At 44.5% G+C, this 57,671-nt stretch carries 42 protein-coding genes and 2 tRNA genes (1 of these 44 running past the window's edge); 30 read left to right on the top strand and 14 right to left on the bottom strand.

From position 1 onward, the window contains the following. Positions 1–254, bottom strand: the beginning of a protein-coding gene (locus ACED42_RS04545; protein ID WP_371701604.1) for an ABC transporter ATP-binding protein. 532 nt of this gene lie to the left of the window's left edge; 254 of the gene's 786 nt are visible here — the first part of the coding sequence; the start codon lies at positions 252–254; its stop codon lies off the left edge, out of view. A gap of 77 nt (positions 255–331) precedes the next feature. Continuing rightward, positions 332–1,090 (bottom strand): siderophore ferric iron reductase, encoded by a 759-nt coding sequence (locus ACED42_RS04540; RefSeq protein ID WP_371701602.1) that lies wholly within the window; start codon positions 1,088–1,090, stop codon positions 332–334. A 219-nt stretch (positions 1,091–1,309) separates the two neighbouring features. On the opposite strand from ACED42_RS04540, the gene ACED42_RS04535 reads away from it, so the two are divergent. From ACED42_RS04535 to ACED42_RS04480, 12 genes are all read left to right on the top strand, one after another. After that, positions 1,310–2,218 (top strand): AraC family transcriptional regulator, encoded by a 909-nt coding sequence (locus ACED42_RS04535; protein ID WP_017103741.1) that lies wholly within the window; start codon positions 1,310–1,312, stop codon positions 2,216–2,218. A gap of 261 nt (positions 2,219–2,479) precedes the next feature. After that, complete coding sequence (locus ACED42_RS04530) at positions 2,480–4,609, top strand: TonB-dependent siderophore receptor (protein WP_371701600.1); 2,130 nt, start codon at positions 2,480–2,482, stop codon at positions 4,607–4,609. A 90-nt stretch (positions 4,610–4,699) separates the two neighbouring features. After that, the gene (locus tag ACED42_RS04525) at positions 4,700–5,653 is read left to right on the top strand and encodes an iron-siderophore ABC transporter substrate-binding protein (protein WP_371701598.1); all 954 of its coding nucleotides are present in this window, start codon (positions 4,700–4,702) and stop codon (positions 5,651–5,653) included. Then, positions 5,653–7,647, top strand: a complete 1,995-nt coding sequence (fhuB, locus tag ACED42_RS04520; RefSeq protein WP_371701596.1) for a Fe(3+)-hydroxamate ABC transporter permease FhuB — start codon at positions 5,653–5,655, stop codon at positions 7,645–7,647. The genes ACED42_RS04525 and fhuB overlap by 1 nt, the downstream gene beginning before the upstream one ends. 222 nt (positions 7,648–7,869) lie before the next feature. Next, positions 7,870–8,682 carry a crotonase/enoyl-CoA hydratase family protein gene (locus tag ACED42_RS04515; RefSeq protein ID WP_371701594.1) on the top strand — a complete coding sequence of 271 codons (813 nt, stop codon included), beginning with the start codon at positions 7,870–7,872 and terminating at the stop codon, positions 8,680–8,682. Between the two features lie 93 nt (positions 8,683–8,775). Then, the gene (locus ACED42_RS04510; RefSeq protein WP_371701592.1) at positions 8,776–9,957 is read left to right on the top strand and encodes an OmpP1/FadL family transporter; all 1,182 of its coding nucleotides are present in this window, start codon (positions 8,776–8,778) and stop codon (positions 9,955–9,957) included. After that, on the top strand, positions 9,957–10,646 hold the full coding sequence (locus tag ACED42_RS04505) for a hypothetical protein (protein WP_371701590.1): 690 nt from the start codon (positions 9,957–9,959) through the stop codon (positions 10,644–10,646). The genes ACED42_RS04510 and ACED42_RS04505 overlap by 1 nt, the downstream gene beginning before the upstream one ends. A 333-nt stretch (positions 10,647–10,979) precedes the next feature. Next, positions 10,980–12,092, top strand: a complete 1,113-nt coding sequence (locus tag ACED42_RS04500) for an NADH:flavin oxidoreductase (protein WP_371701588.1) — start codon at positions 10,980–10,982, stop codon at positions 12,090–12,092. Between the two features lie 420 nt (positions 12,093–12,512). Further along, the gene (locus ACED42_RS04495; protein WP_371701586.1) at positions 12,513–13,148 is read left to right on the top strand and encodes a CatB-related O-acetyltransferase; all 636 of its coding nucleotides are present in this window, start codon (positions 12,513–12,515) and stop codon (positions 13,146–13,148) included. Between the two features lie 178 nt (positions 13,149–13,326). After that, the gene (locus ACED42_RS04490; protein WP_371701585.1) at positions 13,327–14,973 is read left to right on the top strand and encodes an ABC transporter transmembrane domain-containing protein; all 1,647 of its coding nucleotides are present in this window, start codon (positions 13,327–13,329) and stop codon (positions 14,971–14,973) included. Beyond that, entirely contained in the window at positions 14,970–17,222 is a 2,253-nt protein-coding gene (locus ACED42_RS04485) for an ABC transporter transmembrane domain-containing protein (RefSeq protein WP_108122450.1), read from the top strand. Before ACED42_RS04490 ends, ACED42_RS04485 begins: the two co-directional genes overlap by 4 nt. Continuing rightward, positions 17,215–18,528: an HlyD family type I secretion periplasmic adaptor subunit gene (locus ACED42_RS04480; RefSeq protein WP_371701583.1), complete on the top strand. Its 1,314-nt coding sequence runs from the start codon at positions 17,215–17,217 to the stop codon at positions 18,526–18,528. Before ACED42_RS04485 ends, ACED42_RS04480 begins: the two co-directional genes overlap by 8 nt. A gap of 261 nt (positions 18,529–18,789) precedes the next feature. Here ACED42_RS04480 and ACED42_RS04475 read toward each other — a convergent pair whose 3' ends face one another. Further along, positions 18,790–21,606, bottom strand: coding sequence for a VCBS domain-containing protein (locus ACED42_RS04475; RefSeq protein ID WP_371701581.1), 2,817 nt, complete (start codon positions 21,604–21,606; stop codon positions 18,790–18,792). A 107-nt stretch (positions 21,607–21,713) separates the two neighbouring features. Further along, on the bottom strand, positions 21,714–30,128 hold the full coding sequence (locus tag ACED42_RS04470; protein WP_371701579.1) for a VCBS domain-containing protein: 8,415 nt from the start codon (positions 30,126–30,128) through the stop codon (positions 21,714–21,716). A gap of 233 nt (positions 30,129–30,361) precedes the next feature. On the opposite strand from ACED42_RS04470, the gene ACED42_RS04465 reads away from it, so the two are divergent. The 6 genes from ACED42_RS04465 to ACED42_RS04440 all read left to right on the top strand — a co-directional run bounded on the left by ACED42_RS04465 (position 30,362) and on the right by ACED42_RS04440 (position 38,491). Beyond that, a complete protein-coding gene (locus tag ACED42_RS04465; RefSeq protein WP_371701577.1) occupies positions 30,362–30,826 on the top strand; it encodes a hypothetical protein in 465 nt (154 codons plus the stop codon). A 99-nt stretch (positions 30,827–30,925) separates the two neighbouring features. Further along, positions 30,926–32,368, top strand: coding sequence for a TolC family protein (locus ACED42_RS04460; RefSeq protein ID WP_371701643.1), 1,443 nt, complete (start codon positions 30,926–30,928; stop codon positions 32,366–32,368). A gap of 11 nt (positions 32,369–32,379) precedes the next feature. After that, positions 32,380–34,122 (top strand): efflux RND transporter periplasmic adaptor subunit, encoded by a 1,743-nt coding sequence (locus ACED42_RS04455; RefSeq protein ID WP_371701575.1) that lies wholly within the window; start codon positions 32,380–32,382, stop codon positions 34,120–34,122. Then, positions 34,119–37,262: an efflux RND transporter permease subunit gene (locus ACED42_RS04450; protein WP_371701573.1), complete on the top strand. Its 3,144-nt coding sequence runs from the start codon at positions 34,119–34,121 to the stop codon at positions 37,260–37,262. The genes ACED42_RS04455 and ACED42_RS04450 overlap by 4 nt, the downstream gene beginning before the upstream one ends. Before the next feature lie 106 nt (positions 37,263–37,368). Continuing rightward, entirely contained in the window at positions 37,369–37,893 is a 525-nt protein-coding gene (locus ACED42_RS04445; protein ID WP_371701571.1) for a cupredoxin family protein, read from the top strand. Between the two features lie 112 nt (positions 37,894–38,005). Continuing rightward, positions 38,006–38,491 (top strand): hypothetical protein, encoded by a 486-nt coding sequence (locus tag ACED42_RS04440; RefSeq protein WP_004731489.1) that lies wholly within the window; start codon positions 38,006–38,008, stop codon positions 38,489–38,491. A gap of 161 nt (positions 38,492–38,652) precedes the next feature. Here the strand turns inward: ACED42_RS04440 and ACED42_RS04435 are convergent, their stop codons facing one another. The 3 genes from ACED42_RS04435 to ACED42_RS04425 all read right to left on the bottom strand — a co-directional run bounded on the left by ACED42_RS04435 (position 38,653) and on the right by ACED42_RS04425 (position 39,415). Then, positions 38,653–38,910, bottom strand: coding sequence for a hypothetical protein (locus tag ACED42_RS04435; protein WP_004731488.1), 258 nt, complete (start codon positions 38,908–38,910; stop codon positions 38,653–38,655). 317 nt (positions 38,911–39,227) lie between these two features. After that, positions 39,228–39,302, bottom strand: a tRNA-Gly gene (locus ACED42_RS04430). A gap of 38 nt (positions 39,303–39,340) precedes the next feature. Beyond that, positions 39,341–39,415 (bottom strand) — tRNA-Gly (locus ACED42_RS04425). A gap of 524 nt (positions 39,416–39,939) precedes the next feature. Here ACED42_RS04425 and ACED42_RS04420 point away from each other — a divergent pair. From ACED42_RS04420 to ACED42_RS04400, 5 genes are all read left to right on the top strand, one after another. Beyond that, positions 39,940–41,103: a threonine/serine exporter family protein gene (locus tag ACED42_RS04420; RefSeq protein WP_009845522.1), complete on the top strand. Its 1,164-nt coding sequence runs from the start codon at positions 39,940–39,942 to the stop codon at positions 41,101–41,103. 179 nt (positions 41,104–41,282) lie between these two features. Continuing rightward, complete coding sequence (locus ACED42_RS04415; RefSeq protein ID WP_004731484.1) at positions 41,283–41,621, top strand: zinc ribbon domain-containing protein YjdM; 339 nt, start codon at positions 41,283–41,285, stop codon at positions 41,619–41,621. A gap of 135 nt (positions 41,622–41,756) precedes the next feature. After that, complete coding sequence (locus tag ACED42_RS04410; RefSeq protein WP_135383775.1) at positions 41,757–42,179, top strand: N-acetyltransferase; 423 nt, start codon at positions 41,757–41,759, stop codon at positions 42,177–42,179. 47 nt (positions 42,180–42,226) lie between these two features. Then, positions 42,227–42,721: a GNAT family N-acetyltransferase gene (locus ACED42_RS04405; protein WP_269334775.1), complete on the top strand. Its 495-nt coding sequence runs from the start codon at positions 42,227–42,229 to the stop codon at positions 42,719–42,721. A gap of 93 nt (positions 42,722–42,814) precedes the next feature. Further along, entirely contained in the window at positions 42,815–43,285 is a 471-nt protein-coding gene (locus ACED42_RS04400) for a GNAT family N-acetyltransferase (protein ID WP_269334776.1), read from the top strand. A gap of 47 nt (positions 43,286–43,332) precedes the next feature. On the opposite strand, the gene ACED42_RS04395 is transcribed toward ACED42_RS04400, so the two are convergent. After that, the gene (locus ACED42_RS04395) at positions 43,333–44,442 is read right to left on the bottom strand and encodes an AraC family transcriptional regulator (protein ID WP_269334777.1); all 1,110 of its coding nucleotides are present in this window, start codon (positions 44,440–44,442) and stop codon (positions 43,333–43,335) included. Positions 44,443–44,462: 20 nt separating this feature from the next. Between ACED42_RS04395 and ACED42_RS04390 the strand changes: the two genes are divergently transcribed. Then, on the top strand, positions 44,463–46,469 hold the full coding sequence (locus ACED42_RS04390; protein ID WP_371701568.1) for a TonB-dependent siderophore receptor: 2,007 nt from the start codon (positions 44,463–44,465) through the stop codon (positions 46,467–46,469). Between the two features lie 180 nt (positions 46,470–46,649). Here ACED42_RS04390 and ACED42_RS04385 read toward each other — a convergent pair whose 3' ends face one another. From ACED42_RS04385 to ACED42_RS04360, 6 genes are all read right to left on the bottom strand, one after another. Further along, a complete protein-coding gene (locus tag ACED42_RS04385) occupies positions 46,650–47,594 on the bottom strand; it encodes an ADP-ribosylglycohydrolase family protein (RefSeq protein WP_371701566.1) in 945 nt (314 codons plus the stop codon). 192 nt (positions 47,595–47,786) lie between these two features. Continuing rightward, positions 47,787–48,713, bottom strand: coding sequence for an amino acid ABC transporter permease (locus ACED42_RS04380; RefSeq protein WP_012600467.1), 927 nt, complete (start codon positions 48,711–48,713; stop codon positions 47,787–47,789). A gap of 133 nt (positions 48,714–48,846) precedes the next feature. Continuing rightward, entirely contained in the window at positions 48,847–49,656 is an 810-nt protein-coding gene (locus ACED42_RS04375; RefSeq protein WP_371701564.1) for a transporter substrate-binding domain-containing protein, read from the bottom strand. A 12-nt stretch (positions 49,657–49,668) separates the two neighbouring features. Beyond that, a complete protein-coding gene (locus ACED42_RS04370; protein WP_371701562.1) occupies positions 49,669–50,466 on the bottom strand; it encodes an amino acid ABC transporter permease in 798 nt (265 codons plus the stop codon). Then, positions 50,466–51,212 (bottom strand): amino acid ABC transporter ATP-binding protein, encoded by a 747-nt coding sequence (locus tag ACED42_RS04365; RefSeq protein ID WP_102249755.1) that lies wholly within the window; start codon positions 51,210–51,212, stop codon positions 50,466–50,468. The genes ACED42_RS04370 and ACED42_RS04365 overlap by 1 nt, the downstream gene beginning before the upstream one ends. Positions 51,213–51,438: 226 nt before the next feature. Continuing rightward, positions 51,439–52,587: an iron-containing alcohol dehydrogenase gene (locus tag ACED42_RS04360; protein ID WP_371701560.1), complete on the bottom strand. Its 1,149-nt coding sequence runs from the start codon at positions 52,585–52,587 to the stop codon at positions 51,439–51,441. A gap of 193 nt (positions 52,588–52,780) precedes the next feature. Between ACED42_RS04360 and ACED42_RS04355 the strand changes: the two genes are divergently transcribed. The 6 genes from ACED42_RS04355 to ACED42_RS04330 all read left to right on the top strand — a co-directional run bounded on the left by ACED42_RS04355 (position 52,781) and on the right by ACED42_RS04330 (position 57,545). Continuing rightward, on the top strand, positions 52,781–53,665 hold the full coding sequence (locus ACED42_RS04355) for an AraC family transcriptional regulator N-terminal domain-containing protein (RefSeq protein WP_371701558.1): 885 nt from the start codon (positions 52,781–52,783) through the stop codon (positions 53,663–53,665). 664 nt (positions 53,666–54,329) lie between these two features. Next, entirely contained in the window at positions 54,330–55,577 is a 1,248-nt protein-coding gene (locus ACED42_RS04350; protein WP_371701556.1) for a RidA family protein, read from the top strand. 215 nt (positions 55,578–55,792) lie between these two features. Further along, positions 55,793–56,206, top strand: coding sequence for a lysozyme inhibitor LprI family protein (locus tag ACED42_RS04345; RefSeq protein WP_017102883.1), 414 nt, complete (start codon positions 55,793–55,795; stop codon positions 56,204–56,206). Positions 56,207–56,307: 101 nt separating this feature from the next. Then, positions 56,308–56,664: a hypothetical protein gene (locus ACED42_RS04340; protein WP_371701553.1), complete on the top strand. Its 357-nt coding sequence runs from the start codon at positions 56,308–56,310 to the stop codon at positions 56,662–56,664. A gap of 94 nt (positions 56,665–56,758) precedes the next feature. Further along, positions 56,759–56,908, top strand: coding sequence for a hypothetical protein (locus ACED42_RS04335; RefSeq protein ID WP_371701552.1), 150 nt, complete (start codon positions 56,759–56,761; stop codon positions 56,906–56,908). Between the two features lie 274 nt (positions 56,909–57,182). Next, positions 57,183–57,545, top strand: a complete 363-nt coding sequence (locus ACED42_RS04330) for a RidA family protein (RefSeq protein ID WP_017101776.1) — start codon at positions 57,183–57,185, stop codon at positions 57,543–57,545. Positions 57,546–57,671 lie beyond the last annotated feature (126 nt).

The following is a 57,671-nucleotide window of genomic DNA, read 5'->3' as shown; positions in this document are numbered from 1 at the left end:
GGGAGCTTTTGCGGTAGATAAGCAATTTTTTTCGCTAAATCTTTGCTTTTGAATGAAGAGAGGGAAGCGCCGTCTAGTTCCACGCTGCCGTGATCCGGCGACATCTGCCCTGAGAGTAAATTAACGAGTGTAGATTTACCCGAACCATTATGGCCAAGAACGACTGTCAGTTCATTGGTCGGAATCGTGAGATCTTCGATTGAGAGAATGGTTCGTTCATCGCGAACCATTTTTATGTTTGAAAGCTGAAACATGTCAGTCCTGTAATTAGATCAGTAGCGAAGCTCAATGGGAGAAGGCTCGTCGTATTGAACTTTAATAAATGGCGTGACTAAGCGATTTTTTTGTTGTCTGGATGCCTAGGGCAATTATCACAGTACTTTCTTGAATCGCACTTATAAACCAGGCAGCAGCTGATTCTGAACAGTTTTAACATCCCCGAACTAGAGTCAACTTTAAGGCTGTGTAAATGATTTTCAGACAACTGGCATGCTTCTAACCAAAGCTTAGCTTGCGCAATAATGTAATCATTGGTCAGGCTTGGTTCGCGTTGCTGAAGTTTTATCAAACTGCCTAACAATAGATCGGCCAATAAATGATTGGTAAATCCTGGGCGAATACGTGTCCATTCACTGATCTGGCCTCGATAAAACTCAGTCAGTGCAAGAATGGCTTCACCAGCATCGGGAATCAGTTCTTCTGGTGAGCCATGTTGATGATCACCATTAAAGAAGCGGTAGCCAGTAATGAACTCTTTGTATCTAAATTGACCGATATTCTTGATGTCGGGCAATGAATGAAGCCCATAGATAGAAATGAAAGTCACATAGATAGGCTGCCAACACACGAGATCCCAGGTTCGTGTTAACCAATACGCTTTGCCTGCTTCTGGGTGGCTTTGCGAAAGACCATCGTAAACTCGTTTGAGCTCTTTATGGCTATTCTCATTTGTTACCGCAATGCTCTTGTTATTAAGTGCACCAAAGCTTCCGCTTAAATAAGGGCTCACTTGTTTTGAGTAAGCGAAGATTTTTTGATGTAGAGACGGGGCTTTCCGACGAGTGATAATATTGTGCAGTTGGGGAAGCATCTTAAATCAATAAATGAGAATCAGTTGCGTTATCATAACGAACATAGTCGAGGATAACCATACAAAATGGAGCATCTACTCGGTGCTTTTTACGTTTTTGAGATTTATAAAGTTTGGGTGGGCTGTCCTTTTTTCAGTGATAAAAGCCACTTTAAGTGATAAAAGTATTGTTGAACCCAACACGCCCTAGTCAAAAATAGAGAAGATGAAAGCTTGAATATGAACACACCTGCATTTGACCGTATCAGCCGCGTTCTGGCTTATATCCATGCGAATCTTAGCTCTGCGTTATCGCTAGAAGATTTAGCGACGCAAAGCTGTTGGTCTCGTTGGCAGCTGCAAAGAGTGTTTCAAGCTGAAACCGGGCTTACCGTGGCGAACTATGTGAGAGAGTTAAAGTTAAGTCAGGCTGCCGAAGAGCTGCTTGATGGAAAAGATCGTGTTATCGATATTGCGCTTGGTCTCGGATTCAATTCAGAAATAAGCTTTAGCCGTTCGTTTAAGCAAATGTTTGGGGTAAGCCCAAGTCAGTATAGAAAAGCAGGCAAAAGAGTAGGGCTAAAAAAGCCGATACAAGTATCAGAAACGGTGAGTAATTCAGAAAATAGGGCGTTAAGTTTTGTGGAAGTGCGCATTGATGAAAGAGAGCCTTTCTTAGTGAAAGGAATGACATCAGAAATCAGTGGCTTGTTTTCACTCACGCAAGACTTCGCACAGAAAGTCCCTCAGCTATGGTCACGTTTAGAAGGTGAGGTTGAAATCCCTGACGCCAACATGCTCCAGTTTATTGGTGTTGTTGACCTGACTCAGTCTTGTTTTGACGGAACCAATATTTACTATTGGGCGGGCGTTGAGCTTCATGACGAGATCTCTATCCCGCAACTGCCTAGTATTATCTCTGATAAGTTAGAGGTGCTGACCATCCCTAAGCAAACCTATGCTGTAGTAAAGCACCGTGGTCCTATAGAGCATCTACCCCATACTCTAAGTTGGTTTGTGCTTAATTGGCTTCCAAATTCAGGTTATCGTGGCGTTGATGGTTATGAACTTGAGATGTACCCATTTGGCTATCAAGCTCATGCTTCTGATGCGGAAATGGAGTACTGGGTTCCTATTATTAAATCGTAGTCATATTTCAGCTCTCCGACTTTCTCCCCCCTTCTCAAAAGCCTTTGTGTTACAAGGTCAAAGGCTACAAGGTCAAACGCTACTAGGTCAAATGTTACTAGATCAATTGTGTGTTTAATCAGCAATTGACCTAGTTTTACTCAAAATAGGCCAAGTTCTTTTTGAATTTGCACCAAATTGTTAATTATCCCTTCTCTAGATACATACAATGCAAATGAGATTTATTACTATTTACAATTAAGCATTGGTACCGAGGGAATCATGACCACTCACACTCGTTTTAAGTATTCATCATTGGCAGTCGCGTTGCTGACTGCGTTTTCAGCGCAAGCATTCGCGAAAGATACCGCTACTTCCGCAGATTCGAATGTAGAAACTATTACTGTTATGGGTAAAGCCTACCGTAATACAGCAACGAAAACCGTTTTAGCGCCAGAAGAAACGCCGCAAACACTTAACGTTATCGAAAGCGAACAGATGGAACAACGTGGTGTTAAGTCTGTAATGCAAGCTCTTCGTTATGCACCAGGTGTATCAACCGAGAATAAAGGTGGTGCAGTGGTTCTTAGTGATTGGGTTAAAATTCGCGGTTTTGACTCTACGAATAACTATTATGACGGAATGATGTTGCCAATCCTTCCTGGATGGAACGTACAACCTCAGATTGATCCTATTGCGATGGAGCGTTTGGAAATATTTAAAGGTCCAACATCGGTACTTTACGGATCAATGCCACCAGGAGGCATGGTTAATATCATCGCAAAAGCGCCTAAGTTTGAAGAGTCTACAAAAATTGGCTTAGCAACGGGTTTAGATAACTTAGTTGAAGCGTCAATTGATACAACGGGTGCTTTGAGTGACAACGTTGCTTATCGCTTGGTTGCTCTGGGTCGTAAGAAAGATACGCAAGTAGACGGCGTTGAGGAAGAGCGCTATGTGATTGCGCCATCAATCGATTGGTATGTGTCTGATAAAACCTTTATTAACTTCAATCTTTATTATCAGAATGACCCTGCACTAGGTCAGAACGTGACACTCCCATTAGCGGCGATTGAATCAGGAAAAGTCTCACCTTCGACATTTGCCGGGGATGTTAATTACAACACCATCAAACGTGATTTCTTGATTACTGGTTATAAATTTAACCATGATTTCAACTCAAATTGGGCATTTCTTCAGAATTTCCGTTATATGAAAACTGACTTTTATCAAGAAAGTACTAGCAGTGGCAATTTTGATGCTTCAACTGGCTCATTAGCTCGTTCGGCATATAGCACCGATGAAAGTTCTACGGGTATTAGTGTTGATAACCAACTATCGGGCTTAGTGTCGACTGGCTCATTGGATCACTATTTACTTTTTGGTGTGGATTATCGAAACACAGAGGGTGATGTAGCCTACGACGCTTTCGCAGGTGTTGATAGCATCAACCTTTACAATCCAAATAACAATAAGCTGAATCCGAATGATTTTACAAAAACGTATTATCAAAATAACGACATTGAAGTGAGTCAGCTTGGATTCTATTTCCAAGATCAGATGTTGATTGATAATTGGGTGTTCATTGCTGGTGGTCGTTTTGACAAAGTCGAAACAACGACAAAAGTATCAGTATTGGGTGGTGCACCAAGCAAAACGGATACTGATGATACAAACTTCTCATACCGCTTAGGCGCTTTGTACAAATTTGATAACGGTTTATCTCCATTTGCTAACTTTGCTACCAGTTTTGAACCGAGTGTAAAGTTAGATACTAACGGTAATAACTTAGATCCTGAAACCGGTGAACAAGTCGAGTTTGGTCTTAAGTATGACTCATATGAGAATATGATTTCAGGTTCGATGGCTCTGTTCCAAGTGAATAAGAAAAATGTTGGAGTTCGTCCTGATGGCGCTTCACCATGGACTTCAGTTGGCGAGATTCGCTCACAAGGTATTGAGTTGGAAGGACGAGCACAAGTCACTGAAAACTTGGATGTGTTGGCGAACTACACATACACCGATATGGAAATTACGGAAGATAGAAATGCGTCAAATATCGGACAAACACCAGTATTTGTACCAGATCATACTGCAAATGTTTGGGCTAACTACTTTGTACGTAGTGGTGCAATGAGTGGCCTTAGAGTCGGCGGTGGCGTGCGTTATGTGGGAGAAACTGTTCTAAACGATACGTCAGACAAAAATAAAGGCCAAGTACCATCATATACTTTAGTTGATTTGTCTCTAGGTTATGACTTAGGAGAGGTTAACAGCTCGCTTAAGAACGCAACAGCTAATGTCGTTGTAAATAACATATTCAATGAAGAGTATTACACTTGTTGGAATGAGAGCTATTGCTGGTACGGTCAAGAGCAAACTGTAGAATTTAATGTTAATTACGAATTCTAACTAAGTTAGGGTTATCAATTTAAAGCAGCCATTACTGGGCTGCTTTTGTCGTTTGAATAAATATAGAATTTAGATTGAGTAGGCAACAATATGAATTTACAACGAATCGCTTCCCATGTTTCTAAAATAAAGAGCTTGCATATAAAGCTGGCGGTATCCGTATTAGCGAGCGCTTTATCGTTTAATGCGATGGCCGATTACCAAGTTGAAGACAGCGAGGGCGTTAAAACCCTTGAAGCTCAGCCTGTTAGAGTGGCGGCGCTGAACTGGGACATAGCCGAACAAGTGATTGAACTCGGTGTAACACCAGTAGCAGTACCTGATATTGCTGGTTATACCGACTGGGTTGTTCAGCCTGCCATTCCAGAAGGCGTGGCGGACATTGGCACTCGAACTGAGCCTAATTTTTCTGCTTTGAAGAAGCTAAACCCTGATGTGATTCTTATCGCTTCGCCTCAGAAAGATCTTCAGGATCGACTCTCGGAAATTGCGCCCGTACTTTACTACCAAACGTACAGTGAACAACACAACAATGCAGCGGCTGCTATAGAGAACTTCAAGAAGATAGGTAAATTGCTTGGCAATGAAGAACAAGCGAACAACAAATTGGCAGTGATGGATGAACGTATCGCTGTTCTAAAAGCTGAGTTAGACAAAGCGTATCCGGGTGACAAGCCAAAAGTTACTTCTTTCCGTTTTGCGAGTACCACATCGGTGTTTATCTACGGCGATAATTCGATTCCGCAATATGCGCTTGAACAGTTAGGTTTTGAAAATGCGATGGATCTTCCTGCGAGTCAGTGGGGCATCAGTCAAAAACGAATGACAGAGCTTAAGAACGTAAAGAAGGGCATTGCGCTTTACTTTGAACCTTTTCCATATCAAGAAAAGTTAGACCGATCTCCGGTTTGGAAGAGCATGCCCTTTGTTCGCAATGGTCAATTTAGCCCAGTAGCGGCAAGTTGGAGCTACGGCGGTGCTATGTCGATCTTGTATAACGCAGAAGCCATGGCGCAATCGCTGCTGAAGTTAGCGGAGCAGTAATGAAATCCAGTGGTTTTATGATGGGGGCTGTGCTGCTTTGTGCTGCTCTTGTTCATTTATGGTTAGGGCAGTCGGAATTTGGCCCTATTAGTGAGTTGCTCCAGCAAGTCTCACAGATCAGTGACATCGCGACATTCAACTCAATGGTTGATGATTCATTCGAGTTGATGGCGTTAGCCTATGTCAACTTACCTCGCTTGGTGATGGCGATCTTGGTCGGCGGAACACTTGGCACCATCGGCAGCTTGTTTCAACAACTGACACAAAATCGCATGATGTCACCGCTAACCTTAGGTACGTCGTCAGGTGCATGGCTTGGTCTGGTTATTCTGAATGTGGTCGCGCCGATGTTGGTCGCTCAGTATTCAGTTTGGTTTGCTCTAGTTGGCGCGCTGCTTGCGATGGGGCTGATTGTTTCGATTGTCGGAATCAAAAACATGAGCGGCTTGCCAATTGTATTGGCGGGCATGGCGGTCAACTTGTTGCTAGGGGCATTTGCAACGGCGATTATTCTGCTTAACGACCAGTACGCACAGAATCTGTTTGTATGGGGAGCGGGCGACCTAGGGCAAAATGGCTGGGAACAAGTGCTGTGGTTGATGCCTAAGTTACTGCCGATTTTTGCCATATTCTTGTTGGCGCCACGAGTTCTGACTCTGCTTTCCATCGGCACAGAAGGGGCAGCAGCGCGTGGCCTTAACATCGGAACGACATTCTTTGTATTGATGGCGGTTGGCGTTTGGTTGGTGTCTGTGTCGATTACCTCAGTGGGCGTGATCAGCTTTATCGGCTTGATTGCTCCGAACATTGCTAGGCATCTCGGTTTTCTAAAGGCGAAATCTGAACTCATCGCAAGCTGTGTATTAGGTGCGTTACTGCTGTGTGTCACTGACAGCTTGGCTATCTTCTTGGCGCAGTGGTCTTTGGATATGATTCCAACAGGGACGGCAACCGCAGTGATTGGTGCTCCAGCTTTGATCATTATTGCTCGCAAGCAAATGTCTGCTCAAGATCAGCTGTTTTTCTCAATGCCTAAAGGTCCGAAGTCTATTTCATCGTTGGCTTACTTCTTATTGGGCACGATGATCGTCGGATTGCTGGCGTTGAGTACATTGTCACAGCCTTCTTCTGATATGGGCTACTTTTTTATTCCAGACGCATTTGAATGGTCTATTCGTTGGCCGAGAATGTTAACCGCGATATTCGCAGGTGGTGGCTTAGCGGTGGCGGGTGTAATTTTACAAAGATTGGTCTACAATCCGCTCGCAAGCCCTGACATTCTTGGTGTGTCGGCGGGTGCGGTTCTGGCGTTGATTTTCAGTAGCTTGTTTATGGGTTATTCGATTCACTCATTGAGCCCTTGGGTTGCTTTCTTAGGCAGCGCGATTGCACTGTGTTTATTGCTATTCCTTGGCAAGAAGCATCAGTTTGCGCCATCGATTTTGATCCTTACCGGTATTTCGCTGACCGCTGTATTGGAAGCTTTGGTGCAATTCTCTTTAACACGAGTGGGTGAGGGGAAATACACATTATTGGCTTGGCTAGCTGGCTCTACTTACCGTGTGGAGCCTGAGTCTGCCACTATAATGGCTGTCGTGATAACGGCTTGTATTGGTGTTGCTCTGCTGCTGAGTCGTTGGGTGACCTTAATTGCGACTGGACGACAGTTCGCGAGTGCCAGAGGGTTGAATATCAATATCGCCTACGTGGCACTGTTGTGTATTGTTGCGATCTTATGCTCGGTCGTGACAACAACCATGGGGCCTGTCGCGTTTGTCGGCTTGTTAGCTCCGCATATCGCTGCAATGGTGGGGGCTCGTTTGGTTCGAGAGCAGATCATCTTGTCGTTTTTAATTGGTGCTGCACTCATGCTATTTGCAGACTGGTTAGGGCAAGTGGTGGTATTCCCAGCTCAACTCGCTGCAGGGACGTTAGTTTCCATTATTGGTGGTAGCTACTTCATCTTCTTGTTATTGAAATCTCGAAGAACATAGGTTCTCCCAAAACTGAGAGTCCTTGATTATCAAAGCTATTGGTAATAAAAGATACGAATGAAAAGCAGTGAATGGAGCGATCCATCACTGCTTTTTTTATTGATGTCGTTTGTGTAATGGGGCGGTGTTAAGCAACACAGGTCTCGCTTCTTAATGTGCAAGTTTGGCATATGTTAATAAAATGTATAACCTAAAGGTCTGACCACTTATAAGGTAGCCACCATGCCAAACCTCGATCGTATTACTTGTTCTATCGATGAAAACCAAATTGCGACGGTTGTGTTGAATCGACCCGATAAGCTCAATGCTATTGATATGGCGATGTTTGAAGCCGTTAATGACATGATAAGTGAACTCAAGAAGAACAGAGATATTCGAGCTGTTATTGTTAAGGGCAGTGGTTCCGATTTTTGTTCTGGCTTAGATGTTAAATCGTTATTGAACAGTAAAGTTGGGGCGATGAAGCTTTTGTTCAAATGGTTACCGACATTACCTAATGCTGCGCAGCACTTTTCGCTTGGTTGGCGAGAGATCCCATGTCCTGTCATTTTTGCGATTCATGGTCGTTGTTGGGGAGGCGGCCTTCAATTAGCCAGTGGTGGTGATTTTAGGATGGCCAGTCCAGACGCGACTTTCTCGATATTGGAAGCCAAATGGGGTTTGATTCCTGACATGGGAGGCGCCATCGCATTTCGAGAGTTAATGCGTAAAGATCACACCTTAGAAATGGCGATGACCGCTAAAGAGATCGACTGTGAAACAGCGAAAGACTATGGGCTGGTAACCAAGATTGCCGAAGACCCTTACGCTGAAGCTTATGCGTTGGCACTTGAGTGTGCGAATCGGTCGCCAGATATCGTCGCTGCTAATAAGAAACTCTACAACAAGACTTGGTGGTCAAGCCCAGGTATGGCAGTGTTCTACGAGACCTGGTATCAGATAAAGGTAGGGTTAGGTAAGAACAGAGCAATTGCTGCTCAACGTGAAATTCATCGAGACAAGCCACGTCCATACGTCGCCAGAAAGTTTAAATAGCGTTTGTACAGGAATAACGGATATTCCATTTGTTTATGGGGCTTTGCGGTAACCTTAGATCAATTTAATGTCTAAGGCTAAATGAGCAATCTGATGAACAAAACTTTTACTTACTCGCTAGCTGCCACCGCAATTTTTACAAGCTTAAATGCTTTCGCAAGTGGTTTGTTTTTACAAGAAGCTGTTGTCGCCAATGCCGGTACTACTGGTGCCGGTGACGGTGTTTATACTCGTTCGGCTGCGGCGATGTGGACGAACCCTGCCACCATGTCTCACATGGGCGAAAGCAAAACCACCATCAACACAATGGCGTTTGATCTTGAGATGAAATATCAAGACAACGATGGTAATCCAGATGGTAAAGCTCATTCAGTCATGCCGTCATTTGGTGCCTTTCACGCTCACCAAGTGACTGACAAATTACACCTTGGTATCGCGCTGGGTGCAGTCGGGGGCTCTAGCCTTGATTACGGCAGTGAGTGGGCGGGAGCTGAACTCTTAGAAGATATCACCCTCACTGCGATGCAAGTAAACCCATCACTAAGCTACCAACTGAATGACCAGTGGTCGGTTGGTGCCGGTATCCAGTTAAGTTGGGCTGCGTTACAACAGTCATCCTCTGTTTTTACAGCAAAGCAAGACACTGACTGGGCTTATGGTTATAACCTAGGTGTAATGTTTACGCCGTCGGATAAACTTAAGTTGGGTGCTAGCTATCGGTCAAAGCTTGAGCACGAGTTTAATAATGAGTTAAGAGGGGTAGAAGATTTGTCTAACTCTCTAGCTATGGATCTTGCTTTGCCAGAGATCGTTGATATCAGCGCTAGTTACGCACTTAACCCAAAGCTCGACTTATTGGCTAGTGTGCAATTACATCGTTGGAGTGAGTGGGATACAACGGTTCTTGATTTTGGTGTTGCTGGAAGTCCAATTAGTGGTGTTCCACTTGAACGCGATTGGGACGACGTGTGGAAGTTTGCGGTTGGTGCTGACTATCAATTGAATTCAGATTGGCGTTTAAAAGCGGGCTTCTCTTATGAGACCTCGCCACAAGATGATCCGTCAATGCAGTGGGTTGACCTTCCTGTAGGTGAACAGTATCGCTACTCGGTAGGTGCTTCAACGTATTGGGATGATATCTTGATCGACGTGTTCTACGAATACGCAGATTTGGGTTCAGTTGATATGAACCGAAGTGGACCAAAAGGTAATACTTCGCTAAACGGTTCTTTCGACGGCCGTATCCACTTTGTTGGGGTTAGTGCGACCTTCTAATGACATTACGTAATCTATTACTTGTTGCTGCGGCAATGCTTGGTTCGACGGGTGCTTTTTCTGAAGAGAAGCACCCTGACGACCCGACTAAAATCGTGACCAAAGCGGGCGTTGCTTATAACGAAAATTTGCAGTTCTCAGGCTCTATTGGTTTAGATGAAGCGCGAATGATCAATGTTCGTGTCAATGCGGACGGTGAAGAGTGGCGATTAGGCGGTTCATGGCTGTTGCCGATGGGTATCGTGAATTTCAACTTTAGCCGTTCTGAATATGACAACGATGCTTATAAGAACAACTACAGTATTGGCACATTTATACCACTGAGCTATTTCGATATTGAGCCGTTCGGTTGGCAAATCTTCCCTATGGCTGGTTACAGCTATAATGACGGCGAAGTAGCTGTTTTCGATGACGATAATGTTGGTTCTGACTATGTGTTGATGCCGAGTTCAACACACGGTGGCTACATTGGTGCGTTTGGCTTAAAAACGATTACGGATGAATGGTCTATCATGGGCTTCGGTGGTGGTTCGATGGGGTCTGATGATTATTCAGGGTATTGGGCTGGTGTCGGTGCGAGTTATAAATTGAGTGATGCTCAATCATTCAATTTCTTCACAATTTTTGCTGAGGATGATTTTGGAGAGAACAACAGTGTTGGCGCATCTTACACCTATGAGTTCAAATAGCTGTTAGCAATTCGCAGGTGGACGCCTCTCGTAAGAACCATTCACTCAGTCCAGATTAAATTAAACAAAGTCGCTTATTACAACTGAGCGACTTTCTTTTATTCTATTTCCCAATCTTTTTTATCTCCTTCTGCTGCTTTCTTCCTCTTTCTCATATGAGAGTACTGCTCTCTTAATCTAGATTAAGTTTTCCTCGTCTTATTCTCTGTACTATCCGCATAAATCAACGCCCATTCAGTAATGGACAAAAGAGAGTCACTTTGTGAAAAAGAAGTGGTTCTCTTTTGTCTTTTAAAATGGGCAAACATAATAAAGATTTAATGAGGATAAGACTTGAGCACTTTGTTTACAGAAACCCACATTGGCAAGATGACACTAAAGAACCGCTTCATGAGAAGTGCAACGTGGGAAAATATGGCCACCGAAGATGGGCATATGACAGATAAACTGTACGCTATCTACGAAGAGTTGGCTCAAGGTGAAGTCGGCCTGATCGTGACGGGTTACGCGAACATCGTTGAAGAAGAAAAGCCCAATGCGGGCATGATGGGGATGTATAACGACTCATTCATTGAAGAGTATCAAAAGCTGACTCAACTGGTGCATGACAACGACTCTAAAATCGTCATGCAATTGGCATACGGTGGCACAAAGACCACGCATGATCTTGGCGAACGAGTGATCTTTGCCCCGAGTGAAGTTCCTGAAAAAGGGACTCAGACACTGGGTAAAGCGATGACCAAAGACGAAATTGATTACATTGTTGATGCCTTTGCTCAAGCGTCTTTGAGAGCTCAAAAGTCAGGCTTTGATGGTGTTGAGATTCATGCTGCTCACACTTACCTGATTAACCAATTTTTAAGCCCTTATTACAACCAACGTGAAGATGAATACGGCGGTAGCTTAGAAAACCGCATGAGATTTTTGTTAGAGATCTATACCGCGACGCGTAAGCTGGTGGGTGATGATTTCCCTATCTTAGTTAAGCTTACGGCTTCGGAGTTTTTTGAAGGTGGTGTCACCTTTGGCGAAACACGTTTTGTCTGTAAAAAGCTTGAACAAATGGGCGTGGATGGCATTGTCGTGTCAGGTAATATTCATGGTAAAGCAGACACTATGATTGGCGAGTCGCACGATGGTTTTACCATTCAAGCTGAAGGCTATTTCCATGAGTATGGTCACGCGATCAGCCAAGACGTTAATATCCCAGTGATCACGGTTGGCGGCCTAACGGATTTTGATGCTATCGAAGCGATTGCAAACAACACGGGCATTGAGTACTTCGCGCTTTCAAGACCGCTGCTTTCTGAACCCCATTTAGTTAAGCGTTGGAAGGAAGGGGATAGAAGCCCTGTTGAATGCGAACGATGCTCTAAATGTCGTACTAAGCGCGGTAACTTTTGTGTGGTGAATAAAGACAGAAAAGTACAGCTTGCTCGAATGTAGTCGCTGAACCCAGCTCCAAGCGAGCTCCGAAGTTTATAGCTGAGTCTAAGTTTGAGCCTGTGTAATCGCGCAGGCTCTTGTTCATTCCGTATTCCACGAAACGAAATTTGAAACCTTATTAATCACATCTTCCTGTCAAATTGGTGCGACTAAACAGATACACTACGCCTGTAAATTATCCAACCAAGTTATCGATAAAAACTGAGCAAACTTTGAAACTACTTCCTCTTCTTAAGCAACCTCGAATCCACTGACGTCTCTTTAGTTTTAGCGATATTGCTATAATTTAAGCGTGATACTCACTATTCATCCCAGTGAACCCTGTGTTTATAGGGCGTTAGTTTGTGCACCTTGGATTTGCATCGTCGAACATTTTTGATAGTTAACGAATAAAACTAAATAGATCATTCAGAGGTAAAAATGCAAAAGAAGCATTGGTCCAAATTCGAGTTGCTGCATGAAGTCGTAACCAACCCCAATATTCATGTAAAAGGTCAACACAGTTATTACAGCGATTGCTGGGATAATGGTTTTGAACAATCGGTAGTGCGCTATTTACACGGCGACGAAGTCAGCCGCCAGTGGGAGCCTCGATGGAAAATCGACGAACTCTATATCGGCGATTATGTCTGCATTGGCGCAGAGGTTGTGATTTTAATGGGTGGCAACCATACACACAGAGTTGATTGGTTTTCACTGTATCCATTTATGGATGTTATCGACGACGCCTACATTGGCAAAGGCGATACTCACATTGAAGATGGGGTGTGGTTAGGTATGCGAGCGATGGTGATGCCCGGTGTGACGATTGGCGAAGGCGCTGTAGTTGCAGCGAATAGTGTGGTGACTAAAGACGTCGCTCCCTACAGTATTGTCGGTGGCTCCCCAGCTAAAGTCGTTAAACACCGCTTTGATGAATCCGTTATTGACGAGCTCATTTCATTCAAAATATACGAGTGGCCAGAAGAGAAGTTTGAAGCGTTGAGACCGTATTTATGTAACTCAGACTTTTCAAAGTTAAAGCCGGCGATAACGGATTACGACAATTGTTTGTAAGGAGCGCTTGTAACGAGCATTTGTAAGGTGCGTTTTTAAGGTACGGGTATAGCCACAGATTTGTGTAGAAAGATCTGTGTCATATTTATATTGAAAAACACGTTAAATCAGTCCGTTACCTTGCAATACTCAACATGGTGTACCAATCTTATTTCATAAGCATGGATAAGGATTGTGTATGCCCGCAAGTTCAATGAAAAACAAAGGGGTGGTGGGGAAAGTCCTACTGCCTTCTTTACTCATAAATCTTCTCTCTCTCGCCGTTCCGTTAACGGTTTTACAAATTTACGATCGTATTTTACCTAACCAAAGTTACGGTACTGCCACTTTGTTGTTGGCGGGTGCAGCGTTGGCTGTTGCCATGGAAGCATTAATCCGGTTTGTGCGTACTTGGCTTTTGTCAGCCGCGGCCAGCAATACCGAGAAAGCGACCTATCAAACCTTGGTTGAAAGAGTAACAACGGCTTCATCAGGCCATCTTCGCCACATTGGTGTTGGCGGTGTAGAAGAAGGACTCGGCTCTGTATCAAAAGTCAAAGATTGGTATTCCGGTGGGGTGATTGCAGGCTTTATTGATTTGCCTTTCGCATTGATCTTCTTGGGTTTGGTGGCTTACATCGGCGGTGAGCTGGTGGCGATACCTTTGGCAGTTTGGCTGATTACTCTCGGAATTGTTTGGTTATCTTCTATTCGCGTTAAAAGCCTAAGTGAAGAAGCTTCCCAAGATGAGCAGGAGCGAAAAGCGTTTTTAATTTTGCTAAGCCAAACCATTCAAGGAATCAAACGTCAGGCTGTTGAGTCTCGAATCTTCAATCAATTTAAATCCCTCAATAATGTTCGCTCTCAGTCTAAAGCGAGAGAAGAAGAACAGAACGCCTTCGCCCAAGAATGTATTCAGCTTGCTGCATTAGCCACGTCAGTTTTACTCGTGATCACTGGCAGCTTATGGGTGTTGGATGGCCAGTTAACCACAGGTGGATTGGCGGCATGTTCTATCTTATCGGGCAGAGCGGTTGCACCTTTAAGTGCTTTAGTGGGGGTTCGAATCAAGCTTAATTCAATACACAGTGCCAATCAGGCAATAGAAAAATTGAGTGACTTGTCACTATCGGAATCTTCAGACTATGAGCAAGCTGAGAGCCACTTATCTGACTTTGAGACGTTGGAAATCAAGCAAGCGACCGTTGAAAGATACGGTGAACTTGCTCAAGCAGATGTCATACTAAATAAAGGTGAGTTGGTATTGTTAGAGAGTGAAGACCGCCACACCAACAGTCATTTATTGTCGTCGATTGCAGGTATTGATGATCTGAAAGCGGGTGAGTGCTCTATTAACGGAGCTGCCGTTTCAATCGCATCCGTAACCAACATTGCAGCCTACTGCGGTGTTAAAGGGCAGTTGGTGTCGGGTACTATTCTCGACAACTTGTGCGGGTTTGATCCTGAGAGAACACATAGCGCCAGTGACTATGCTAAGCGTTTGGGTTTAACCAAGGAAATCACTCGATTACCTGATGGACTAGAGACACAAATTGGCCATACGAGTGCTTCTTTGTTGAGTATGGGTAACGTGAAAATGCTCAATATCGCGGCTCAATTGGCAAGTGATAAACCCATAATCATGTTGGAAAGGCCGGATTCTTCACTTGATTTAGACGCCCTTGGGAATCTAGCTAAGGTGTTGGAAGAAGAAGTGACGGCAGGACGCACGATACTGATGGTGAGCTACCATTCGAAGCTTCGCGAATTTGCTAATCGAATCATTACAGTGGAAAGTCGAGCTATTACGGTCGACAGCGAGAGCAATCAGGAGGCCGTCGTATGAATCGTTTAGATATTGGTAACCCTTCAGGTACGAACAACCGTGCAGATACCAGCGGTCGACAAGAGGTGATGAATCATTTAGAAACCGAGAGCCTTTCCGTTCTTAAGCAGTTGGAAGTTAATGCTAATATCCAGTTGTTCGCACATCAATGGGTTGATGAAAATGGCATTGAATCAATCGACGATATGTTTGCCTTGTTCGACAGGCTTGCACTGCCTTATCGCTTGGTTGCCAACCTAGATGAAGTTGGTGAACATAAATTGGTCTTACTGGTACTTGGTGAACATGAGCTAGTCTCTGGTCATTTAGAATCCAAGCAATTTGTTGCCTTTAATGCCAATGACGACATTACCGATGTCCCTCAGTTTTGTATTGTTATCGAAGGTCCACCACTAGAGAAGGCCTCTCCTGATTGGGTTGGCGAACGACTACATGCGTTTCGCCCCATTATTCCTAAATTGCTGCTAGTCAGCTTTATCACTAACTTATTTGCGCTTGCTGTTCCCTTCATCACGATGTCGATTTATGACCATGTGATTGGTGGTGATGCAGGGCATGAATTGCAAGGTATCGCCATTGGCGCGGCGTTGTTGTTTGTGATGATGGGTTGGTTGAGAACATTACGTAGCCGAGTGTTTGCTTCAGTTTCCAACCGAGTAAGTCGTGAGATTTCTCAATCCCTCGTGCAGCGTCTGCTTCGTAATAGCTATGCTCAAAATCAGCAAACAGCTTCTTCTAGTCAGCAAAACCAAGTGATGTTGTCAGAGCGTATTTCAGGTGTGCTATCGGGGCCATTAGGAAATGCGCTGTTTGACCTACCATTCATTCTTATTTTTGTACTTGCGATAGGTGTTTTAGGCGGATGGTTGGTACTGGTTCCAGTCGTCTCTTTAATCCTTTATTACTTGCTAGCAAAACGCTCGATACGCTCTAGCAGCAAGCGCTCTATGCAATCGACAGTGGCAGGTACGAATCGTCAAAACATGACTAATGAGCTGTCATCCAAGCTTGCCTTTATTCGCAGTGCTGGATTTTCAGAGCACTGGATTCAACGTTTCAAAAAGGCCAATCTTCTTGCTTCAACAGTGACCTTTAATCAATCGGTTCTCCAGAGCCGGTACACCTCGATTTACTATTTCATTGGTGTGGGGTCGACACTCGCCGTGATGGGGTTAGGAATAGGACTTATTTTTGAACAAGTGATGACGCCCGGTGGTTTGATTGCTTCAATGATGTTGATATCTAAGGTGACGGGTCCAGCTCAGGTGTTGGCAAACAGTGCGATGCGTTTTAATAGCTTTAATCAATCCAAGCTGCAAGTGAACCGTATTTTGTCTCAGCCGTCTGAGCGTGAATTCAGTTACCAGCATCACCCGTTACCTGTGGTAGCGCCTAACTTGAAATTAGAGCAAGTGACACTGCGCTATCCCAAACAGAGTCGCCCGGCCTTGAATGGTGTGAGTTTTGATATTGAAGCCGGTGAAATTGTCGCGATTACCGGCCCTTCTGGGAGCGGTAAATCAACATTAATTGAAGTGCTGTCTGGCTTGCAGCCTATCCAAAATGGCATGGTTGAGCTTGAAGGCGTTAACCTCGTTCAATACGATCCGCAGCTTTATCGCCACTGGTGTTTCATTCGAGCCGCATATCCTGATTTGCTTACGCTGAGTATTCGAGAGTGGCTAAACGACGGTCACAAAGTCGAAGATCAGAAAATGATCTCTGCAATTGAAATGGTCGGCGGAAAGCGTTGGTTCGAGACATTATCAGGTGGGCTCGATACTTCCATCAGCAGTATTCAACCGGACAGCCTTTTTGACATGTTGTCTGGCAGCGTCGCGCAGATCCTAATTGATGCAAAAGCGCTGGTTTATGACTACCCAATGTTCTTAATGGATAATCCTGTGCCTGATGCTCACCCAAATGCTAAACGTATATTTGGTGAGTTTGTGCAGTCGAAAAAAGGAAAAGCAACGGTGATTTACACGTCCCACGATCCGGATTTAATCAAGCTTGCCGATAAAGTGGTGGTATTAAATGAAGGTGCAGTGGTTTATGCCGGTCCATTAGAGCCGGAGCAGTCTTCGAAGCAGGAACAGCCTTCAGAGCCTCAAGCTTCTCAAGAACCGCAGTTATCTGAGCAACCGTTATCTCAAGAGCTACAGCCGTCAACTCAAGAGGCGTCTGCTCAACAAAATGCAGCCCAACAAGAACAATCAGAGTCTAAGCAAGGAGTCGCTAATGACTAAACAATCTATCGAGAAGGGCAAGCGCTACGGTGAACTTGTTGAATCACAAAATACGGCTCGTACATTGGCGCTGGCCACATGGTCGGTTGCCTTATGTGTTATTGCTTTTGCCACTTGGTCTGTAGTCACTCAAGTTGATGAAATCGCCAAAGCCAAAGGTGCTGTGATTCCAGAAGGCGAGAAGCAAGTATTACAAAGCGCGATTGGCGGGAAGTTAAAGCAAATTCTCGTTAAAGAAGGGCAGTTGGTTGAGAAAGGCCAGCCGCTTGTTGAGTTTGATGCCACTTTCCAGCGTACCGCCCTTGAAGAGCTAAAGTCCCAACAAGTGACGCTTCTAGCCAGTGTGGAACGTATGAATGCGCTGCTTGAGCAACGTGAGCCTAACCTTGCTGAGTTTGAGGTCGATTACCCAGAGATCGTCAGCCAACAAAAAGCGCAGCTGAATGCGCAAAAAGCCCTCTACTTCCAAAAGCGTGTGGTGCTTGAGAAAGAGAGCGAGCAAATTGCAGAGCAGCTTCGTAGCGTAGAAAAGGCCTTGCCTAGTTATGAGAAAGAGTTAAATGCGACTAAGCAAGAGTTAAACATACTAGAAAAGGGTTATAAGTCGGGTAACATTTCACGCTTACGTGTGCTTGAAATGCGTCAAAAACTGGCCAGTATTGAGCAGAAAATTGAAGAAGCTCGTGGCAAGAAGTCGGTATTGATTAGACAAGCTGACAGTAATGACCAAAAAATTATACAGCTTCTGGCGGAGGCGAAAGCTAAAGTGAGCGATGATCGTTCTAAAGCCGTCTCTGACTTGTCAGCCCTGAACGCCAGAGTACGTTCAAGCCAAGCGAAACTGACCAACACCATGTTAGTGTCGCCGCTACAAGGTTTAGTGCAAAGCCTGCCAAGTACACAGAACGGAGGTGTTATTCAGCCGGGTGGGACAGTGGTTGAAATTGTTCCTGTTGGCGGGAAAGCCGACTTTAAAGCTCGTTTGTCACCAAGAGATATTGGTTTTGTGAGTGTAGGGCAGCCGACTCGTATCAAGATTGATGCGTTTGATTACAGCCGCTTTGGGGCGCTAAAAGGGGCGGTTGAGAGTATTTCACCGACCACAAGTCAAAGCGAACGCGGTGAAATCTATTATGAAGTAGTCGTCTCGGTGGATGTTCCCTATTTCCGTAATAATCCGGAGAGCTTTTCTATCTTGCCAGGTATGACGGGCGAGGTAGATATTACAACCGGTGAGAAGTCCGTTTTCCAATACCTGTGGAAGCCAATTTACACCAATGTCAGTGTCGCATTTGGTGAAAGGTAATCGTGATAGAGAGTCGTTGAGAGTATACGAATAACAACAGCAAATAATAAAAAGGGAGCACATCATGTGCTCCCTTTTTGATTGTCGTTTTTTCAAGTTTGTATGTTCTTTAGAGAGAAACAATCGGGAGCAATTAATGCTCCCGATTTTGCTTGCCTAGAGTTTAAGCGGTAAGTTACTAGCACTAAGCACTAAGCACTAAGCACTAAGCACTAAGCACTAAGCACTAGGCATTAGGCATTAGGCACCTTACACTTGAAGTTATGAGTTAGGATCAATGTCCGGTAACCCATCGATATCGTTGTGGTGGTGGTGCTCATCATCTTGGTTATGGTTGATGTTTGCATCATGGTGTTCCAGCGCGTCTGACATATCCAAGTGCGCTTGGTCATGTGTTGCTGCATCTGGTTGGTCGACTTGTGCAAGTACGATATCCATATCCGCAGGTTGATCGTGAACCGTTGTCGATGTCGCATCGGGTTTAATGCCCAATGCATCCAGATAAGCGGCTGCACCATGGTGACTGCTTTTCTGATCGGGTTCTTGATGGGTCTGCTGGGTTAAATCTAGATTGCTATCATCGCTTAGTGTGACCGTAAAGTCGGCTTGCGAAGCCATGTCTGGCTCGTCATGTTGAACAGGAGGCGGTGGCGGTGGAGCAGGGTGCGATGTATGGACTAAAGGTGTGATCGTCATATCAACCACTTCAGTTCCAACTGTCAGCTTTCCACTATTTCCTGGCCCATGACTGAGTATCTGGATGTTCACATGGGCGACCACTTCATCTTGATTTGACCCTTGTAATGCTACTTCAAATTTATCTTCGTGTTGACCGATACCTGAAGCGCTGCCATGTGGGCCCGTATGAACCTGAGCTTGCTCTTGGTAATGTAAGTGGCCGGTTTGAGGGTCAATGGTTAATGTTCCATATTGCCCATGGTGGCTGGTGACATATTGTCCATTAGGTAAATGGATTCGCCAACCGCTTTGTGCTGTTGGTACCGGAGTTAACGATGGTAATAGTGGTGGCACCCCAAGTGTGCCAGACACTTGGTGGCTTCCCGATGGCGGTCTGACAATAATTGGTTCAGGAATAGCGCTTGCAGCAAAACCTTGGCTACCTGCGGTATTTCCGTGTTCGTCAGTCATTGTTGCTTGTACATTAGAACCCGGATGAACTTCAATTTGTATTCCGTGCTGTAGAGTATGAGCATCTAATACATGATCCTGACCGTTAACGACAAGATGCTCACCGATTTTGGCATCACCAGGAGGCGTAACGGTTGCAGTGATCGTGTTTGCTTGTCCTCGGGCGATTTCAGCTTTGCTGTATAAGTTGTCTGCCCCTGCGTTTTCAAAGGTAATCGTAGGAACGCTAACCTGTGTATCGACTTGGTAAGTAACATCTGCAGTGGCATGAGCGCTATTACCTGCGCTATCTGTTACCGCTACTGATGCCTCTATTTTTTGGTCAGCATCGGCAATGAGTTCACTTCCAGGTACGGCAATTGAATAGTGTCCTTTTGCATCGACCACGCCAGTATGCTGTGTCCCATTTACATCTAAAGTCACAATGTCGCCTGCATTATAATCGCCAGAAACGGATCCGGTGATGTCAATGGAGCTGTTGGATTCTTGAGCATTAATCACATTGTCGGCGGTAATTGGGTCTGTTTGAATACCGACGTGTACTTGTGTATCTATATGGACGGAAAGAAGCGAAGAGGTAGCCGGTAGCACTGACGAAGGAGCCAATGCTTTGGCGGATAGATTATGATCGCCCTCCGATAAGCTGCTTACGGCAACACTATATTGGCCAGAGGCATCAGATACCGAGTGTCCAACTGGTGTGGAACCATCGTAAATAGTGACTTTCGAGAATGGAATATCAGTGTGTCCGGTAATCGTTGGGGTAGTGTCGTTGGTCAGGTTGTCAGTTTGCGATGAACCTGAATCGCTTGTTGACGCGAGATCCAGAGTAACGGTGTTCGTTGGCGCGACGTTAGTGCCTGAAGGCAAGGTTGGTTGCGTCGTAGTTACCACAGGTTGGTGCAGAACAGTCGTCGAGGTGACTAAGCTACCCGTTGGTGACATGGTGACATGTCCCGAGGCATCAAAGGTGATGAATTTCGAATCTTCCGTATGGCCGTCACTGACTTTTACTTCGAATACATCGACACCATGATAGGTGTTGGTGGCAGAGTTATAACTCATTCCTGTGATAGACGTATTTGGTGTGTAGACGTAGTCACCAGTATTTGGATCGACCGACAATGAACCGAATTGCCCTGTTGAGCTGACGACAGAGAACATATGAGTGTCATTAACGTCTACATCTGTCTCTGTTAATGTACCTGCTGTTGATGATGTCTGGTTAACGCCGAGAATCGGTGCGTCATTGGTGCCGGTAATGGTAACCACGATATCATGGTGCGTGCCATCTGCAGATTGAACCGTGATGGTTTCAGTGTCTGTCTGACCTTCGCCAAGCTGTTGAACTATAGGATGGTTGTTGTCAAGGTCGTAAGTCCAGTGACCATTTACATCGATATGAGCGTGCCCATAGCCTTTGCTTCCGGCTATTCCAGCTCCACCCTGTACCGCGGTAAACCCTGCTGTTCCATCAGGGTCACTCGCCGTCAACGTACCTGAAGCTTGAAGTGTTATGTCTTCTTTTGCCACTCCTGTGGAGTCTCCACTGAATGTTGCAGGGTCAGCGACACTCGCTATATTAATGAGTATTGACCCTTCTTTTGAATCAAGATGACCATCGTTTGCGGTAAATTGCACCGCCCCTAATCCGCTGACACCAGAACTAAAGTAGTTGTGAGTTGGGGTGAAGATGAGTGATGAAACGTCGGAGGCGCTGACGTCATCACCAACATTCACTGTGGTGCCATTCAGCGATAACACGCCATGGGCGACATTGGTAATCGTGATGTGGTTTAACGCATCTCCATCAATATCAGAATATTTAAAGTCTGCGGTGGTGAACGCATGAGGTTTATCTTCTAAAGAACTAATAAAACTCGATCCAACGATAGGTGCATCATTGACTGCATTGACATCCACTACCATCGTTGCGCCTGCCGAATTTTTATGGCCATCATTCGCAGTAAATGTAAATTGCGCATAGTTGGCGCCGTTTTCATTATTGTTCGGCGTGAAAGTTAAATGGCCTGCGTCTAAGTCAGCCTTGCTGATTTGCTGATTTGCTGGTTGGCGGTTACGGCGTTACCGTTTAGAAGTAATAATCCATGACTCGGTATGCTGCTAATAGTCACGAACTGTAACGCATCGCCATCTTGATCACTGTAACCAAATTCACTGGTCGTAAAGGTTCTGGTGATGTCTTCATTTGTAGAAACGGTTTGCCCTGTCACCGTTGGCGCATGTTGTAGAGGAGGGGTGACTTCAATAGAGAGAGAATTTTGAGAAGAGTCTCCTATTGGGTTACCGCCATCATCGCCGACGCGATAAACCATACTTGGCACTTTACCTGTAAAGCCAGCTTCCGGGGTGAAGGTATAATGACCATTCGCTTCGATCGCGAGTGTACCGATACCGGCCATAGTATGTGGTTGCCCAGGCCTTACCGCGACATAACCTGACACCGGGTCTTTTATTTGAATATCTTGCAACACCAGATGTGCGTTGGAATCGGTGTCTGTTGCTGCACCACTCAATCCTTGATCCGTCCCAGAGCCAGTAAGTAGATTCCCTTCAACTGGACCACTATGTTGAACACCAGAATCACTGAGGCTGTGTAGAGTAGGAGCGTCAGTAGTCCCGTTAATAGTGACGGTAATTGAATGCTTGGTACCGTCTTTTGATGTGACTTCAATGCTATCTGTGAGTGTTTGTCCATTGTCTAAGTCTTGAATCTGCGTACTCTTGTTGTCTGCTTTATAAACCCATGTCCCAGTACTAGTGATGTCGAAATGACCATAGGTTCCATCCAGAGAGATTTTCGGTTGCCCCTTAAGATCTAATGCAGCTTCGCCATGACCATCAGCGTCAGATACAATCAGGTGCCCATGGCAAGAAAGGGCATCTGGAATAGTTGCTGACCCCGTGATATGCGCGTTGTGGTGAATGTTTGTATCTTCTTTTATGCTGCTGGAGTCACCGGCAAATGTGGCGGCATCATTAACTGCTGCAAGGGTTGTGATTGCTCCTGTATGAGTCGTTCCGCCATGCGCATCTGTGACGTCATAGCTAAAATGAACTTGGCCGTTATAGTCTTTGGTTGGAGTAAAAGTGTAGGTGCCGTCTTTGTTATCGACTACAGAGCCGTGATCGACTAACAGATTCTCAATGGAAAGCTTACCTGCGTCATTGGCATCCACGTCGACAGTATTGGCTAATAAATCAGCTTTGGTGAAAGTAAGAGCTGTATCTTCTGTGCCTGTGGAAAGTGTTACTTCAGAACTGATATAAGGTCTATCATTATCACCATGAATGGTAATGACTATGTCTTGCGCAGTACCATCTTTAGAATAAATGGTAATCGTATCTGTTAATTCTTGCCCATCGCCTAATTGATCGATCTTTGTGGCTACGTTTTGTTGGTTACTACCAACGGTAACCTTATAATGCCAATTACCATCGGCATTTAGTATTAATTGACCATAAGTGCCATGGTAGGAGTAGCCTATGCCTTTTGTATCAAATTGTGCTTCGCCAGTGTCTGGGTCAATAATCTCTAACTTGCCATCAGTATATAAAGGGTCATTGGTTAATTTAGCCATCCCAAGCTGTGCGTAGTTTGGTGACCGATCATGATAGGTACCATGCCCTTCATCGACATCGCCAGTTGTCGTTCCAGTGATTACTGCTGTGTCACCAACCGCATCAATATGAAGAGTGTTAGTAGCCTCTTGTGAGTCATCATGCCCATCGTTAACAGTATATTTAAACTGAACATCGCCATTAAAATCTTGCGCAGGAACGAACTGAAGCTTACTGATGTCAGCTGTAGGGATGTGTTGCCCCGCTGTAACATCGTGTCCATCAAGCACAAACTTACCTTGTGTTGCTGGTGGTAGATCTGTGATTGCTATGGAATGTAGCGTATCGCCTGTGTCGATATCGTTGAACCCAAACTGACTAGATTGCATTTGGTAATGTGTATCTTCAGTGCCATGTGCAAGTGTCGTCGCAGTTATGGTCGGTTGATCATTGGTGCCTGTCACCGTTATTGTTATATCGTGAGCAGTGTGGTCTGCAGAATAAACACGATATACAACTTTTTCTACCTCACCTTCAGCTAATGATTGCAAGCGACTATTGGCGACTTCATATCCCCAAGCGCCACTTGGTGTAATGCGTAAAAAACCACCAAAGGGATCGTGAATCGCCTGTTCTCCTAATAACAGATTGACCTGAAAATGGTCTTGCCCTGCATCAGGATCTGTCACACTCAGCAAACCCGATGCAACGACAGGCTGTAATGAACTGTGACCCACATTATGATCTTCAATAATCGTTCCGGTATCACTACCGCTTATAACCGCTTTATCAGCAACTGCACTTAAACTGCTGGTAGCTCCAGTATGAGTGACACCGCCATGTGCATCTTTGACATCATAGGTGAAATGAACTTTACCGTTATAGTCTTTTTCTGGTGTGAAAGTGTATGTACCATTTTGGTTATCTAAAATCGAGCCGTGATCTGGATGAAGGTTTGCTACTGTAAGCAGTCCAGAGTCATTTTTATCGACATCTATTGAATTTTGTAACAGTTGTGCAGCTGTAATGGTTTGTCTCGTATCTTCAGTACCTGCGTTGAGTTGTACTTCTGAAGAGCAATAAGGCCTGTCGTTACTACCATTGATAGTGATGACTATATTATGTGGTGTTCCATCTTTTGTGTGAACGGTGATAGTGTCTGTGAGTGTTTCACCCTCACCTAACTTATCGATAGCGGAGCCTCTGGTCGTGGGCCTTCCACCAATGTGAGTGAGACTTCCAGCATCGGCATAGTAATTCCAATCGCCATTTGGATTTAAAATTAAGTCACCATATGTACCGTGATAGTTATACCCCACATTATTATCAGCAAAGCCAGACTGACCAGAGTCAGGATCAATCACAGATAAATGTCCATTAGCGTTTAGTGTACTAACTCGAAGTGTCGCCATACCCGATTGAGCATGATCTGGTGACATATTATCTCCAGCCGCTTTCTCAGTGACACTTGCAGTATCTACTCCACCGACCACAGCATTATCATTAGTGCCGTTTACTGTAATGGTGACCTGATGAGGTGTACCATCGGCTGAATGAACGGTAATGGTATCAGTAGCGGTTGCGCCATTACCTAACGCTTGAACTGCTGGGTTAGTGTTATCTAAGTCGTACGTCCAAGCGCCATTATCTGTTAGATGTAATGTACCTAAGGAGCCTTGGATATCAGTATTCGCAAAGTGTGCTTCGCCTGTATCGACATCGGTGACAGTCAGTGTGCCTGAGGTCTGAAGTTGAGATTCTTCTGTTACTGCGCCAGTATTAGATCCGCCAATCACGGCTTTATCATTAGTGCCATTGATGGTTACCACGACATCATGCGTTGTACCGTCTTTCGAAGTCACTTTAATTGTATCTGTTAACTGCTCACCTTCGCCTAAGGATTGAACCGCTGTTTGAGAATTATCGGCAGAGTAACTCCAGCTCCCATCTTGACTGATCTCCAATTTACCATAATGACCTTGTAGGGCCGTTTTGTTAAATCCATGGGATACAAAACTACCTTCACCTGTATCTATATCGACAATATCTAACTTACCTGTCGCAGTCAGTTCATTACTCTGAGGATTAGCGCTCACATCTTCTTTTAATGCCCCCGTATCGACACCACTAATGACCGGCGTATCATTCGTGCCCGTCACCGTAATCACTAAATCTTTAGTATCTGTTGCACCTGCAGAATCGGTCACGGTAACAGGGATAGTGAACGTGCTTATCTCACCTGCTTTAAGGTGTTGGAAGCTTGCATCTGTTGGGTCTAGGTTGTAGCTACCATCTGTATTGAGTGTAAATCCACCCTGTGTTGATGTGGTTGTGAAGGTTGCAGTATCACCCGTATCAATATCCGTTGAGGTGAGTTGACCTGTGACTACTGCACCATCTTCAGTGGCGCTCACTGGCACAATCGGATTAATAACAGGCGCATCGTTTGCCGGTGTTACATCAACATTGATAGTTTGACTGGTTGTCGTATGCCCATCAGTTACTGAAAGAACAACTGTAGCAGGACCATTGTAATTAGCATCAGGCGTAAACACGATTTCACCTTGCGCATTCAGCGAGGCACTACCGTGTGTCGCTGACACACTCGGGGTCAACGTATCCGTCGTATCAATATCCGTTGCATGGAAGGTAATGGTTTTACTGCCATCCTCGGTTACCGTTTGCGTCGCAACAGGGGTGATAACAGGTGCATCATTGGTACCATTGATGGTTACCAAAATAGTTTTCTGTGTGCCATCAACCGAGGTTATTGTTGTCGACTCTGTTAAAGTTTCACCAACACCTAAAGCCTGAACAGCCGCTTGTTTTGAATCTGCGGAAAATAGCCAAATGCCACTTGGTATAAGTGTAAATGAGCCGATCCCGTGGTCGCCAACAATGCCAGATTGCATCGGAAATGTAGCTTCATTCGTATCTACATCGGTAATGAATAGCTTGCCTTGTGTAAGCATGTAGTTTGGGTGAACATTCAACTGATTTGTTAAATCTTGATCTTCGGTAACTGCTCCCGTATTTGTACCAGTAATAACAGCCTTGTCATTAGTTCCATTAACGGCAATGGTCACTTGGTGAGTTGTACCATCTGCTGAAGTAACTGTAATGGTATCGGTTGTTGCAGCGCTTTTACCTAGGGCTTGCACCGTTGGGTTTGTGTTATCTAAATCGTAAGTCCACTGCCCAGCATCGGTTAAATGCAATGTCCCAAGCGAGCCTTTAATATCAGTATTTGAGAAGTGTGCTTCACCGGTATCGGTATCTGTAATAGTCAGCGAGCCTGAGGTTTGTAACTGCGTTTCTTCGGTCACTGCGCCTGCAGAAGTCCCACCAATTACAGCCGTATCATTAGTCCCATTCACCGTAATGGTAATTTGATGCGGCGTACCATCTGCTGAGTTGACAGTAATAGTATCAGTCGCTGTCGCGCCTTTACCTAAGGCTTGAACTTGTGGATTCGTATTATCTAAATCGTAAGTCCAAGTGCCGGTATCAGTTAAATGTAAAGTGCCTAATGTGCCTGCAATATCAATGTTGGAGAAGTGTGCTTCACCAGTATCTACGTCAGTGACAGTCAGTGTACCTGACGTCTGAAGTTGAGATTCTTCAGTCACTGCACCAGAGTTTGTACCGCCAATGATGGCCTTGTCGTTAGTGCCATTAACCGTAATAGTAATTTGATGTGGTGTGCCGTCAGCAGAATGAACAGTGATGGTATCGGTAGCGGTTGCTCCTTTGCCTAGCGCTTGAACGTTAGGGTTTGTATTGTCAAGAGCGTACGTCCAAGAACCAGAATCTGTCAGGTGCAGCGTCCCCATGTTGCCTACGATATCTGTGTTGGAGAAGTGTGCTTCGCCGGTATCTACGTCAGTGACAGTCAACGTACCAGAGGTTTGAAGTTGAGATTCTTCAGTCACTGCACCAGAGTTTGTACCGCCAAAGATGGCCTTGTCGTTAGTGCCATTAACCGTAATAGTAATTTGATGTGGTGTGCCGTCAGCAGAATGAACAGTAATGGTATCGGTAGCGGTTGTTCCTTTACCTAACGCTTGAACGGTTGGGTTGGTGTTATCTAAGTCGTAAGTCCATGTCCCCGAATTAGTGAGGTGTAAGGTGCCTAAAGTCCCAGCAATATCGGTATTGGAGAAGTGTGCTTGACCGGCATCAACATCAGTCACAGTCAGTGAGCCAGAGGTTTGAAGTTGAGATTCTTCGGTGACCGCGCCGGCACTTGTTCCGCTTATCACGGCTTTGTCATTGGTACCATTAATAGTGATTTTGATGGTCGAAGGGGTGCCATCAACAGACGATACAGTAAAGGTTTCTTCGACTTTGTCGCCAATGTTTAGTTGATTAAACGCGCTGTTGGCAGTGAATACCCAGTGGCCTGTGGCATCAATGGTGAGGTCGCCATTGGTGCCAGCAATGGAATCCGGAGTAAACGTGTTGTCTGGGTTGTCCACATCGGTGCTGGTTAGGGTTCCTGAGGTAGTTACTGCTTTGTCAGTCTCATCGATGGCAACGGTCGCGCTACTGACAGTTGCGGTGTCGTTAGTACCGTTAATTGTCACCTTGATAGTGGACGGTGTGCCATCAACAGACGACACCGTGAAGGTTTCTTCGACCTTATCGCCGACGTTTAATTGGTTAAACGCACCGTTCGCGGTGAACGCCCAATGACCATTAGCATCGATAGTCAGGTCACCGTTGGTGCCTGAAATAGAACCCGGCGTAAACGCATTGTCTGGGTTATCCACGTCAGTACTGGTTAGTGTGCCTGAGGTGGTTACCGCTTTGTCGGTTTCATAGATGGCAACGGTCGCACTGCTGACAGTAGCTGCGTCATTAGTGCCATTTACTGTGATAGTCACTTGATGCGGCGTGCCATCAGCAGAATGAACGGTGATGGTATCAGTAGCTGTCGAGCCCTTACCTAATGCTTGAACGGTCGGGTTAGTGTTATCAAGATCGTACGTCCAAGAACCAGTATCGGTCAGATGAAGCGTACCAAACGAGCCTGCAATATCGGTACTTCCTGTGGATGAAGTAGCGAAGTGCGCTTCACCGGTATCCACATCCGTAACAGTCAGTATGCCCGAGGTCTGAAGTTGGGACTCTTCGGTTACCGCGCCGGCACTGGTTCCACTTATCACGGCTTTATCATTGGTGCCGTTAACGGTAATTGCAATTTGATGAGGAGTGCCGTCGGCGGAGTGGATGGTTATGATGTCTGTTGTCGCAGAGCCTTGACCAAGAGCCTGAACTTGTGGATTTTTATTATCTAGATCGTAGGTCCAATCGCCATTGTCTTTAAGGTGTAAAGTACCCAGTGTCCCCTTGAGGTCGGAATTAGAAAAATGCGCCTCTTTTGAGTCGATATCGGTGATGTTGAGTTGGCCTGAAACCGTTAGGTCTTTATCTTCAGTAACTTGGCTTGAGCCATTACTTGTCCCGATAGCGAAAAACGAACTTGGTGAATTTGCTGTACTACTCGTGATTACTGCATGGTCGTTGGTGCCATTGATCGTAACCATAACTTGATGCGCTGTACCATCAGCTGAGTGAACAGTGACGATGTCTGTCGCAGTTGAGCCTTGGCCAAGTCTTTGAACTACTGGGTTATTGTTGTCTAAACTGTATGTCCACGCACCGTCTTTGGTGATGCTTAGCGTACCGAAATTACTAGTCACTTGTGAGGCTTGAAAGTGGTCCTCTCCAAGATCAGAGTCCGTTACCGAAAGCTGCCCTTGAACTTGTGTCGTTAAATCTTCAGTTAACGTGCCAGCATCCACACCCGTAATTACTGCATTGTCGTCGTTCCCGCCAATCGTCATATCGATGGTTTGCGGTGTGCCATCTTTGGTGTGAATTGTGAAACTTTCATGCAGTGAAGTGGCTGCGGTTAAAGCTTGAACATTAGAGAGCGAGTTATCAACTTGATACTGCCAATGTCCATCAGCATCGATAGTTAATGAACCATATTTACCTGAGATAACTTCCGGTGTAACCGAACTTTCATTTTGGTCAGGGTCTATGACATCGATTTTGCCGTTCGCATGTAACAAGCCTTGTGAATCAATATTGTGATCTTCTGTTACGACACCTGTTAAGTCTCCAGAAATACTTGGCGTGTCTTGCTTACCTGTTACCGGTATCTGAACAATGATGCTCGAGCCATTAGATAGGTGTAACGCAAAATGGTCAGTACCTGGTTGGTGCTGATTCAACAGTATGTATTGAGGAGAATTTGGATTCAATACGAATGTGTATTGACCATTTGCATCAACATGAAGCTCTCCGTACGTACCTTTTATGACTTCTGGCATAAAGGTGACGGGTAAAGCGGGCGTCGTAGGCGCATTCGAATGAATCGGCTGACCGTTACTTCCTGAGGAGATAGTCGGCATCGATACCGAAGGAATGTAATGAACTTGCGGGTGAGAAAGCGTCGATAAATGATGAGAAGGAACCAAGTGAGAGCTCGAACCATGGGCGGCATGACTTGCACTTAAGGTGGAGTTTACGTCGCTGTCACTCGTTTGAGCTTCTTGGAGAGCAACCGCTGATGAGTCCGCCTTGTTATGGTCATCGGTGACATCTTTTTCGGTCACGTTATTTGCGGTTACTTGATCTGCTGCGTCGCTGGAATTGTCTATACTTTCTGCAGCAGCGTGTTTAGCCAATGATGGCAAAATCATCATGAGTGACTGAAAAAGTGGGATATTCACTTTTAGATGTGAATGCAGTCTGCGCTTCTTTTTTTGTGTTGGTTTCTTTTGTTCTAGCTTGTTACTTTTCTTATTTTTGATTTCTGTATTTTTCTTGTTTGCTTCGACGTTTTTTTTGTTAGCCATTTTTATCATCCGTGAATCGTGGTTGCACTATCTTAAGTAAAATACACAGATAGAGGTTTCGCTAGCTAATTGGATAATTTTTAAAGAAAAAACTGCAAAGTCGAAGAATTATCTCATTTTGATGAAATAGAGGATGAATACTTTTTCAACGGTCAGGTAAATATCGGCACAATGGCATTGACCTTACCCTAAGGGGAACGTTTATAGTTGCGTTGTAAATTCAAAGGTAAGCTATGACAAACACATTCCGAAAAACTTGGATTATTGTTTTCAGCATCATTGCGATGTTGATGTCTAGCTATGCCTCAAGCTCCTCAGCCTTGATGACTGAAGTAATGATGATGGAAATGGGGTCGAGCAAGTCGGCTTGTTACCACAGCGATACTTCGGTTAATGATTCAATGGCAGGGTGTCATGTGATGAGTGAAGAAGTACACCCTGAAGACTCTAACATGAGTGCTCATGCTTTGATGGCTCAATTCGATATGTCTTCAATGAGCGAAGACGGCAGTCCGATGATGGGTAACCATTGTTCGAGTGCCGATTGCTGTGCCTCAATGTGTTCTGCAAGTCCCTATCCAATCCAGGCTGTTCAAGCCGTTGATCAACTTTCCTTTTCATTAGCTCGTTTTCAATCGGTCACGATTGGCCAGAAAGTCGCACGCGCTCAATCTTTGCTACGCCCACCTCCCGCATAAATCTATATCTAAAAATACAGCTATATCAGTTAGATAAATCTGATAAGCCATTCTTTTTTATGCGCTAATTAGCGCTAGATATGGACATTCACTGTGAATATGAAACCAACAACCTCTGTGTTTGTCATGAACACGAGCTTAGTGGTTGCTGCTGCCTTGCCTATGGCCTTGTTTTCAAGTGCTACGCTCGCGGCTACCACGGCGTCAGCTTCAAATGCTCAACGCATTTCAGCACATGACCAAGCAAGCTCGACGCAGCAACTCAATACACTGATTGAGATTGCGTTAAGCGAAGATGGAAATCGCAAGCAGTACTTTGCTCAGTCTCAAGCGATGCGAGAAACGGGCATTGCCAGCTCGACCTTAATGGATCCGAAATTAAAAGTTGGATTTGGCGGTTTGCCTGTCGATAGCTTTCAATTCGACGAAGACCCGATGACCAATATATCGGTAGGGCTGATGCAGCAGTTTGAGCGTGGCGATACACTTAACCTTCAACAGAAAAAGGCAGGCCAACAGGCAGATGCTTTAGCTTTGCAGGTGCAAGCAAGAGAATTGACGGTTGCGAATCGCATGACGCAGCTTTGGCTTGAGTTAGGTTATCAGCAAAAGGCTGAGTCGGTGATTCGTCAAAATCGTCGTTTGCTGGTTGAGCTTGAAAACTATGTACAAACCAATTACTCGATTGGTAAAAGTGAAGCGCAAGATCTGCTTAATGCTCAGCTTCAAGTGAGCAAGCTTGATGAGAAACTACAGGCAAACCAGCAGGTTCAGCGCCGTTTAATCTCTCAGCTTTCTGAATGGTTGGGTTCTGATTGGCTAGGCTCTCAGGTTCTTGATTCTCAGGGAACACTGAGTGCAACTAACCAAATCGATTGGTCGTTGTTGGAAAGCAAATTAGCGACCAATATCGATTCAACTAAGCACTACCAGCTACTGACTGACCATCCTTTGGTTAAGATCTCCGATGTCAGTATTTCCTCCAATCAAACTCAGGTTGAGTTAGCCGAGCAAGCTTATACCCCGCAGTTTGGGGTGGAAGTGATGTATGCACACCGTCAAGCCAATAACATGGCGGGTGAACCAGCTTCTGATCTTGTGAGTGCTTATCTGACAGTCGACATCCCGCTGTTTACAGGGAGCCGACAAGATAAAAACTTATCGGCTGCTCAGTATCAAGTTGGTGCGGCTAAATCTCAAAAAGACACCTTACTTTCCCAAATGAACGCGCAAGTGAACGCATTGCTGGTGGACAGATCAAATCTGATCCAGCGATTAGATCGCTATCAAACGTCCTTGCTTCCTCAAACCGCAGCCCGAATCAGCGCGGTTGAGAGGGGCTATCAAAACAATACCGCTCAGTTTAACGATGTCATTTTAGCAACGACCGATGAGCTGGCGCTTAAGTTAGAGCAACAACGTTTGATCACCGATCTCAACATCGTTAACAGCAAACTGGCGGCGTTAGTCAGTGGCTTTGAATACCAAGTAAACCAACCACAACTCAGCTCAAGCGCAACTAAACACACAGCCAATCAATAAGGGAATAGACAATGAATACAGTAAAAGTAGCAACAATCGCTTTATTGGTCGGTGGTGCATTGGGTTTTGGTGTGAACCATTTTCTAATTAATCCAGCACACGACATGTCAGCAATGGCAACGAGTACAGACGCCGAAGTAAGTAAACAAACCAAGGATGAACCTCTGTATTGGGTGGCTCCGATGGATCCAAATTATCAGCGAGACAAGCCGGGCCAGTCGCCAATGGGGATGGATCTTATCCCTGTGTATGCAGACGATGTGAACGGCGGGGCCGAAGATAAGCCCGGAACCGTGTTTATTGATTCGTCGGTAGAAAATAATCTGGGTGTCAAAACAGCGAAAGTTAAGTTCGAAGCGCTGTCTCCTCGGATTGAAACCGTGGGTTATGTGGCGTTCGATGAAAGTACATTGTGGCAAACCAACGTAAGAGCAGCTGGTTGGGTTGAGAAGCTCTACATCAACGCAGTGGGTGAGAAGGTAAACAAAGGTGATGTGCTTTTCACACTCTATTCTCCAGAGCTTGTTAAAGCACAAGAAGAGTTGATCAGTGCTTATAAAACGGGTCGTAAAGGTTTGATCAAGGGCTCGACTGAACGCTTGATTACCTTGGGTGTTGATAAGACGCAAATCCGCGCTATTACGCGACAAGGCAAAGCTTCGCAAACCATTGAAATTAAAGCACCAGCCGATGGTGTCATTGCAAGTCTGAATATCAGAGAAGGTGGTTACCTTTCACCTGCACAAGCGGTGATCAGTGCAGGCCCACTAGGCGAAGTATGGGTTGATGCTGAGGTGTTTGAGCGTCAAGCGCACTGGATCTCGTCAGGCAGCAATGCGGTGATGACGCTAGATGCCATTCCTGGCAAAGAGTGGTTGGGTAATGTCGATTACGTGTACCCAATCCTTGACCCAAAAACTCGAACCTTGCGTGTTCGTTTGAAGTTCTCCAACCCAAATGGCGAGCTTAAGCCAAATATGTTTGCCAATATTGCGCTGAAACCCATTAGTGATGAAGCCGTTCTTACTATCCCAAGATCTTCGGTGATTCACTCCGGTGGTATGACTCGAGTGGTGATGTCAGAAGGTTCTGGCAAGTATCGCTCTGCTCGTATTGAGGTTGGTCGTGAAGCTGGCGAAAAAATAGAGGTGCTTAAAGGGCTAGAGCAAGGTGAGAGTATTGTCACTTCTGCGCACTTCATGTTGGATTCTGAATCGAGCCAAACTGCTGATCTGTCACGCATCAATGGTGTTGAAGAAGAAGCTGAAACCGTATGGGCGAACGGTGAAATTTCCGATGTTATGCAAGGCAGTCGTATGGTGACGATTAACCATCAGCCTGTTCCAGAATGGGATTGGCCGGGCATGGTGATGAATTTCACCTTTGCGGAAGGCTTGGACATGAGTGACGTGCAACGTGGTAAGGCGATTGATTTCGAGATGAGAAAGACAGAGTCAGGCCAGTACGAGGTTGTTGATTACAAGGTCAACAAACACAAGATCGCTGGCGAAGTTTGGGTAACGGGTGACATTACCATGTTGATGGCAGATTTTGGCATGATTACGGTAAAACATCAGCCTGTCCCTGAATGGAATTGGAAAGCGGGTGAAATGAATTTCCAAGCTAGTGATGACCTTGATTTATCTGAGTTTGCCGAGGGTCAAACCATTCGGTTTCTAGTAGCGAAGCAGGGTTCTGATTATGTGCTCAAATCTCTCGAACCGACGAATAGCACGGGTGAGGGCGAACTATGATCAATGCAATCATTCGCTGGTCTATTAGCAACCGCTTCTTAGTGCTGGTTGCCACTGTAGCCATCGTATTTGGCGGCTTATACAGCGTTAAAAATACACCGGTCGATGCCATTCCAGATTTATCAGATGTTCAGGTAATTATCAAAACCAGTTATCCGGGACAAGCGCCACAAGTGGTCGAGGATCAGGTGACCTATCCATTGACCACCGCCATGTTAGCTGTACCGGGTGCTGAAACAGTTCGTGGCTACTCGTTCTTTGGTGATTCCTATGTCTATATCATCTTCAATGACGATACTGATATGTACTGGGCACGTTCACGAGTGTTGGAGTACCTAAGCCAAGTTGCACCTAACTTACCTTCGAGTGCTAAGCCAACACTAGGGCCAGATGCAACCGGTGTGGGCTGGGTTTACAGCTACGTGTTGCAAGATAAAACTGGTCAGCACGACTTAGCGGAACTTCGTAGTTTGCAAGATTGGTTCTTGAAGTATGAGTTGCAAACCGTAGAAGGCGTGTCTGAAGTGGCGACCGTTGGCGGCATGGTGAAGCAGTACCAAGTACAGATTGATCCTGCCAAGTTACGTGCTTATGACCTAACGCTTCAGCAAGTCAACAAGGCAATCCAAGATGGTAATCAAGAAACAGGGGCGTCTGTTGTTGAGATTGCCGAAGCCGAGCATATGGTTCGTACAACCGGTTACCTCACAAGCATTGAAGACATTCAATCTCTGCCGCTAAAAGTGACCGACAAAGGTACTCCGTTGCTATTAGGTGACATTGCTGACATTAATCTTGGCCCGCAAATGCGTCGCGGTATCTCTGAGCTCAACGGTGAGGGTGAAGCGGTTGGCGGCGTTATCGTGATGCGCTTTGGTGAAAATGCCAGTGAAGTGATCGACTCGGTGAAATCCAAGCTCGCTGAACTGCAAGCTGGCTTGCCTGATGGTGTCGAGATTGTCGCGACTTATGACCGCTCTACTTTGATTGATTCAGCCGTTGAAAACCTTTGGAAGAAGCTGGCTGAAGAGTTCATCGTGGTCGCCGTCGTGTGTGCGCTGTTCTTGTTCCATATCCGCTCATCACTGGTTATCGCACTAAGTCTGCCTGTTGGTATTTTAGGTGCATTCATTGTGATGCATTGGCAGGGTATTAACGCCAATATCATGTCTCTTGGCGGAATAGCGATTGCGATTGGTGCCATGGTGGATGGTGCCATCGTGATGATCGAGAACGTTCATAAACACATTGAACGGACTCCGCTCACTGATAAAAACCGTTGGCAGGTGATTGGTAAGGCAGCAGAAGAAGTTGGCGCACCGCTTTTCTTCTCTCTGATTATCATTACCTTGAGCTTTGTGCCTGTGTTCGCGCTAGAAGGGCAAGAGGGCAAGATGTTCTCGCCACTTGCGTTTACCAAGACGTATGCGATGGCCGCAGCCGCTGGTTTGGCTATCACGCTTGTGCCTGTGCTAATGGGTTACTTCATTCGCGGTAACGTGCTGCCTGAACACAAAAACCCAGTCAACCGCAGCCTAGTGGCGATGTACAAACCGCTTCTGAACCTCAGCCTAAAATATCCAAAGGTGATGATTGTTATCGCACTTGGCTTAATGGCGTCTGCTTATTACCCAACCAGTAAGCTTGGCAGCGAGTTCATCCCTCCTTTGGACGAAGGGGATTTGATGTACATGCCAACCACGTATCCGGGCATCTCAATAGGTAAGGCTCGTGAGTTGTTGCAACAAACCAACAAGCTCATCAAAACCATTCCAGAAGTCGAAACCACGTGGGGCAAAATTGGTCGAGCAGAAACAGCAACCGATCCTGCACCGTTAACCATGATTGAAACCGTGATTCAGCTTAAACCGCGAGAACAGTGGCGTGACGGTGTCACTACAGAGTCTCTGCGTAAAGAGTTTGATGATCTGATTCAGTTCCCAGGTTTAACCAATGCGTGGGTTATGCCAATCAAAACTCGTATCGACATGTTAGCAACCGGTATCAAAACCCCAATTGGTATCAAAATCTCAGGCCCAGATCTGAGCGTGATTGAGGATATTGGCTCTCAACTTGAACCCATCCTCAACAGCGTGAGTGGTACGGCTTCTGTCTACGCCGAGCGTGTTGCGGGCGGTCGTTATGTGACGATAGACATTAAACGTCGCTCGGCTGCGCGATATGGCTTGAGCATTAAAGAAGTGCAACAGGTTATCTCGACTGCGGTTGGTGGCATGAACGTGGGCGAAACCGTTGAGGGGCTAGAGCGTTACCCAATCAATGTCCGTTATCCACAAAGCTATCGTGATTCTGTCGTTAAGCTGCAAAACCTGCCGTTAGTGACACCAAATGGAGCGCGAATTGCTTTGTCTGATGTTGCAGATATTCGCTATGAAGATGGGCCTCCAATGATTAAGACGGAGAACGCGCGTCCTAATGGTTGGGTGTTCGTTGACATCGAAGGTCGCGACCTTGGTTCTTATGTGGCAGAGGCGCAAAAAGTCGTTACCGATCAAATCGTCTTGCCTGCTGGATATTCATTGGCATGGTCTGGTCAATACGAATACATGGAGCGTGCGAAGGAGCGTTTAAGTGTCGTTGTGCCAATCACTATCGCCATCATCATGTTGTTACTCTACCTCAGCTTCCGCCGTGTCGGTGAGGTGATGATGATCATGCTGACATTACCACTCGCGATGGTTGGTGGTTTATGGCTAATGCATATCCTCAATTACAACTTCTCGATTGCGGTGGGTGTGGGCTTTATCGCCCTTGCCGGGGTAGCTGTTGAGATAGGTGTGATCATGTTGGTCTACCTAAACCAAGCATGGCACTACAAGAAATTGGATGCGGAGCAGAACCAGCAAGCACTTCAGAGTGAAGACTTAACGGATGCGATTCGTGAGGGCGCAGGACTGCGTGTTCGCCCAGTGATGATGACGGTACTTACTGTGATTATTGGCCTCATTCCAATTATGTATGGCGAGGGAACGGGCTCTGAAGTGATGCAGCGAATTGCTGCACCGATGATAGGCGGAATGGCGTCTGCACTACTGCTTACTCTACTGGTGTTGCCTGCAATCTTTAAGCTCTGGAAACAACGTGAGATCACGCGCAGCCAAAACGAGACAAACAAATAACGTATTGATTATTAGCCCTTACTTACCAATACAGAGTGGGTAAGGGCGTACCACATGAACATGTGAAACTAACAAATAAATAACTGAATTAATCTAAGGAACGATCATGAAAAAGACACTTATTGCTATCGCTCTAACACTGACCACTGCAACGGCTTTTGCTGAAATGGACCACTCAGCTGTTGACCATTCAAGCATGGATCACTCGATGATGAAGGATGGAAAGATGGACCATTCGATGATGAATATGGAAGGCATGTCTGAAGTGGGTATGCCTGCGACAGGCGCAAAGCCGGATAAAGTGGTTCATGTTCTGTTAAGTGACGATATGAAAATCACATTTAAGAACAAGGTTGATATTGAGCCGAACGACGTGGTGCAGTTCGTTGTGATGAACACGGGCAAGATTGATCACGAATTCTCGATTGGTTCTGCTTCAGAGCAGTTAGAGCACCGTGAAATGATGAAAAACATGGGTAATCACGCTCATGACTCGGGCAGCACAGTTACAGTTAAGCCGGGCAAAGCGAAACAGATGCTTTGGCATTTCCATGGTGATAATAACGTAGAGTTCGCGTGCAATATTCCTGGTCACGCTGAAGCGGGTATGGTGAAGTCGTTAACGCTATAAGGTGATACACAAGCCATATCTAGTTCAAAGGGATGAGTGCTAGGTATGGCTACCTTGTTTTAGTGCTATTTAGGTATTAGCTTTAAAAGACTACAGGAATAGGAGTTTAAGGATGAATAAGACAGTTCTAGTACTTGCAGTAACGGGTGCTTTAATAACGTGGTCGACCCACAGCATTGCTGCTAAACCTGAGTGGGCTGGTAAAGGTAAGCCCGATTTAGAAGAAGTGAAAACGCTCGCTGAGGCTAAAAAAGTTGAAGGCGAAATTGATGATCGTGAGAAGCAGCTTGATTCAATGATCGAAGAGAAAAATAAGAAAGCGAAAAAAAGTAAGAACAAAAAAGATAAGCAGAAACTAGATAAAGAACTCGACGATTTGGAAGACGAGAAAGAAGCCCTCGAAGAGAGTAAAGAGAAGCTCAAAGATAAGAAAGAAAAGCTTGAAGATGATATGGATAATGACGAAGAAAAGTCGGGATTAGAAAAGCAGAAAGACAAGAAAGCGGAACAAGAGCGTAAAGAAGAAGGAAAAGGGTCAGAGAAAGGCCAACAGCAGCGTGAAGAAAACAGCAAAAAGTGGTGGAACTTCTGGGAGTAATACGAGGGCGTTACATCACCAACTCATTTCAACCTATCAGCACAGCTTTGTGTGGCAGCTAAGTCATTGGTTAAACATTGTGACCAGTTAAAGATAAGTCTCAACCTGTTCAGGAATACATGAACTAACTTGTATTGGCTGAGGCTTATCTGTAGCTAGAATCACTGTAGCAAGATAGAAGTTTCAAGCAGGTGGTGTGCTTCGCCGCTCAGGTGCGGTAGCTCTGCCATGATCTTTTTAAACTTGTCGTCGATTGATTCTGCTTCATTCAGCGATCGAAAAGCCAGTACAGCTTGTTCAGGCTCGCTGTTCACATAACCTTTCAATGTATCTAGCTGAATTTTATTGGCATTTTCAACTTTTGCTAAAGCGACATTAATTGCTTCGATGTTAATTGTTAACTCATTGCTTTTAAACATTTTTTATTATTTATGGGTTGTTGCTAATGCGCGCACATTAACACAATGATTTTTGCAGATATTGACCAAGATTATTAAATTGGAACAATTTTGAAAATCGTTAAAAGCTAGACTGCAATATGTAATGGGAAAGGTTTAAGAAATTCGAAGCGATTTAAGGAGTTAATAGCGCTAGCTGCTTAATTAGCGTTGGTTGGTTAGACTTAACAAAATGGGTTTAAGCTATATGGATTAATGCTTATAGGTTTAACGAGCGGAGAAGTTTTTTGAATAGGGTATCGCTGGAAGAAAACACGTAACAAAACATAAGGAGGAATTGGAGCGTGCAGCGGGAATCGAACCCGCATCATCAGCTTGGAAGGCTGAGGTAATAGCCATTATACGATGCACGCACACTGTCTTAAGAGTAAGACTGAAGCATCAAGAAGACTGGAGCGTACAGCGGGAATCGAACCCGCATCATCAGCTTGGAAGGCTGAGGTAATAGCCATTATACGATGTACGCACATCGTCTTAACGAGTTTGATAATGCCACATCTAACTGAAAACGAAACCTTTTTCTTTCATTTTTATTCTAAGTGCTCGCATAACCACCACTCCGCTAGTTTTTCCATCATGTTCGGCGCTTTTAGAGTGAATAAAATGTGACTAAACTCTCGTTAAACGTAGGGCGAGAAACAACAAAGAACGCTCCGCTCTTTCTAAGACCCACTCAGTTGGATTTATAAACCTATTTTAGTGGTGTTTCCTCATCATAAAATTAACATAAATACAGGCAATTTGACTGTTAACATAAACTGATTTCCATTCGTATTTTGATGCCCATTAATAACAATCTGGATGCATGATTTTAACTTGCCAGTCTGTCAAAGTATTCATCAAGCGAATCCGAGATGGGTGGAGTTATAGGCTCCTCTAAGCGTTCGAAGAAAAAAGTAACGAATTTAGTTGATAATTCATGCAAAACTCTCGTCATTACCTCTATCGTTTGGTACATTTGCCGCACATTTTGTCTCCCCTAAAATTCCCATGCCTTCTCAGTTCCGAATTAACAAAATTGTTGAAATTGGTGACACTCTTCATCGCAGTGGTTGTGCTCCTTACAAGCTAGAGAAATACACCCAATTCTATGCAAAAAAGCATGGTGTTGATGTGATGATCCAAGCAACGCCAACCGCGATTAATTATCAATTTCCAGACGATAACAACGCCGTTATTCTTAAGCGTCTAAAGCCTGCTTCGATTAACTTGAGTTTGTTGGCCAATACCATCATTCGTATTAACCAACCGAGCAGTGAGCCTGTTCCAGAGCCTGTCGGTTACTCTAAACTTGTGACGGCACTGGCCAATATGGGTATTCCGCCAGCGTATCTGATGCTAATTGGCAGTACGTTAGAAGCGGTTGGCTTTTCTGCATTACTGGGTTTGATGGTTTGGGTATGTCAGCAAGTTCTTCATTCACGTCGCGCTATTGCGGTTGAATTCATCTCGGCACTATTAACGGGTATCTTCGTGGCATTTTTGGCAAGCACAGGGTTGCCGATCCCGGTGTGGGCGTTATGTATCGCTTCGATTGTCTTGTTTGTCCCCGGGTTATCCATAGCCAACGCACTAGAATGTTTGGCGTTTAATGATCTCGTCTCTGGTACCAGTTTGTTAGGGCAGAGCGCATTAACCCTGATAAAGCTGTTTGTCGGGATTATTATGGGGCTCAACATTGGTGAAGCGATATGGGGACAAGCGGTCTCCATTGACTATACGAATGCGGTTCCGACATGGATGCACATATCTGGTTTGGTGTTGATCTCGGTGTCGATTGGTGTGATGTTCAATGCGCGTCCTAAAGACATCTTACTTGGCTTGCCAGTGGCAGTTCTGGGTATGTGGGGGCCATTCTATCTTGGTTTTGATAGTGGCTGGGTTGTCGGTACTTGGGTTACGACGGTTCTTATTACTTTGTACGGGACTTGGATTGCCAAGAAGATGGAACTCACGGGCTCTATTTATATCGTGCAAGGGATCATCATCTTGGTTCCGGGTAGCCGAGTATTAGTGAGTGCTAGCCAGTCGGTGTTTGAACAATCGATTTTGCCTATCCCGAGTATCGGTTTGTCGGCGTTATTCATGTTCTCTGCAATCGTGGCAGGGCAAATCACCGCTTACTCGATTTACTCACCAAAAGTCGAACGTTAAGCCGTTCCGCTTTTCAAATCTTTAAACAAACACAGCTTAGCGGCTGTGTTTGTTCGTTTTAGGTACTGATCTTTTCTAAGTTAAATTACGCTACTGAAAATTGGTTCGATTTGTGCTCGCTAAGCCTAACAAGAGTCATTAAAATGGACGCAAATTTTATTTAAATGAAGTATTAACGTATGTCTTTACCTCCTTGTCCGCAATGCCAATCTGAATATGTCTACCCAGACCAAAACAACCTAATCTGCCCTGAGTGTGCCTACGAATGGAATCCAGAAGAAGAGCGTTTAGAAAGAGAAGCCGCGCGTGTTAAGGACGTGAATGGCGTTGTATTGGAAAGTGGCGATAAAGTTACCTTCATTAAAGATCTAAAAATTAAAGGCAGTTCTTCTGTACTGAAAATCGGCACTAAAGCGGTAATCAGACGAATTAATGAAGGCAAAGATCACCAGTTAGATTGCAAACTGGATGGTGGCGGTGAAATGCTCGTTACGGCGAAGTACGTTAAGAAGCAATAGCGGCCAATGGTATTGATCTATCATTGCCGTTCAATAATTCTGACTGGGACATTGTCGTAAATCTTCAATAGGTTTAAGTCGCTTCTTGGCATACTGGTTCGCCTAATAAACAATATTAATTGCCTGAGAATTAAGATGATTAGAGAGTACAACCCAACTGATATTGAAGCTGTTTTAGATATTTGGTTAACCGCCTCGATAAAGGCCCATGACTTTGTGGCTCCTGAGTTTTGGGAGTCGCAAGTGGCTAATATGCGCGACCTATATATTCCGGTATCAACAACTTACGTGTATCAAGTAGACAGTGAGGTTCGTGGCTTTTATTCGCTTTATGAAGGGATCTTAGCGGCGATCTTTGTCAGTACAGAACATCAAGGCAGTGGTATTGGTAAGCAGCTTATTCATCACGCGAAGCTTGAATGCCCGAACTTGTCATTGAGTGTGTATAAAGAGAACCAAGCGACGATTCAGTTCTACTTGTCCCAAGGTTTTTCTATTGTGAGCGAACAATCTGATGAGCATACCGGACACCAAGAATACACCATGCACTTAGCTTAGGCTTGATAGCTAACCCCGGAAGAAAAGTAACTAGGAATCAACATTATATGGACATGGTTAAAGCTGCTCTTTCACATTCAACTGCCTTTCATCACTATGTGAATGCCTGTACTGAAGATGGGTTAGATATTTACACGGGCATTTCCGATGGCAGTGATGCGTATTTGAAAAGGCGAATTGCTTATTCAAAAGGTGAGGGTTTGCCAGAAGGGTGGACGCCTACTTCTACTTATTTTTGTTTCGAGTCTGGACGTATTCTTGGAGTGATAAGAGTTCGTCATGGCACCAGTCCGTACATTCACGATGTCATTGGACATATCGGGTATGAGACTTTGCCACAAGCGAGAGGGCGGGGTATCGCAAGTCATATGTTGTCTTGGGTTCAACGGCACGTATTGTCCGAAAGCGCTATTATTACCTGTGAGAGGGGAAATATAGCTTCGCAAAAGGTCATTGAGAGGTGCGGTGGACAATTCCTGAATACCTTTTACTCGGAGCAAGATAAACACGAAGTTTTACGTTACCAACTAGAACCAAAGTGAACATTTAAGCGTGGCATTTTTGGGTTTGATCGGGGTTACTATGTCCCGGTTTAAACGAAAATGAAGCCATAGCAAATTATTGTTGGAGGTATTTTGAAGTATTCAACAAGACCTGCTCAGTTACCAGATTATGAATTTCTGTTCGAGCTAAAAAAGGCGGCTGAATTTGAGCCAATCAAAGCTGTTTTTGGTTGGGATGAGCAAATTCAACGAGATATACACGCCGAAGAGTGGGCAGAAGAACGGCCTGAAATCATTGAATATCAAGGTAAAGCGATTGGTAGTGTGTTGTTGCAAGACAAAGGCGACCACTTCTATTTTTGCCGATTCTTCCTACTGCCTGAATATCATGGCAAAGGTATTGGTAGCCAAGTACTGAAAGACTTCTTAACTAAGGCTGATTGCTTAACTAAGGCTGACAGCCTCAATAAACCCGTCGAACTTTGTTATCTACAAGGTAATCGAGTTGGGGAGCTGTATCTAAGATTTGGCTTTGAAATCACCTCGCAAAACGATCAGTTTGTTTATATGTGGCGGTCACCTGGCCAACATAGCAGATGTTAGATATAGCCTTTTAAAGTTATAGAACAAATAGTTTTATATCAATGTAACTAAGTCTTAATCGCTATGTCTTGTGGCGGCACACCGAAGGTTTTCTTAAAAGCATTGGTGAAATTAGAAGGGTGCTGATAACCCGCTTCATAGGCGGCCTCGGTGATTGAAACCAACCCTCGTTCTAAATGCTGGCGTGCGATCTCTAATCGTCTCAAACGGATGTAACCGTTGATTGTCATGTTGTATGACTGCTTAAAACGCCTTTGAATATTAGATACACTCATCGAAAAATGCTCAGCAAGCATTTTTAGGCTCAGCTCTTGGTCGAGATGAATTTCAATAAAGCAGATTACAGCCTCAATTCGTTCGTCATAACTTTGATGTTCAATGTTAGTTACACGTGTCGCTGGTTTTATTATTTTTGGTTTAGTTTGGTAAGCCAGACAGCAAGTTTGTGGTAGTTGATGCATCGAATTCTCAAGGATCTGTTGAGTTAAGGATTCTATATGCAACTTCTGATGGAAGTTATTGGGTGAAGAGCAAGTCGTCAATTCTTGTGTCAGCTTCCAGATTTCTTCCGTCACTTCTAATTGGAAGTTGGCATTATGTGTATTGATGAAGTTTCGGCATTCACACTCTTCGGTTACTCGAGATTCGAACCATTTTGGTTTGACTAAGATGTTAATCTTATTGAGTTTATTGCTTGCTGTCATCACTCGACGGAAATTGGCGGGTTTAGTGAGGTTGACCACCACACCTTGAGGTTGATGAGTGGCATCGAGATCAAATTCGAGATCATCGTAACCAAATGACAGCTTACCTTCCAAAAGAATGGTGATCAGAACTGAAGCGTGAGCGGTAGAGATTATCTTAGTATCGACGAGCTCAATACAGCGGCCACCGTGGATAAATATTAGTTCATTATATTGATAAGAAAGAAATTTCCCCTCAGCCAGTGATGTCTGTGTAGTTTGACCTTGTGTGACAATAATCTGCTTTTCTGTTTGCTCCAACTTTTTAGTCAGAGTGACTTTGCCAATTTTAGCTCGTTTAGACGTTACTTCACTCATTTGACCGTTCCTCATAACAGCTGTGCGTTTTTGCATAAGCAAATCATCTGTGCATTTATAGGTTACAACTCTATCATAATTGATAATTATTATCATTTACATCTAGGATTGAATCTATGGAAAGCCCAGTCAGATCAACAATTAAGCTTTCAGCCCTCTATATCGCAATTGCCAGCACGTTTAGTAGCTCTGTTATGGCCGAAGAAAGTACATCGCACTTCGATGAAGTTGTGGTTTGGGGAACGAAAGTCTCAAGCAACACTGAATCGATCATTGCAGATGACATGTCACTGAAGCAAGCTGACCATATGTCAGATTTGCTGCGCGAAATCCCCGGAGTTGATGTTGGGGGAACGCATTCGATCAACCAGCGAATTACGATTCGCGGCCTAAGCGAAACTGACTTAGACATTCGATTAGATGGCGCTTCTCAGCACGCCAACATGTTCCATCATATTGGTAATTTGACTCTTAACCCTGACATATTGAAATCAGCGGATATCCAAGTAGGTAACAACTCGGTGACGCAAAATGGGTTAGGCGGTTCAGTGCTGTTTGAAACCAAAGATGCCAAAGATCTACTTCGCTACGACGAGACTTTTGGCGCTCGTGTTTATGGCGGGTATGCCACGAATGCAAGCCAGCAAGGCTCACTCACTATGTATGGTTTGTTGTCAGATAACGTCGATGCCATGCTTTACAGTCATTACATGAGCCGTGACAACTTTGAAGATGGTGATGGTACTGAAACCTTTGGCTCAGAAGGGGATGTATACAATATTCTAGGTAAGATTGGTTTTGAGCCAAGTGACTTACACCGTTTTGAACTCTCTTATGATATGTACCGTGATAACGGTGATTACAGTCCACGCCCTGATATGTCGGGTGGTACGAACGTGGGTTTGTCTAAAAACATCCTCATTCCCACCGATTACAACCGTGACACCATCACGGCCAGCTATGAGCTGCGTGGTGAAAGTCATCAAGGTAACGTGACTCTATACAACACGGAAACTGAGATTCAGCGAGATGAAAGTGTTATGGCACCACGTTGGCCTGCTAATCGCTTATCCAAAAACACGGCTAAAAACCAAAACTTTGGTCTCAACGCAAAGTTCCAATCCGATTATCGCCTGATGTCGTTTGATAACATCGCGACTTATGGCTTTGACTATATGGACAAGTCATCGAGCAGCTATTACGGCAGCAGCAAGTTTATGGACGAGTCAGCAATCTCTACAGCCCTTTTTGTTGAAGATCAGTTCTACTTTACTCAAGCATTCTCGGTCACGGCAGGGCTTCGTTTTGATGATTACCAACGTAAAGCAGAAGTTGGTAGCGAAGATTTTGACGATGTAACTTGGTCGTTGGCCACTCAATGGGATGTTACTCAAGATTGGACGCTGTTCGCGAGTACACGTTCGTTGTTCAAAGGCCCGGAGTTGATGGAGAGCTTTATTGCTTACCAAGATGTCGCTTATTTGGCTAACGATCTGAAGGCTGAGACAGGGCAGAACACGCAAGGTGGTGTCCGTTTCGATAAGCGCTTGGATAATCACTTTATTGGTGCCAACCTGACAGTATTCCAAACTAATATTGATGACTATATTGCCGAAAAGTATCAACGTGCAAGTAAGAGTTATTTGATTTATAACCTAGGTGACGTTGAGATAAAGGGCTTCGAGGCGAGCCTATCTTATGGCTACGAGATGTTTAAAAGTAAGCTGTCCTATGCGCTTTCAGAGACTAAAAATAAAGATACAGGCGGTGCAGTCGCAGGTGGCAATGGTCGAAGTATTGATATGGGTGACAGCATTACGCTGACACTCGATTATCAGTCTGAAGCGCTTGAGACTATCTTTGGTTGGAATTCGATGTTTGTTAAAGACGAAGACAACGTATTCGATGGTCAGCCGATCAAAGAAGGCTATGACGTTCATAACCTGTTTGCTCAGTGGGTGCCATCGAATCTTGATGGATTGTCTGTCACCTTTGGTATCGATAACGTGTTTGATGAGCAATACACCTCACACGCTTCTCGTTCAGGTACGGCAAGAGGCTTTACCTTGGATGACTATGAACCTGGCCGTAACTACAAGCTTTCTGCCGCGTATCAGTTCTAGGAAAGGTTTAAACTCATAGGTTTGGTTGGAGCGATAAACTCACGGTCGTAGGGATCCGGAAGGGGTATTGCTCGAAATTAAAGTTATCCGTTTAAGTCATTCTAGTGAAAAGAAAAGCGCCTCTCGAGCTCTCGAGCAAGGAATCGAGAGGCGCTTTCGCCTTATTTGTTATTGTGGGAATCACTCAATAGGCAAAGACAGCACACCACAATTGAGTTCTACTTGGCTCAGCCATTCTGTTGGAATCGCTCCGTCTTCTTCGTAGAAACACGCCGCTAATACCGCGCCAATCACAATCGCACGCCCGCAGCTGTCACCGCCACATAAGATATTGTCTCGAATACCTTGTTTATAGCTCTGAGCACCCGCAATGATGCGAATTAGCAAGGGAAATGCGGCACTCAGTTCACAATGCAATCCAAACTTCTTCGCGGCATCTGTTATTGAAAGCTCAGGTTCAGCCAATGCTTCATCGATTTGATCATGTATAAATCTGCTGCAAGTTTGTCGCACCATTTCTACGGACTGTAATGGTGAGTTGCCTTGAATCGCTGCTTGAATCAACAGGGTGATGGCTTGCGCCCATTCCACGGCTTTGTCGTTGTTGTTGGTCACTCGTACCGCGCTCTCTACCATCGCTGGTAAGGTGTGAGAGGTATAAGTACAGGCTACTAATGGAATGATCTTTGAAACTGCGGGGAGCTGCGTATCGTCTGCGCCACAGGCAGTAATCGGGGCGCCCTCTAGTTCTAATTGATGGATGTTCAGCAAGCTCATGCGCGTCGCTTTATCAATGTAGCCTTGCCAACTACCACCGAAATCAAACCATTTGCGGAAATGTTGAATATAGCTCGCTTCATCGTATTTTTGGTTGTCGACTAAACTATCGACCATCGTCAATAACTGAGCACCGTATTGCGAGTGCTCACCGGACGTTTTTCCTTGGTGCGCAAAGTAGCCTTTGTCTTGATAATCGAACTGATTCGGTGAGCGAAATTCTGGCTCGAAACCAGCCACGTGTAAGATCCTCTCTTGGTCATACAGCCAGTGCAACCCCATGGAAGCGGCGTCTCCAACCAATGCGCCGACAACGGCGTAAAAAGCTCTTTCTTTATGATTGTCCATGCTGAGTGATGTCCTTGAGAAGAATCAACGTAGTTCGATACTTCAAGTATAGTGATTAGACGAGTATTTCGCTGTGTTTCTAAGAAGAAATATGAAGGGATAAATCCCGATTGGTCAATAGCTTAAACCAATCAGGTGAACTTGATAAGGGAAAGGAATGGTCGGGCGAGTCGGTACTATTAATTAATGACGTTACTGATGGTTAAGGTAAGCACTAGAACGTTGTTCAATCACTTTGAACAGACGCGAAAGCGCAAAGCATAAAGCAAAATATACGAAGCCTACAATCAGCCAGATCTCGAAGATCAACCCCGATGAGTTTGCCATCTCAGTACCAACAAACGTCATCTCTTGGATCGAAATCAGAGACACAATCGACGTGTCTTTAACCAAGGAGATTGCTTGGCCTGCCAATGGTGGGGTGATGGCAGTTAATACTTGTGGGCCAACCACAAATCGATACTTAGACAATGCAGACAAGCCAAGCGAATCGGCCGCTTCCCATTGGCCTTTAGGAATACCTTCTAAACCCGCTCGAATCACTTCCGCAATGTAAGCCGAAGAGAGCAAACCAATACAGATAACACCAGACGCTAAGTTTTCCCAAAGGTTAGTAGGACCAAACAGAAAGGCTTGAACAGCGTTAATCTCGCCATTGTGTTCACGTAAGATACTTTCTAAACCAAGTAATGGAATCAGTTGGTTAGAAACGAAGAAATAGAATATGAAGACAAACACCAGTGGCGGAATATTTCGAACCAACTGGATAAAAATCAGTGCCGGTGTTTTGAAGAAAGCGATCTTTGAGTGTCTTGCTACACCTAACAATGTGCCAAAAGAGAGTGCTAACACCATACTCCAGACACTCAAGCGCAGTGTAGCGATCAAGCCTTGGAAGAAGTAGGGAATACTGCCTTGAGAAGGTGGAATGAAAATTAGGGTAAACGCATCTTCCCAGCGCCACTGGTAGTTGATACCAACAGCAGAACGATAATAAAGCCAGCCTGCAAACACACAAATGACAGCGAGTAACACGCCATCTAAAAGAGTAAGGCGTTGATACCAAGGCTTCATATGAACGTTGGGCTTAGGTGTTGTTAATGCGCTAGTACTACTCACGTCATTCCTGTTTAAACAATAATAATTAGTAGGCTGTTTTGTTGAGTTTTAGATCATCATTAAAGCGAATCAAGTTGCCGAATCGAGGCAGTGCAGACAACGCACTGCCTCGATTCACTAGCAAAAGTTCAGATTACTGACCTTGAGCAATCTGGTCTTGCCAATCTAGAGTAGAGAACCAGTACTCGTAACGCTCTTTCAACCAACCGTCTTCAGTACGTGCTTTGATCCATTCGTTGAAGAATTCTGCCTTGTCAGTTTCACCTAGGCGAACTGCAAATGCTTCGTTACCTTTGGATAGACGCTCTTCAAATGGAATAAATAGCGTGTCTGCGTTTTTGATCGCTTCGTGTTCTGGTTTCGGGCTAGACGCGATAACTGCATGCGCGTTGCCGTTTAACACTTCTTGGAATGCTTGAGCATCGTCATCGAACTGTAGAACTTTCGCTTTAGGGAAGGTTTCACGAGCGACTTGAACTGTGAACGCACCACGACGAGCAGCAATTTTCACGCGACGAGAATCAAAATCAGAGATCTGAGTAAAACCTTCCGCTAGCTCTTTGTTAGCCGCCAGTTGAACACCAGAGTGCGAGTATGGTTCAGTGAACAGCACGCTTTTAGCTCGCGCTTCAGTAATAGACATACCGCCGATGATCACATCAAACTTCTTCGACAATAGAGAAGGGATGATTCCGTCCCAAGCTGTAGGTACAAATTCGACTTTCCAACCAGAATCTTCGGCAAGGCGCTTCGCCACGTCGATTTCAAAGCCAACGAGATCGCCTTGTTTGTTACGCATCGCCCAAGGAACAAATGTCGACATGCCAACGCGCAGTGAGCCACGTTCGCTGATTTTATCGAGGTTAGGCGTTTCAGAAGCAAGTGCAGGCAAACTTACGGCAAGCGCTAGTAGGGCTGTAATCGCGGTTTTAAATAGCTTCATGCTGATAAATCCTTATTGTGTTCGCCAGTTAGCTCCGAGCTTATGCTCAAGCCAAGCAGCAACGGCAGAAAGTGAAAGTGTAAGAGCAAGATAAATGATCGCCACAGAGAACCAAATCTCGAATGGCATCGCGGTTTCAGAAACGATGTTTCTGGCTTCGGTTGTCAGGTCGAAAATAGCCATGACACTCACAATCGAAGAGTTTTTAATAAGAGAGATCACTTCATTAGTCAAAGGTGGCAAGGTACGTTGCACCACCTGAGGAAGAATCACATCCCAGTAAGTATAGGTCTTTGATAAGCCCAAGGATTGAGCTGCTTCAAATTGTCCTCTCGCAATACCATTTAAACCGGCACGAAATATCTCGGCGGTGTAAGCGCCTTGGAAAAGTGCCAAGGCTAAAACGGCAGTGCTAAAGCGATCCAGCCCTAACACGGGGCCAAATACAAAATAGAGCAAATAAATTTGTACTAATAACGGCGTGTTACGAATCAACTCAACATAGCTGGTGGCTAAGGTGCGTCCAACCACAGAATTTGAGTTTCTCAATAGTGCTGTCGTTAAACCAATGATCAGTGTGGCAACCAAAGAAATCAAAGAGATATTGATGGTAACCAGTAGCCCTTCAACTAATTCTGCAGGCCACCATTCACCACCTTCATAGAAAGCAATATAGTCCGGCACACGCTCCCATTGCCAGCTGTATCCCATGGTTTGTGCACCAGAGTCGAGAATCCAAACAACAGCAGCCACCAGTACAACAATCTGTACCAAAGCAGATAGGGCGGGTTTAATAATTCGAATCAACATCAATAAGTCAGGATCTGATTTAGGAACGCTTGAGTACGTTCATGCTGAGGGTTTTCAAAGAGCGCTTGTGGCGTATTCGATTCCACAATTTGTCCTTCATCCATGAAGATAACGCGGTCGGCCACTTGTTTCGCAAAGCCCATTTCGTGGGTCACACACACCATGGTGATACCTTCGCTCGCCAGTTCAACCATCACGTCGAGCACTTCGTTGATCATCTCCGGATCAAGCGCTGAAGTCGGTTCATCAAAAAGCAGTAATTCAGGCTTCATGCACAGCGAACGGGCGATAGCTACACGTTGTTGCTGACCGCCAGAAAGTTGTACTGGGTATTTGTTGGCTTGTTCAGCGATGTGTACGCGCTCGAGATAGTGCATTGCAATCTTCTCGGCTTCTTGTTTGCTTTTTTTAAGCGTACGAATCGGAGACAGAGTTAGGTTCTCAAGCACAGTAAGGTGGGGGAATAAATGAAAGTGCTGAAACACCATTCCGACTTGGCCAGGTGTGTTGAACTTACTCGGTAGTACTTGTTCTAGTACGGAAAGCTCGCCACTTTCGAACGGTTCTAGCTGATTGATACAACGGATTAAAGTTGATTTCCCCGAACCTGATGGCCCGCAAATCACCACTATTTCCCCTTGTTCAATCTTTAAATCGACATCCTTTAGGGCATGAAAATCACCATACCACTTGTTAAGTGACTTAAACTTAACCATTTCCTTGAGATTGTTCAAATCGTTGTTCATACCTAGTAAAGAGACAGGTTTACCTTACCAATATAGAAATCTGAATGCACATAAAATTAAGGACTTATGAGAATTTAATAGCATCTTGTAGGGCAAATTAAAAAGCAGCGCCCAAAATGAACGCTGCTTTATTTGTACGAAAGAAATAAGTAATGGGTTCAGTCAGATGTAAAAAATCATCTTTTTGTGGTCATTGTCTTTGCTTTCTCTCTACTATTAGCAATTCTTAGTGAATCGCAGACTCTAAAATCTCACGCGTTTTCTCTGGCGTGATTGCTTGGTTTTCGCCAAGTTGCAGGTAACCGTGCGATTCAAGTTGAGCAACAACGTTGTCGATTGCTGCCGCTTTAGTTGCTTCGTAACCGTCGAACATAGTTGCAACGTCTAGGCTGTGGTAGAAGGCTTCGATTGCAGCAATAGTGCGCTCGGCTAAATCAGCACCCGCTTCTAGGCCAAATACGTTGCGACCCATTTGCTCTAGCTTGCCACGCTTCGCTTCGATTTGATTACGAAGTAGTGAAGGTTGAACAATCGCAAGAGAACGTGCGTGGTCTACGTGCCATAGTGCTGTGAATTCGTGGCCAATCATATGTGTTGCCCAATCTTGAGGAACGCCAGTACCAATCAGGCCGTTAAGCGCTTGGTTTGCAGTCCACATTAGGTTTGCACGCCATGCGTCGTTGTCACGCTCGTCGTATTGCTTACCCAGTACAAGTAGGTTCTTAAGCAGTGTTTCTGCGTAACCGTCTTGAACCATCGCGTCTGTTGGCATTGTGATGTATTGCTCACATACGTGAACCCACGCATCAACTAGACCGTTGATCAGTTGGCGCTCTGGCAGAGACTTCATTACGTCTGGGTCCATAACCGCGAACTTAGGTTGTACTGCAGGGTTCATGAACGCCAGTTTCTCTTGAGTCTCTTTACGAGTGATTACAGCACCCATGTTAGATTCAGAACCTGTCGCAGGGAGTGTCAGTACAGTACCAATAGGGGTTGCTTCAGTAACTTGGTGTTTGCCCGCTAGGATATCCCAACCGTCGCCGTCGTATTTAGCTGCCGCAGCAACGTATTTAGAACCGTCGATTACTGAACCACCGCCAACAGCGATAATGAACTCTACGTTTTCTTCTTTAACAAGAGCGACGGCTTTATCTAGCGTCTCTTTGGTTGGGTTAGCTTCAACACCAGCGAACTCAATCCAAGCGTGATCCTTTAGAGAAGCGACAACTTGGTCGTAAACACCGTTGCTTTTGATTGAACCGCCACCGTAGATGACTAGTACTTTCTTCGAAGTATCAACCGCTTGGCTGATAGCGTTGATTTGGCCTTGGCCGAAGTGGATAACTGTAGGGTTAACATAAGTGAATTGCATTAGAGATTCCTTGTGTAAAGCTCAATTTGTTATTTTATTTGATTGCTCAATTTCTATATTTGCATATTAGTACAGTAATCTAGGGTGATGAAGAGCTGATTCTCCAAATAAATTGCCTATTTCTACAAAATTGATATTCTTTCTCTGCTTTAGCTTACTTACTCTTAGCACTTGGAATGGAAAGTCGCCACTTATGAAAACACTCGCGCAGTTGTTACAGTCTTATGTAGAACACAAAGGTTGGGATGATCTCGAAGGGATCAGAGAAACTAAAATTGGCGGTGTGTGGTTGTATAGAAGCAGTGGCGGGAATCAACGTCAGCCATTCACTTACGAATCTGGCATCATAATGCTAGGGCAAGGTAAAAAGAACATCTATATTGGCGAACGCCCAGTCACTTACGCAGCCGGTGATTACCTTGTAGTAGGTGTGCCAATGCCGTTGGAGTGTGAGGCCTTGCCTGTTAATGGCGAACCATTGCTTGGTTTATCTATCAACATTGACTCTCAACGCTTGCACAGCTTAGTCAAAAAGCTGGAAGACCAAGGCTTTCTAGAGAGCTACTGCAACAAGCACAAGCAGAATTCGAGCGGCTTAGAATCGACGCCAATGGAAGAGCAAATGCTGGAGAGCTTTACTCGATTGGTCAAAACTCTACATTGTGACATTGAAGCCAATATATTGGGCGATGCCATGGTCAGCGAAATTGTCTACCGCGCCCTAACCGGTTCAGAAGGGCGTGTGCTGTTTGATTTAGCTCATCATGACGGCCATTACGCACGTGTCGCTAAAGCGCTGTCTAAAGTGCATGAAGAGTACGACCAAACCATCACTGTTCAATCGCTTGCCGACGAAGCCAACATGAGCGTGTCTGCCTTCCACAATGCATTCCGTAATGTCACCTTTGAATCTCCTCTTCAATATTTGAAGAAGGTAAGACTCAACAAAGCCAAAGAACTGATTCAGCTAGAAGGCCTTCGCATCAGCGATGCTGCACGCCGAGTCGGCTACTCCAGCCCATCCCAGTTCAGTCGCGAATTTAAGCGCCACTTCAATACCACTCCGAGAGCGGTTTAGTTCTTCTTTCAACGAAACTATCTGTTGAGAGCTATGGTGTTGAGAGCTATGGTGCCAAAAGCTATGGTGTCGATTGCTCTTCGTTGATGCCATCGTGATTCCTGAAAGTCCCATGTCTTGGCTGAACACCATACTTCTCATGTCATCCCCCTGAGTCTCATATTTGTTGAATTATATGAGTAAATGTATCTAATCATAGGCATTGTCAGATTGTAGGTATTTGATTCTCGAATATATTATTAACGTACTTATATAAAATAAGCTCTCAAAAATAATTAATTAAATAGCCTAAGAATTTATGCATGGGTATAAGAGGTAAAGTTACTAACCTAGCTAGTAATGGAGTTTTAGTGTGAACAACCTATCAAATATCATCTAAATTTTGTAAATTACCCATCGAATTATCTGAGAGAGTATTCAGGATTATTGAATAGACTTAAAATTAAAGAGAATTTAGCAGTTGATAAAGCCTAATGTGACGGATAATTAGTCGCTTGATGACTAATTATCCTGTAACTTGCTGATTTATAGTCAACTGAGAGTCTGATGTATATCACGTTTACCCTAAAATAATTCACTTAACATGGCGCTACTTTAATCATTCTTTCCAATACGATTGTTAAATATAAATACGTATTCCTATATTATTAAAAGGATAATTCCGATGAGTAGCGATATCATTAAAATTTCAAGAAATACTGAAAATGCACCAATTAATTCTGTATCTACACAAACGGTCGCTTTTTCTCATTATAATAACTTTTCTGCTCAACTGCCTGTTGACCCTAAAACAGGTGAAATAGTTATTGGAGATATTAAAGATCAAGCAGCACAATGCTTAAATAATATTAAGGCCATTGTTGAAAGCATCGACCATGTTATGGATGATGTTGTGAAGATTAATGTTTTCGTTAAGAATATTTCTGATATCGATGCTATCGATGAAGTTTACGCAAGCTTCTTCAACAACAGCCTGCCGACACGTACAGTCGTGGGTGTAGCTGCGCTACCGAACAGTGACGCTTTAGTTCAAATGGATGCGCTTATTTCAAACGGCGAAGGTACTAAACCACAAGCACCTTGCGCACTAGTTAAGGTCTCAAGAAATACAGACAATGCGCCTCAAAGTGCTGTATCGACGCAGACAGCGGCTTTTTCTCACTACAACAACCTTTCGGCTCAATTGCCTATCGATGTAAATACAGGTGAGTTGGTTTCAGGTGGTATCACAGAGCAAACGACACAATGTTTAGCAAACATTAAAACGATTCTAGAGAGTATCGGTCATGTCATGAATGATGTGGTTAAAACCACTATCTACCTTAAAAATGTTGAAGATGCAGAAAAGGTAAATGAAGTTTGCGCTAAGTTCTTCCCAAGTTATGTACCAGCGCGAACGGTTGTTAATGCTGCTGAACTACCAATGGGCGCTTTAATTCAAATTGATACATCCGTTTCACATGGCGACGGTACACCGCCGCAATTACCAGAAGACACTCGCTTGTTGGTTATTGAAGCTAATAATACTGTCGATGCCCCTTTCATGGCTTATTCGCACACCGTTGCTTTCTCTCACTACAATCATATTTCAGGCCAATTACCTTTAGACCCGAAAACAAATGAAATGGTTGCTGGTGGTGTAAAAGAGCAAGCGGAACAATGTTTACAAAATATTAAGGCGATCATTGAAAGTGTTGATCATAGTATGGACGATACTGTGAAAATTAATATTCAGCTTAAAAATGTTTCAGACATTGATACAGTGAACGAGGTCTACACAACATTCTTTAATGCTGAATTACCGGCAAGAACGGTGGTTGGGGTTTCAGAGATTCCTATGAATGCTCTAATTCAAATTGATGCAGTCGTTTCCAACTGCGAAGGTACACCACCACAAGACGTTATTGCTTAAACATAATTAAACCCACTTCAAACTAAGCGGTCAGATTGTCGGTGATGATCTGATCTGCTCCTTCTTTAAATTGTCGGCTTGTGCCGAACACTCTCATACCGTTAGAAATAGTTAGTTAAACGTTTAGCTAGCCTGAGCCCGAAGAAATGATCAATACTGGTGATTCGAACTACTGCTTGTCGAGTAGATATCGAAGATTTTGAACTGTATTGGAGATGCTTTTGAAAAAGTCATTAATTGTACTGGCGTTAGTTACTACATCTTGTTTCGCTGTTGATGATGAAGACCCTTGTAACGTTGAAGGTGGAGGGGTTACTGCGGGTTATCTGTGTGTCGAAGAGAAAATGAAAGTAGCAAATATCGATCTCAATAAAACATATCAAGAAGCCATTATGCGAATAGTCGAGGAAGAAACCGAATTGCAAAAAATCGAGTTTCACATCGATCTAGAAGGACCTTTCCGAAGAGCTCAACAAGCTTGGTTGAAATACAGAGACGCAGATTGTGAATTTATAGGTCAAGCGTATACGCCTTCCGTTTGGGCCGGGGTTCAAATCGAAGAGTGTAAGCTAAGAATGATTTTAGAGCGTATCGAGTATTTTGAAGGTACCTATTCAGTTCCAGATTGAAGAAGCTTAAACTTGATTCTGGGTAATTAAGTTGGGGTTCATAGAAGCGATGTACCAAGAACCGAAAATAGAATTAGAATGTGAGAAAGAAAATTAAGTGTATGCAATTTCGAGTTATTTTATTGTTGTGCCTAGCGATAGTGGGGTGTTCATCTAATCAAGAGCTAACACCTGATCCGACAACTATCACGCTTTTTTATGGTGAGACGTTGATCTCGGCGGGTGTGTTAGAAGATAAAACATTTAATTCGGTTCTAGCCGATAGAAGAGAGAGTGTTACTCTCTCGGGCTCACTATCAAAGCAAAACTCAGGTTACTTAGTTGATATCTTAGTGATCAGAGAAAATAGAGCACCACGTTCAAAGCGCCAATTAAACACCTTACTTCTTATGAAGCCGGGAGAATTAGTGGATGTTGGCGGTGTGAACAATGATGTGTTCAGAGTCATTCTAGAGTAACAATCCCGAAGTAATCAATTAATGTGAAATTTTTCTTTACCTCAACCTAACTTCAAGTCTTAAGCTTCTCTTACCCAATAAGAAGGAGCTTATTATGCAAAATACCTACGTAAAAGAACTCGCCGTTAAAACTTACCAAGAAGAACTTCAGAAAGAGTACGTTAAATCTAAAGCTAGACCATTCCACGGCCCGAGTTTTATCGGCGGCGTACTATTGTCAGTCGTGTTGGTTGGGTTGTTTTAGTCCGATGAAGTGCGGAATTCTTGCACTTTTGTCAACTTTCGGCCCTTAGAGTCCTTCTAGCCAGCTTATAGTTTTATGTTGATTAAAGAAGATCTTTAGGTTTACGGCTATTTCAACATTTACAGTGACTTCTGAGGCTTGTTACGTTCGATTACGCTAATAGCGATAGTGCTGTTTAGCAGGTACTACGAGCTTTCTAATTTTTGTTTTCAATGTTAGGAATTTGGATTAGATTACGCTGATGTGCACCCTAATTATAAGAAGAGTATAACCTGTGAAAATCCATAGAATTAATCCGACCAAGCGTTGGTCTGATGTGACTGTGTTTAACGGTATTGCAAGCTTTGTTGAAGTACCAGAGACGGATACAACGGCAGGAATTAAGAATCAGGTTCAGCAAATCTTCGAACAAGCTGAAGAAATGATGAGTTTGGTAGACAGCGATAAATCTCGTGTATTGTCAGTGACTATTTACCTAACGGATTTCGCTAACTTTGATGCACTCAATGAAGTGTGGGAAGAGTGGTTCCCTGAAGGCTGCGCGCCAAGCCGTGCGTGCGTGAAAGCAGAACTCGCTAACCCTGAACTATTGGTTGAGATGTCATTCATGGTTGCTGCTGGTGAAAAGTTTCAATAAGCCGAAATCTCGGTAGATACAAGCGCTAGTAGACATAACTATTAATAAAGTCGACAGCGAACAGATAAAAAAAGGTTCATCGCGGCTTTCCGGGGAAAGCCGCTTTTATCTTCAAGAAGAAGTAGT

Origin of the sequence: Vibrio sp. FF145 (genome assembly GCF_041439075.1) — a bacterium.
Lineage (GTDB): Bacteria > Pseudomonadota > Gammaproteobacteria > Enterobacterales > Vibrionaceae > Vibrio > Vibrio tasmaniensis_A.
This window is presented reverse-complemented; position numbering and strand designations above follow the sequence as displayed.

Coding starts and splice junctions, on each gene's coding strand:
- ACED42_RS04395 (WP_269334777.1), bottom strand. CDS start 44,442: ATGATAATAATTATCAATTATGATAGAGTTGTAACCTATAAATGCACA.
- ACED42_RS04510 (WP_371701592.1), top strand. CDS start 8,776: ATGAACAAAACTTTTACTTACTCGCTAGCTGCCACCGCAATTTTTACA.
- ACED42_RS04490 (WP_371701585.1), top strand. CDS start 13,327: ATGCCCGCAAGTTCAATGAAAAACAAAGGGGTGGTGGGGAAAGTCCTA.
- ACED42_RS04355 (WP_371701558.1), top strand. CDS start 52,781: ATGAAAACACTCGCGCAGTTGTTACAGTCTTATGTAGAACACAAAGGT.
- ACED42_RS04465 (WP_371701577.1), top strand. CDS start 30,362: ATGACAAACACATTCCGAAAAACTTGGATTATTGTTTTCAGCATCATT.
- ACED42_RS04460 (WP_371701643.1), top strand. CDS start 30,926: ATGAAACCAACAACCTCTGTGTTTGTCATGAACACGAGCTTAGTGGTT.
- ACED42_RS04390 (WP_371701568.1), top strand. CDS start 44,463: ATGGAAAGCCCAGTCAGATCAACAATTAAGCTTTCAGCCCTCTATATC.
- ACED42_RS04365 (WP_102249755.1), bottom strand. CDS start 51,212: ATGAACAACGATTTGAACAATCTCAAGGAAATGGTTAAGTTTAAGTCA.
- ACED42_RS04485 (WP_108122450.1), top strand. CDS start 14,970: ATGAATCGTTTAGATATTGGTAACCCTTCAGGTACGAACAACCGTGCA.
- ACED42_RS04405 (WP_269334775.1), top strand. CDS start 42,227: ATGGACATGGTTAAAGCTGCTCTTTCACATTCAACTGCCTTTCATCAC.
- ACED42_RS04505 (WP_371701590.1), top strand. CDS start 9,957: ATGACATTACGTAATCTATTACTTGTTGCTGCGGCAATGCTTGGTTCG.
- ACED42_RS04445 (WP_371701571.1), top strand. CDS start 37,369: ATGAAAAAGACACTTATTGCTATCGCTCTAACACTGACCACTGCAACG.
- ACED42_RS04345 (WP_017102883.1), top strand. CDS start 55,793: ATGCTTTTGAAAAAGTCATTAATTGTACTGGCGTTAGTTACTACATCT.
- fhuB (WP_371701596.1), top strand. CDS start 5,653: ATGAAATCCAGTGGTTTTATGATGGGGGCTGTGCTGCTTTGTGCTGCT.
- ACED42_RS04370 (WP_371701562.1), bottom strand. CDS start 50,466: ATGTTGATTCGAATTATTAAACCCGCCCTATCTGCTTTGGTACAGATT.
- ACED42_RS04495 (WP_371701586.1), top strand. CDS start 12,513: ATGCAAAAGAAGCATTGGTCCAAATTCGAGTTGCTGCATGAAGTCGTA.
- ACED42_RS04530 (WP_371701600.1), top strand. CDS start 2,480: ATGACCACTCACACTCGTTTTAAGTATTCATCATTGGCAGTCGCGTTG.
- ACED42_RS04350 (WP_371701556.1), top strand. CDS start 54,330: ATGAGTAGCGATATCATTAAAATTTCAAGAAATACTGAAAATGCACCA.
- ACED42_RS04475 (WP_371701581.1), bottom strand. CDS start 21,606: ATGGTAGTGGATGTCAATGCAGTCAATGATGCACCTATCGTTGGATCG.
- ACED42_RS04540 (WP_371701602.1), bottom strand. CDS start 1,090: ATGCTTCCCCAACTGCACAATATTATCACTCGTCGGAAAGCCCCGTCT.
- ACED42_RS04375 (WP_371701564.1), bottom strand. CDS start 49,656: ATGAAGCTATTTAAAACCGCGATTACAGCCCTACTAGCGCTTGCCGTA.
- ACED42_RS04535 (WP_017103741.1), top strand. CDS start 1,310: ATGAACACACCTGCATTTGACCGTATCAGCCGCGTTCTGGCTTATATC.
- ACED42_RS04525 (WP_371701598.1), top strand. CDS start 4,700: ATGAATTTACAACGAATCGCTTCCCATGTTTCTAAAATAAAGAGCTTG.
- ACED42_RS04480 (WP_371701583.1), top strand. CDS start 17,215: ATGACTAAACAATCTATCGAGAAGGGCAAGCGCTACGGTGAACTTGTT.
- ACED42_RS04415 (WP_004731484.1), top strand. CDS start 41,283: ATGTCTTTACCTCCTTGTCCGCAATGCCAATCTGAATATGTCTACCCA.
- ACED42_RS04385 (WP_371701566.1), bottom strand. CDS start 47,594: ATGGACAATCATAAAGAAAGAGCTTTTTACGCCGTTGTCGGCGCATTG.
- ACED42_RS04335 (WP_371701552.1), top strand. CDS start 56,759: ATGCAAAATACCTACGTAAAAGAACTCGCCGTTAAAACTTACCAAGAA.
- ACED42_RS04515 (WP_371701594.1), top strand. CDS start 7,870: ATGCCAAACCTCGATCGTATTACTTGTTCTATCGATGAAAACCAAATT.
- ACED42_RS04470 (WP_371701579.1), bottom strand. CDS start 30,128: ATGGCTAACAAAAAAAACGTCGAAGCAAACAAGAAAAATACAGAAATC.
- ACED42_RS04420 (WP_009845522.1), top strand. CDS start 39,940: ATGCCTTCTCAGTTCCGAATTAACAAAATTGTTGAAATTGGTGACACT.
- ACED42_RS04410 (WP_135383775.1), top strand. CDS start 41,757: ATGATTAGAGAGTACAACCCAACTGATATTGAAGCTGTTTTAGATATT.
- ACED42_RS04340 (WP_371701553.1), top strand. CDS start 56,308: ATGCAATTTCGAGTTATTTTATTGTTGTGCCTAGCGATAGTGGGGTGT.
- ACED42_RS04435 (WP_004731488.1), bottom strand. CDS start 38,910: ATGTTTAAAAGCAATGAGTTAACAATTAACATCGAAGCAATTAATGTC.
- ACED42_RS04440 (WP_004731489.1), top strand. CDS start 38,006: ATGAATAAGACAGTTCTAGTACTTGCAGTAACGGGTGCTTTAATAACG.
- ACED42_RS04450 (WP_371701573.1), top strand. CDS start 34,119: ATGATCAATGCAATCATTCGCTGGTCTATTAGCAACCGCTTCTTAGTG.
- ACED42_RS04360 (WP_371701560.1), bottom strand. CDS start 52,587: ATGCAATTCACTTATGTTAACCCTACAGTTATCCACTTCGGCCAAGGC.
- ACED42_RS04455 (WP_371701575.1), top strand. CDS start 32,380: ATGAATACAGTAAAAGTAGCAACAATCGCTTTATTGGTCGGTGGTGCA.